Here is a 56,073-nt window from a genome sequence, read left to right on the forward strand (position 1 = left end):
CCCGTGTGAAAATCAACCGTTTGCCGGAAGAGGAATAAGTGAAGAGTTAGTATGGTAAAGGCCGTCTGAAAATGTTCAGACGGCCTTTTTATTTATCCGACTTTAGTTACCGTAATGTCCAGAGCCTAAAATCCGGTGTGAATGTGCGCCGGTTGCATGGTGGGGATTACTTGGAATTTGATTGCACCAACAGGCGGCAAGCCAGGCAAAAGCGGCGGCTTCGACCCATTGTGGGTCAAGATGGAGCTTGGCTGTGCTGTGCAATTGGGTGTCGGGAGAAAACAGGGTTTCTAAGTCTTGCATTAACACCGGATTGCGGATGCCACCACCACAGATATAAAGATGATGAATCGCCGGGGCAGCTTGTTTGGTCGCATCAAAAATGGTTTGTGCAGTATAAAAGACCAATGTGCGCATTACGTCTTCCGGCTTTTCATCACCTTTCAGACGGCCTTGAAGCCAGCTTAGGGAAAACAACTCTCGGCCTGTGCTTTTGGGATAAGGGCGGCTGAAATAAGGATGGTCGAGCAGGGAAGCGAGCAGGTCAGGGAGGATTTCGCCTTGTGCGGCTTTTTCCCCGTTTTTGTCGTAAGGCTGCTGCCAAATATGTTGCATCCATGCATCCATCAGCATATTGCCGGGGCCGGTATCGAAGCCGAAAGAAGGGCTGTCGGGCGGGAGGATGCTGATATTGGAAATGCCGCCAATATTGAGTACGGCTCGGGTTTCATTCGCATCTCGAAACAGTGCTTCGTGAAAGGCTGGGACGAGGGGCGCACCTTGGCCGTTGCAGGCAAGGTCGCGGCTGCGGAAGTCTCCGACCGTGAAAATGCCGGTCAGCTCGGCTAAAAGCGAGAGGTTGACCAGTTGAATGCTGTAACCGTGTTCAGGCGCGTGGCGGATGGTTTGTCCGTGGCAGCCGGTTGCGGCAATGTCTTTGGCAGACAGGTTTTGCTCTGTCAACAGTTGCTGTACGGTTTGGGCGTATAGGCGGCTGAGTGTTTGCGCCAGGATATTGCTTCTATGCAATTCATTTTCGCCTATGTCTTGCAGTGCCAACAATTCTTGGCGCAGGCCGTCTGAATAGGGTAGAAAACTGTGGGCGACGGCGCGTTGCCATTGTTTGCCCTGCATTTGAATCAGTACGGCATCGGCACCGTCCATGCTGGTTCCGGACATGATGCCGATATAGTATTGGGGTTGCATTTCGGTTACAGAAAGGGAAGGTAAAATGACATTTTAACGCCTTTTGACGTTTTTACGGGAATTTCGGCGTTTAATGTAAATAGTTGGTGCAAGAAAGATTACAAAGAGGTTAAAATAGCGCGACTCAACATGTTTTCCAAAAGGAAACTTTCCATGGCTCAAACTCAGTCGAGTGCGAACTTGAAGCTGATTAATACGGCTTTCGCCGCTATGCTTGTGAGCATGGTCGGCTATTTTATTTATTGGGGCCTGGGTTATACCCATTACAACCACTCCGGCCTGTTTATCCTTGCCACCTTTTTCGGCGTCTTCATGGCGTTTAATGTGGGCGGTAACGATATTGCCAACTCTTTTGGTACAAGTGTCGGCTCCGGCACATTGACCATTCCGCAAGCTTTGCTGATTGCGGCAGTATTTGAAGTCAGCGGCGCAGTGATTGCCGGCGGCGAGGTGACAGATACCATCCGCAAGGGTATTGTCGATTTGAATGCGATGCATTTGGATCCGATGCAGTTTGTCTTTATTATGATGTCTGCGCTTTTGGCTGCGGCATTGTGGCTGCTTTTTGCGTCGCACAAAGGCCTTCCTGTCTCGACAACGCATGCCATTATCGGCGGTATTGTCGGTAGTGCATTGTGCATGGCGACGTTAAACGGCGTAGATTCCGTTGCATTGATTCAGTGGGATAAATTGGGCGAGATTGCCTTATCTTGGATTTTGTCCCCGGTTTTGGGCGGCATCGTTTCCTATCTGTTGTTTTCACGAATTAAGAAAAATGTTTTGGATTACAACTCTTGGGCCGGCAATACGCTGAAAGGCATCAAACTGGAGAAGAAAGCCTATAAAGAAGAGCACCGCCAGTTTTTTGAGGCCTTAAGTGAATCTGAAAAAGTCGAATACGCCACCAAAATGGCGCACGATGCCCAAATTTATGATGAGCCGGACTTTGATCCCGAAGAGTTGCAGTCTGAGTATTATCGCGGCCTGTACCGCTTTGACAGCCGTAAGGGTGAAGTGGATTCTTACAAAGCCCTGCATTCCTGGGTGCCGTTTATTGCTTCTGTCGGCGGTATGATGATTGCGGCCATGTTGATTTTCAAAGGTCTGAAAAATCTGCATTTGGGCATGAGCAATGTCAACAGCTTCCTGACCATTTTCATGATCGGTGCGGCTATTTGGATGGGTACGTTTGTATTTGCCAAAAGTTTGAAACGCAAAGATTTGGATAAATCGACTTTCCAAATGTTCTCATGGATGCAGGTATTTACCGCTTGCGGTTTCGCATTCAGCCATGGTGCGAACGATATTGCCAATGCGATTGGTCCGTTTGCCGCGATTATGGATGTGCTGCGTACCAACAGCATTACTGCTCAAAACGCCGTGCCGCCGATTGCTATGTTGACTTTCGGTATCGCTTTGATCGTCGGTTTGTGGTTTGTTGGTAAAGAAGTGATTAAAACCGTAGGGACCAGCTTGGCGGAAATGCACCCTGCGTCAGGTTTTTCTGCAGAGCTTTCTGCCGCCGCCGTTGTGATGGCCGCATCATTTATGGGCTTGCCTGTTTCCAGTACCCATATCTTGGTAGGTGCCGTTTTGGGTATCGGCTTGGTTAACCGCAATGCCAACTGGAAATTGATGAAACCGATCGGCCTTGCTTGGGTCATTACCTTGCCTGCTGCTGCCGTTTTGTCTGTTGTCAGCTATTTGGTTTTGCAGGCCGTGTTTTAAGACTACTTGATTGAAAAAGGCCGTCTGAAAGATAGATTTCAGACGGCCTTTGCTTATTTTTGTAAAGGATAGATTTTAGTTTGTTTTAACGATGCATAAATCATGCTTTTCAATGTTTGAACTGATACAAGAATAATCAAGGTGATAGAGAAATACCTTATTGGGAATATTTTAGAAAAGATTTTTGGTTTCAAAACTTGGTTTGGTGAGGGCAAACAAAGCTATTTTTAATCAGTCCACTATAAGGTTAAGGCAATAAAAAACCCAATTCAACGACATTAAAGAAAGTCATTGAATCGGGGTCTTTATTTAGAACAAGCTATAACAGGCCGTCTGAACATTATTCAGCAGCGTTGTTGGTCTCCTCAGCTTGAGTAGGAGCCACTTCTGCTTCAGCGGCAGCTTTAGCGGCTTGGCGTTCGGCTTGTGCAGCCAATGCCTGTTGAACGGCAGGATGCTGTTGGGCGATGGTTTGCTCTTCTGCGCTGACTTCGCCTTTGAAGCGGTTGTTCAGGTCGAAACGTTTGCCGCCACGGGCCAAGGCTTTCAGATAGCGTGGGCGGCGGCAGTGGTTGGCCAGTACGCGTGCAATCAGTGCAGGGTCGTATTGGGGCAGGGCGGCAACCAAATCTTGGTCGATGCCGACAGCCAACGGTTTGAATCGTTTGAACACATCATATTTGCCGTAAATGTGGTCGGCAATCATGTCTGTTTGTTTTTTCTTGCTCATGGTTTGGACGGCAGATTTCAGCGCAGCGCCCAAAGCGGTTTCTTGTGCCATTGCGGTTGTATTCCTCTAATCTAAATCCGTATTTTCTTCATACGGCAATAAGGTGCTATTGTAGTATAAAGACTGTGATTTGGCTAAATTTTTCTGAGAATATTCAGAAATAAACGGTTATTTTCCCAGTTTGGCGATGTCCGGTGTATTGACCTGTACATCGGCATTTTGTGCACGATGGCGTAAGGCGTGGTCAATCAAGACCAATGCCAGCATGGCTTCGGCAATCGGAGCAGCGCGTAATCCGACGCAGGGGTCGTGGCGGCCGTGTGTGGCAAGCTCGACAGGATTGCCTTCTATATCGATGCTGCGGCGCGGTGTGGCGATGGAGCTGGTCGGTTTGATGGCAATATTCACATGAATGTCTTGCCCGGTGCTGATGCCGCCCAAGATGCCGCCTGAGTGATTGGATAGAAAACCTTGAGGTGTGAGCTCGTCGCCATGCTCGCTGCCGCGTTGCGTTACGCTATCAAAACCTGCGCCGATTTCTACGCCTTTGACGGCATTGATGCCCATCATGGCATAGGCAATTTCTGCATCGAGGCGGTCAAAAACCGGTTCGCCCAAGCCGACGGGGACGTTAGCCGCTTCGATATGCAGTTTTGCGCCGACAGAGTCCAATGCTTTGCGTACGCTGTCCATATAGTTTTCCAAGTCCTCAATTTGGCTTTGGTTGGCGGCAAAAAAAGGATTTTGGGAAATATATTCGTAACCTTCAAACTGGATTTCTTTTTCACCGACTTGGGTGACGTAGGCGGTAATTTCCGTGCCGAATTTTTCTTTCAGCCATTTTTTAGCGACTGCTCCCGCGGCAACACGTGCGGCGGTTTCGCGGGCGGAACTTCTACCGCCGCCGCGGTAGTCGCGTGTGCCATATTTGTGCCAGTAGGTGTAATCGGCATGGCCGGGACGGAAACTGGTGGCGATATTGCCATAGTCTTTGCTGCGTTGGTCGGTATTACGGATCAGGAGGGCGATAGGAGTGCCGGTGGTTTTGCCTTCGAATACGCCGGAGAGGATTTCGACTTGGTCGGCTTCGCGGCGTTGGGTAACGTGGCGGCTGGTGCCGGGTTTTCGGCGGTCAAGGTCAAATTGGATATCCGCTTCGCTCAATTCTAATCCGGGCGGACAGCCGTCGATGATGCAGCCCAAGCCTGCGCCGTGGCTTTCGCCGAAAGTGGTAACGGTAAAGATTTGTCCGAAAGTATTGCCTGCCATAGGGATACTCTTTTGAAATTGGGTTTGGAAATTTTTTGTTTGGATAATTCTCAGGCCGTCTGAACAGACGTGAGAACGAAATCAAAGATTCTCGTTTCATTGTTCAGACGGCCTTTTGAATTGACTGCTTAGTTCAATTTACCGTGGCACTGTTTGTATTTCAGGCCGCTGCCGCAAGGGCAAGGATCGTTGCGGTGAACAATCAGGCCGTTTTGTGCAAGCGCTTCAGGGCTGAAGTCGGTACCGTCAGGATCGAATGCTTCGGTCACCAAATCGGTTTGCGATTGGCCGAGCAATTCTTCCATATCGGGCGCGTCGGAGTGGACGGTTTGAACATCGCTGACGCTTTGTGCGGCGGTGTGGTCGTATTCGCTGTTGCGCTCGATTTGAACGGCAGTCAGCAAAGCGGCAATGTTTTGTTTGATGCTGCGCCACAGGTTTTCAAACATGATGAAAGCTTCACGTTTGTATTCTTGTTTCGGATTTTTCTGAGCATAGCTGCGCAGATGAATGCCTTGGCGCAGGTAGTCCATGGCGGCGAGGTGTTCGCGCCATTGGTTGTCGATAACTTGCAGCATAACGTTGCGTTCGAAATCCGACATGGCTTGTTTGCCGACCAATTCGACTTTCTCAGCATATTCGTCTTCGATGCGTTTGATGAGACGCTCTTTAATGTCTTGGTTGTCCAAAGTGCTGTCTTCTTTCAGCCAGCCTTTAATATCGACATGCAGGCGGAAATCGGCGGCAAGTTGGTGCTCAAGTGCCGGAATGTCCCATTGCTCTTCCATGCTGTCAGGCGGAATGTGGTAATCAACCAAGTCGCTGATAACGTCGGCGCGGATTTCGCGAGTCAAATCGCTGACGTCTTTAGTCGTCAGGATTTCGTTACGTTGATGGTAAATCACTTTACGTTGGTCGTTGGCAACGTCATCGTATTCCAAAACCTGTTTACGCATATCGAAGTTGCGGCCTTCGACTTTACGTTGCGCGCCTTCGATTTGACGGGTCAGCAGGCCGTGTTCGATGGCAACGCCGCGCTCGGGTGCCAGGCGGTTGAGGATGGCGGCGGCACGGTCGAGAGCAAAGAGGCGCAATAATGGGTCTTCAAACGACAGGTAGAAACGGCTAGAGCCTGGGTCACCCTGACGGCCTGCACGACCGCGCAATTGGTTGTCGATACGGCGGCTTTCGTGGCGTTCCGTACCGATAATGTGCAAACCGCCTGCGGCCACAACTTGGTCGTGTTCGGTTTGCCAGCCGCTTTCAAGGGCGGAAATTTGCGCTTGTTTTTGCTGTTCGCTCAGAGTTTCATCGGCGTGGATGGCTTCGATTTGATGTTTGAGGTTGCCGCCCAAGACAATATCGGTACCGCGGCCCGCCATGTTGGTGGCAACGGTAATTGCGCCGACTTTACCGGCTTGGGCCACAATCAATGCCTCGCGCTCGTGTTCTTTGGCGTTCAGAACGTTGTGCGGCAGACCGGCTTCGTGTAACAAACGGGAAACCAGTTCGGAGTTTTCGATGCTGGTGGTGCCGACCAAAACCGGTTGGCCGTTTTTGTGGCATTCAGCAATGTCTTTGACAACGGCTTCAAATTTTTCTTCGGCCGAGCGGAAGATTTGGTCGTTGAAGTCTTTGCGTTGTACCGGACGGTTGGTCGGGATGATGACGGTTTCGAGGTTGTAAATGCTTTGGAACTCGAAGGCTTCGGTGTCGGCCGTACCGGTCATGCCGGACAGTTTGCTGTACAGGCGGAAGTAGTTTTGGAAGGTAATAGATGCAAGCGTTTGGTTTTCGCGTTTGATTTCTACGCCTTCCTTGGCTTCAACGGCTTGGTGCAAGCCTTCGGACCAACGGCGGCCGGCCATCAGACGGCCTGTGAACTCGTCCACAATCACGATTTCTCCGTCTTGAATGACGTAGTGTTGGTCTTTGTGGAACAGGGTGTGCGCACGCAATGCCGCCATGAGGTGGTGCATCAGGGAAATATTGGCGGCAGAGTAGAGCGAGTCGTTTTCCTGCAATAAGCCCATTTGGGTCAGGATTTGCTCGGCGTGTTCGTGACCGGCTTCGCTCAGAATAACTTGGTGTGCTTTTTCATCTACCCAGTAATCGCCTTCGCCTTCTTCGGTTTCTTGGCGGATAAGGTGGGCCGGAACGGCATCCATCACGCGGTAGAGCTGGATGTTGTCATCTGCCTGGCCGGAAATAATCAGCGGCGTACGCGCTTCGTCGATCAAAATGGAGTCCACTTCGTCGACAACGGCAAAGTTCAATTCGCGCTGAACTTTGTCGTATTGGTCGGTCACCATATTGTCGCGCAGGTAGTCGAAGCCGAATTCGTTGTTGGTACCGTAAGTAATGTCGGCACCGTAAGCGGTTTGGCGTTCGAAAGGTTGCAAATCGGCTACGATCACGCCGACACTCAATCCTAAGAAATTGTACAACGGCTCCATAATGCCCGCGTCACGGGAGGCGAGGTAGTCATTGACGGTAACGACGTGTACACCTTTTCCTGACAATGCATTCAGGTAAACGGCAAGGGTGGCCACCAATGTCTTACCTTCACCGGTACGCATTTCGGCGATTTTGCCATGGTGCAGGACCATACCGCCGATCAGTTGTACATCGAAGTGGCGCATGCCCAATACACGGCGGGATGCCTCGCGGCAGACGGCAAAGGCTTCAACCAAAATATCATCTAGCGTTTGTCCGTCAGCGAGGCGTTGTTTGAATTCGGCGGTTTTGGCCTGTAAATCCGCGTCGCTCAACGCTTTCATCTGTTCTTCGAGTGCATTGATTTTAGCAACGGATTTACGATATTGTTTCAGCAGGCGGTCGTTGCGGCTGCCGAAGATTTTCTTAGCAATGTTTGTCAGCATGAATAATTCCTGCGCCTTGATATAATAGTGGGCGAAATTGGGATTTTAACACAAGCGCTTGTATAACGCGGTAATGCTGTTTGAAATAAAGGCGGTTTTGCCGTATTTCAATTGTAATGGTTTGGTTAATTTACTGAAAGGCCGTCTGAAATATATGGATTTAGCACAATTGGGCAAGCGCGACCGCTTATTGGAGGGCTTGTTGCAACAATCGCAACAATGGCGGAAATTGGATGCAAAAATCAAAACGGTTTTGCCGGTCAACCTGCATCCGCATTTTCAGACGGCCTGTGTTGAAGACGGAAGACTGGTTTTGCTGGCCGCCAACAATATGGCTGCTTCGCGTTTGAAAATGATCCTGCCCGCCATGTTGCCCAAGTTGCAAGCATTGCACGACGGAATACGGGAAGTGGCGGTCAGGGTGATCCCCAAACCTCCGTCCCAGCCAAAAACCAACAGCTTGCGATTGAGCGAGGCCGCTTTGGACAGCTTCGATGCGGCTGCGGCCAAATTGGAAGGCAGGCATCCCGAATTGGCAGCTGCATTGGCAGAATTGGTACGCAAACACAGCCGATAAAATCATGCCAAATGAGATTATGGTTAATAAATGTTAAAACTTATTTCATTTGACTGATAGCATCTAATACTAAAGAAATACGACCTAAACAGTAACTGTTTTCTTTTAGGTAAACTGATGTAAACTTGGCCTGAAACTTTGATTTCGTGTGAAGTTTGTAGCAAAATAACGCCTGAATTTCTTATCGTTCTGCGTGAAATAAGTTTAAGTCTGGCATTTGCCTTTGTTAATATATTCGCGCGGGTTCTATTAATAGAACTTAACAAGACTCTCATCATTAGGAGATACATCAATGAAAGCTTATCTGGCTCTGATTTCCGCTGCCGTTATCGGCTTGGCTGCATGCTCTCAAGAAGCTGCAAAACCTGCTGAAGCACCTGCTGCTTCCGCTGCTTCTGAAGCTGCTCCTGCAGAAACTACTGCACCTGCCGATGCTGCTCCTGCATCTGAAGCTGCTCCGGCCGATGCTGCCGCCGCTCCTGCTGCCGGCAACTGCGCGACTACTGTTGAAGCCAACGACGCTATGCAGTTCAACACTAAAGAAATCCAAGTAAGCAAAGCTTGTAAAGAATTCACCATCACTTTGAAACACACCGGTACCCAACCTAAAGAAAGCATGGGTCACAACATCGTCATCGGTAAAGCCGAAGACATGGACGGTATTTTCAAAGACGGTGCCGGTGCTGCTGCAACTGACTACGTTAAACCTGACGACGCACGCGTTGTTGCCCACACCAAACTGGTTGGCGGCGGCGAAGAAGCTTCCCTGACTCTGGATCCTGCTAAATTGGCCGGCGGCGAATACAAATTCGCTTGTACCTTCCCAGGTCACGGTGCTTTGATGAACGGTAAAGTTACTTTGGTTGACTAATCCGCTTTAAGCTTGAAAACAGACAGCCTGCCTTGCGCAGGCTGTTTTGTTATAATCTGGAAACATTAATTTAAGAATAAAACCTCAAAACCATGAATCCGTTTGAAACCAAAAGCGTTACTTTTGCCGAACCCATTGAAATGTTGTACGCCTGTCATGGTAAAGTGCGCCGTTTCTGCAGCCAGGTTGCCATGTTGTCGGACTATATTGCCGAAAACGGCTGCAATCAAATCGTTTTGCAAACCATCCGCCAGATTGCCCAATATTTTAATGTTGCCGCGCCGTTGCACCATGAAGACGAAGAAGAAAATTTCTTCCCGCTTCTATTGCAATATGCGCCGCAAGCTCAAGAAAGCGTTGACGAGCTGTTGCGCCAACATGTCAGCCTGCACAACAACTGGGCGGCAGTATCCGCCGAATTTGCCAAACTCGAAGCAGACAACGCCTATGTTCCTGATGCGGAAGCGTTCAAACGCTTTGTCGCAGGATATGATGTTCATCTGGCGATTGAAGAGCCGCTGTTTGATATGGGCAAAACCTTTATCCCCAAGGAAAAACTGACCGAAATCGGCGAAATTATGGCTGCACGCCGCCGCAAATAAGGCCGTCTGAAACAATCGTCTCAAGGATATATTATGCTGACCCCAAAAAGTTGCGATTTGTTCAATATTCCCTTTTTCCAATTTTCCCAGCTTAAAAAATACCAGCCTGAAAGTATTCCGCAAATTAAGGCCGACTATAAAGAAAACTGGCAGGTATGGCAGCAGCTGATCCAGCAGGTTGCCGCCGAATTGGGTGCGCCGTTTGCGCCGCCGCATATCGAACGCTGGTGTAACGGCTGGCAGGTCCGCGCCCATTTCTTTGCCTATTTCAAATACGAACAATATAAAAATTCCGCAGCAATTTTATCGATTTTGCTCAACCGCCGCCGTTTGAGCGTCAGCTTGGATTGGCACTGCTATAAAGCCGATGTTTCCCCTATTGCGTTGCCTGATTACAACCGCTGGCTGGATAATTTTGATACTGAAAAATACGCTTCCTTCGATATGTGGCACGGTGCGGAAAGTGAATATGACGATTATCGTACCGTTGCCCAACAAAGCGACGGCGATAGAAAGCTTCGAGACGACAAAGATTTCTTCTGTATCGGCAAACACATCGAACGCGATGATTTGGGCAAGCAGGATGTCGCGAAATGGATAGTGGAAACAGTGGAAGACTTACTGCCGCTGTATGAAGCTTGTCATGGAAAATAACTCAGGACGCAGAAAGACAAACTGCCCATTCAGTATCTTTAAATAAACTCAAGGCCGTCTGAAAATCATATTCAGAACGTTTCAGACGGCCTGTTTTTCAAAGTGAACACAATGACCGAAACCCAATCCCTAGAACTCGCCAAAGCGTTGATTTCCCGCCCGTCCGTTACACCGGATGACCAAAATTGCCAACAACTGCTGGCCGAACGCCTGCAAAAAATCGGTTTTGCCGTAGAAGAGCTTCATTTCGGCGACACCAAAAACATTTGGTTGCGCCGCGGTACACAGGCTCCGGTGTTCTGCTTTGCCGGACATACCGACGTCGTGCCGACAGGTCCTGTTGAAAAATGGGATTCGCCTCCGTTTGAACCGACCGAGCGTGAAGGCCGTTTGTATGGTCGCGGTGCAGCGGATATGAAAACCAGCATTGCCTGTTTCGTTACCGCCTGCGAGCGTTTCGTTGCCGAACATCCCGATCATCAAGGCAGCATTGCGCTCCTGATTACTTCGGACGAAGAGGGCGATGCGCTGGATGGCACGACCAAAGTCGTCGATGTGTTGAAAGCGCGCGGCGAATTGATTGATTACTGTATCGTCGGCGAACCGACTGCCGTGGATAAATTGGGCGATATGTTGAAAAACGGCCGCCGCGGCTCGTTGTCGGGCAATCTGACCGTCAAAGGCAAGCAAGGCCATATTGCCTATCCGCATTTGGCCATCAATCCCGTGCATACTTTTGCTCCGGCCTTGCTGGAGCTGACGCAGGAAGTTTGGGACGAGGGCAACGAATACTTCCCGCCGACCAGTTTCCAAATTTCCAATATTAACGGCGGCACAGGCGCGACCAATGTGATTCCAGGCGAGCTGAACGTCAAATTCAATTTCCGCTTTTCTACCGAGTCCACCGAAGAAGGGCTGAAACAACGCGTCCACGCCATTTTGGACAAACACGGTGTGCAATACGATTTGCAGTGGTCTTGTTCAGGCCAACCGTTCCTGACTCAGGCAGGAAAACTGACCGACGTGGCACGCGAAGCCATTGCCGAGATTTGTGGCGTTGAGGCCGAATTGTCCACCACTGGCGGCACTTCGGACGGACGCTTCATCAAGGCCATTGCCAAAGAACTCATCGAATTAGGCCCGTCCAACGCGACCATCCACCAAATCAACGAAAACGTACGTTTGGAAGATATTCCGAAGCTGTCGGCGGTGTATGAGGGTATGTTGAAACGCTTGTTGAAGTGAAAAGGCCGTCTGAAAACGACAGAAAGGTTATTACTCCGCCAAAATCGGCATATATTGAGGCAATACCTTAAGGAACATCCTACGACGGTTCAATCAATTCTTTATCATAATAAGAATGGCAATGGATACGGGGACACATTTTCAGGAAGGTAGATTTTTATTAAGTCTTTTTATTGATAGGGCATTCCATTCAATTTTCTTAAGTGATATTGTGATACCAACTCGTTGATAAGGAGAAATAATGATGAAGTACGATAATTTTTTCTTTCCTACAGATGATCTGGCTACCAGTTGCCGTTTTTACCAAGATGTACTGGATTTGCCCGTTAAATTCGACTTTTCCGAAAGTGGCATGGTTGCTTTTCGGGTGGGTGAAGAAGAAGCTGCCATCATTCTCAAAGAGCGGAATAAATTTCCCAATATGACACCTGCTGTGTGGATTGAAGTGGATGATGTGCAGGCGAAGTATGCGGCGTTACAGGGTAGAAATATCCGTTTTCTAAGTGAACCTTTCCGTATTCGTACCGGATGGGCTGTGGAATTTTTTGATCCGTCGGGTAATCGTTTGGGGTTTGTTGATTATCGGGAGTAAATGCAGATGATTACTCTGCCTTCTTTAGATGCGCTTCCATCAAAGTGGAATGAAATCCGCGAGCGACTGGAAACCGATTTTTCCACCGGCTTCGAAGCCTTGCTGCACGAGCGTCTTACGGGACACGAAGCCAAGCAGCTTGAGCAGGATTTTATCGACAGTATCGGTTGCGCCCCTGAAGAATATGTCCGTACCCGCCGAACCATCCGACTGTTGGAAAAGCGTTATCCGGATAGTCCGAACGAACTGACTGCAGCCGCGCTTGCCACGCCTTTGGGCGAGATGTTGGCGGTGTTCGGTGGCAAGGGTTTGTGTCTGCTGGAATTTGTCGGTCAGAAACAGCTAGGGCAGGAAATCACGGCTGTCCAAAAAGCTTTGCACGGACAGTTTATTTTTCAAGAAAATGAGCAAACGCAACTTTTGCGCCAAGAATTGGATTTATACTTCCAAGGCCGTCTGAAAGTTTTTGCGACGCCTTTGGAAACGATAGGCACGGCCTTTCAGCAGCAGGTATGGAATGCGTTGCTGACTATTCCTTACGGCGAAACGCGCAGCTACAAGGAGCAGGCACAGCAGTTGGGTAATCCTAAGGCCATTCGCGCCGTTGCCGCTGCCAACGGGCAGAACAAAGTGTCTATCCTGATTCCCTGCCATCGCGTTATCGGCAGCGACGGCAAACTGACCGGCTACGCAGGCGGTTTGAACCGCAAACAATCGTTGCTTGCCTTGGAGCGAGGCGAGGTTCAGACGGCCTTGTTTTGAGTTTTGATAGAGGATAAGGGGCCATGCTTCGGGCAGGCTTCGCACGTTAAAAAATTGAGCAGCAGAAGGTCGGTGGAAGCCCGACGAAATCTGCACGGAGAAAAATGTTGGGCAACGCCCACGCTAGAAAAGAGAAATACGACATGAGCCTGAAAAACCGCCATTTCCTGAAACTTTTGGATTTCACGCCCGAAGAAATCACCGTCTACCTCGACCTTGCCGCCGAATTGAAAGCCGCTAAAAAAGCAGGAAACGAGGTGCAGCGGATGCAGGGAAAAAACATTGCCCTGATTTTTGAGAAAACATCGACCCGCACCCGTTGCGCGTTTGAAGTGGCCGCACGCGACCAAGGGGCAGGAGTAACTTATCTGGAGCCTTCTGCCAGCCAAATCGGGCATAAGGAAAGCATTAAGGATACGGCGCGTGTTTTAGGGCGGATGTTTGACGGCATCGAGTATCGCGGCTTTGGACAGGATGTGGTGGAAGAGCTGGCCAAGTATGCAGGCGTGCCTGTGTTCAATGGTTTGACCAACGAGTTCCACCCGACTCAAATGCTTGCTGATGCACTGACGATGCGCGAGCATAGCGACAAGCCTTTGAACCAAATTGCGTTTGCCTATGTCGGTGATGCGCGTTACAACATGGCCAATTCGTTGCTGGTGTTGGCTGCGAAACTGGGCATGGACGTGCGTATCGGTGCGCCGAAAAGCCTGTGGCCGTCTGAAAACATTATCGAGACGGTGCAGGCTGTTGCCAAAGAGACCGGTGGACGGATTCTGTTGACAGAGAATGTGAAAGAAGCCGTAAAAGGCGTGGATTTTATCCATACCGATGTGTGGGTCAGCATGGGTGAGCCTAAAGAGGCGTGGCAGGAACGTATCGATTTGCTGAAAGATTACCGCGTTACGCCTGAGCTGATGGCGGCGGCGGAAAATCCGCAAGTCAAGTTTATGCATTGCCTGCCTGCTTTCCATAATCGCAAAACCAAAGTCGGCGAGTGGATTTATGAGACATTCGGCCTGAATGGTGTGGAAGTAACGGAAGAAGTCTTTGAAAGCGAAGCCAGCATCGTGTTTGATCAGGCAGAAAACCGGATGCACACGATTAAAGCGGTGATGGTAGCGGCATTGGGCGATTGATTTTGCGCTCAACATTGCTTACCGCTTCATTTAATAGAGATTAAATAAAGGCCGTCTGAAAGAAAGAATTTCAGACGGCCTTGTTGTTGGATTGGGATTTATTGCCAAATCAGGACTTTGGGTTCGGGCGTCACTCGATAGCCTTCTTGACGCAATAGTTCGATTAATCCTTTTTCGCTGGGTAAATGGGCAATGCCGACGGCAAAGATGGTGCTTTGTTTGGCGGATTGCTTGCGGATTTTAGGCAGCCATGCCTGGTTGCGGCGGATCAGGAGATCGTTTTTCAGCCAATCGTACATGGCTTTGGCGTACTTAGTATCAACACGTTTGAGGGTGCGTTGTTCGGTTTCTTCCAAAAGTGGAATGAGTTCTTCAAAGCGGCCGTCTGAATAAGCTTGATGGAGTTTTTTGACATCTTCGGTTTCTTCTTTATTGGTTTTAATGCTGGCTTTCAGAAAGTTGATCATGGTTTCTTCTGGCTGTGCTTTGAAGATTGCGGAAACTTCGTCCAAGCTTTCTAATGAACCACGCGGTTTGTTGATATTGACTGCTGCGTTGGTCAGCAACATATCTGCACCGGTTTCTGAGCTATATCCTTGGGGAAATGCGCTGCCGGCAAAAACCAATGCTGCCCACGGGTGGAGTTTGTCGGCAATTTTGGCGATGGGTCGGCTTTCTTCATTTTGTGAATAGATTTCTTGTAAAAGACGGAAATCTGCTTTTCCAAGCTTGCGGCTGAGCGGTTCGGTACTCATGACTTCTTTGAAGTATTTTTGATACATTTTTTTTGTTTCCGGACTGCTGTCCGGCAATGCGTCAACTTCTGTGGTCAGTTGGTCGGCGGATTGCAACAGTTTGAGGGCATCGGAAGACAAGGTTTGATTGGTTTGCCCCATGTGGATGGTGCCGAGCAGATAGGAATCGGGTTGGCCTTCTTTACTGATTTTCCAAACATTGCTGGTGAGTTTGGGCTGCTGCCAGTTGAGTTCGGTAGGTTTGCTGTCGGGTGAAGTTGAGGCGGGTTTGCAGGCACCCAGGGCAAGGGCGGTCAATGGCACAAGCAGGCAGGCGAGCAGTCTTTTCATGTTTTTCCTTTTGGTGTGTGTGGTGAGGGCGGTTTAGAAATCGAGCAGATTTTGAACCGGTTGTTCGCCCGTGTCGGGCTTTTCTATTTTGCGGTTGCGGATTTTGGCTTTCCTGAGAGACAGAAGGTGCATGACTTGATGCTTTTGGCTGTCGGTCATCTGGAGCCAGTACAAGCGCTCTTCCCGACTGCGCAGGCAGCCTTTGCAATAACCTTTGGCATTGGCTTCGCAGACACCTATACAGGGACTGGGGATGGGGAAGAAATCGGGTTGATCCATTTTGTTGCTTTTGATGTGAAAAAAGGCCGTCTGAAATATAACACATACTTTCAGACGGCCTAAGTGTTTATACGGTTTGTGAATATTTGGCTTTGGTTTCTTTATGGCGCAGATGATAGTCGAACACCATGGCGATGTTGCGGATCAGGAAACGTCCCTTCGGCGTAACGGTCAGGCCGTGCGGTTTGAGGCGGACCAGGCCGAGGGTTTCCAGTTGCTTCATATCTTCCAGTTCGGCTGCAAAATAACGGCTAAACGGAATGCCGAACACGCTTTCGTAAATCCGATAGTCGAGCGAGAAGCGGCACATCAAATCCTGAATGATGTTGCGGCGCAAAATGTCGTCTTGATTGAGCTGGTAGCCGCGCATGATGGGCAGGTGTCCGGCGTCGAGTGCGGCGTAATAGGCATCGATATCGCGCTCGTTTTGGGAGTAGGTGCTGCCGATTTTGCCGATAGAGGACACGCCGATCGCCACCAAGTCGCAGTCGGCATAGGTGGAATAACCTTGGAAATTTCGTTGCAGGAAACCTTCTTTGAGTGCGATGGAGAGCTCGTCGTCAGGTTTGGCAAAGTGGTCCATGCCGATGAAAACGTAGCCTCGCTCAGTCAGGGTTTGAACGCAATATTGCAGCATATCGAGTTTTTCTTCACTGCCGGGTACGACATTGGTGTCGATACGGCGTTGCGGTTTGAAGATATGCGGCAGGTGGGCGTAGTGGTAGAGGGCGAGGCGGTCGGGGTCGAGGGACAAGACCGTGTCAATGGTGGTTTTGATGCTTTCGGTGTTTTGGTGCGGAAGGCCGTAAATCAAATCGACACTGACGGATTTGAACCCTGCTTCGCGGGCGGCATCGATGACTTCTTTGGTTTCTTCGTAACTTTGGATACGGTTGACGGCTGCCTGCACTTTAGGATCGAAGTCTTGAATGCCGACGCTCATGCGGTTGAAGCCGAGTTTGCCCAATTTGAGGACGGTCTCGCGGCTGACTTTGCGCGGGTCTATTTCGATGGAGTATTCGCCGTTGGGGATGAGCTGGAAGTATTTGCGGATCATTTCGAAGACGCGTTCGAGTTGGTCGTCGCTTAGGAATGTCGGCGTACCGCCGCCGAAGTGGAGTTGCGCAAGCTGGTGTCGTCCGCCCAAATGCGGTGCCAGCAATTCCATTTCTTTTTCCAGATACTGGATATAGGCATCGGCACGGCTTTTGTCTTTGGTAATGATTTTATTGCAGCCGCAGTAGTAGCAGATGGTATTGCAGAAGGGAATGTGGATGTAGAGTGAAAGGGGTTTGTTGAGCGCGCCCATGTTGCGCAGGTTTAAAGCTTGGATATATTCGGCTTCTTTAAAGCCTTCATGGAAGCGGTCGGCGGTCGGATAGGATGTATAACGCGGACCGCTTGATGGCAAACTGGCAATCAATTCGCGGTCGAATTCCGGTAATTCATTGTTTGTGTTGGTGTTATTTGAGATGGGGATGATTTTCATGGTCGGGGCTTGTAGTATGAAGTAAGGAAATTAGGGAAAATTTTAGTCAAAATTTCGATAGTTTGGTAGAATGCCTCATAATGATATGCCGACTTTGATATGGGTCAATAGTTATTCGGCTTAATCAGGGATTGAGAGAACTAAGCAAATTAAAGGTGCGTTATGGCTACACACAATGCAACACATCAAATGAAAACCTTGTGTTCCACATGTTCTTTACGCGAACTGTGTTTGCCTGTCGGACTAATGCCTAACGAATTTTTACAATTGGATGCGGTGATCCGTCAAAGCCGCCGTCTGAAAAAAGGCGAGTACTTATTTCGCGCCGGCGAGCCGTTTACCTCTTTATTTGCCATCCGTGCAGGTTTCTTTAAGACAACAGTCGCCAGCCAGGATGGACGGGATCAGGTAACCGGCTTTTTTATGTCGGGCGAGCTGATCGGGATGGATGGGATTTGTTCCCATATTCATAGTTGTGATGCTGTGGCTTTGGAAGACAGCGAAGTATGCGAGCTTCCGTTTACGCACATTGAAGAACTCGGTCAGGATATTCCCAGCCTGCGCTCTCACTTTTTCCGCTTGATGAGCCGTGAAATTGTCCGAGATCAGGGCGTGATGTTGCTTTTGGGCAATATGCGCGCCGAAGAGCGCTTGGCCGCATTTTTGCTTAACTTATCTCAGCGTCTCTATTCCCGAGGTTTTGCCGCCAACGATTTTATCCTGCGGATGTCGCGTGAGGAAATCGGCAGCTATTTAGGGCTGAAACTGGAAACGGTCAGCCGCACCTTATCCAAATTCCATCACGAAGGCTTGATTTCGGTTGAACACAAGCACATCAAAATCCTAGATGCGACAACTTTGAAGAAAATGGTTTCCGGTTGTTCGCACGCTATCTGAATCTGAGGCCGTCTGAAATTGTTCAGACGGCCTTTTTAACACAAGTTAAAGAATAATTGTTAAGTTACGCAAGTGATAGTTAGATGTTAAATTGAAAAGTCTTCAACGACCGGCGTGTACAGAATGCGGTCAACCGCTTCGCGGGTCAGTTTTGGTGCAAACATCTGTATAAAATCATAGGCATAACCACGCAGGTAAGTGTCGGTGCGCAAGGCTATCCAGGTGGGCGACGGCTCAAATAAGTGAGCCGCGTCTATCAGCTGCAAATCTTGATCGACAACGGGATCGTAAGCCATTTTGGCCATCAAACCCACGCCTAAGCCTAAGCGTACATACGTTTTCAATACATCCGTATCGGCAGCCGATAAGGCAACATCAGGTTGCTCGATATGCGCTTTATTAAAGGTACGCGCAATGCTGCTGCCGGAGTTGAACGCAAATTCGTAAGTAACCAGCGGAAAAGAAGCCAAATTTTCAAGGCTTAAAGGATTGCGGCAGTCTAAAAGAGGGTGGTCGTGCGGGACAATGACGGCATGGTTCCATTCATAGCAGGGCAGTTTGCCTAACTCGGGGTGATCGTCAATGCGTTCGGTAATAATTGCCAAATCTGCTTCTCCGCTGCTGACCATTTGGGCAATAGCGGAAGGGCTGCCTTGTTTGATGGTCAAATTGACCTTAGGGTAGTTTTTCACAAATTCTGCAACGATTTTAGGCAATGCATAACGTGCCTGGGTGTGCGTCGTGGCAATGGTCAGGGAGCCGCTGTCATGATCGGTAAATTCGCTGCCGATATTTTTAATGTTCTGTACATCGCGCAAAATCCGTTCCGAAATCTCTAACACGGCTTTGCCCGGTTGCGAAACGGAAACCACACGCTTGCCGCTGCGGATAAAAATTTGGATACCCAATTCTTCTTCAAGCAGGCGGATTTGTTTGGAAATGCCGGGCTGGGATGTAAAAAGCGCATCGGCAGCCTCGGAGACATTCAGATTGTGCCGGTAAACTTCAAGGGCGTAACGTAATTGTTGCAGTTTCATGGTAGCAGTATCGGATACGTTGTTATTGTGGATTTTGTGCGACAAACGGTCTGTAATTTAACATATTTTGCCCAGTTTTGCCCCGAGTTTTGAAAATGGTTGTTTTTAATGAAAATATCTTTTAATGATATGAAAACAGGAAATGCAGGAAGGAAGAGGGAAAGGAATTTTGTTGTTTTTGTACAACTTCGGGTAGGTGAATTGTCTGATTTTGCCCTAAATTAATGACACAAGATTGATTTTTCGGCATGATTAACTACTAGGAAGCAGGCACTTCATAATTGTTTGAAGGCATCGAGTATTGACAGTTTGCCTTGCGCTTCTTTATAGTGCAACCTGATATATCCGATTTGTCGCTGTTTTGATACTGCGGCCTGTATATTGGTACTTTGCAGCGGTTGCTTTCCTAGTCCGCCGCATAACAATTTGATGAGGGAATAAAATGACCAAACAGCTGAAATTAAGCGCATTGTTCGTTGCCTTGGTTGCCTCTGGCACCGCAATGGCCAGCGAAGCGCATACCAAACACGGTTACACCGTAAGCAGCCAATCTCAAGAAATCGTCCGTAACAACTACGGCGAATGCTGGAAAAACAGCTACTTCGACAAAGCTACCCAAGGCCGTGTTGAATGTGGTGACCGCGAAGCAGTTGCTCCTGTACAACAAGCTCCTGAGTATGTTGATGAAACTGTTTCTCTGTCTACTAAAACTCTGTTCGGCTTCGACAAAGATAACTTGCGTCCTGAAGCTCAAGAAAACCTGGACGCTTTGGCCCAACGCCTGAGCAACGAAAGCGTACAAACTGTACGTGTTGAAGGTCACACTGACTTCATGGGTTCTGAGCAATACAACCAAGCTCTGTCTGAGCGTCGTGCTAACGTAGTTGCTAACTATTTGGTAGGTCATGGCGTTGCTTCTAGCAAAATCTCTGCAGTAGGTCTGGGCGAATCTCAAGCTCGCATGACTGCTACTTGTGAAGCTGAAGTTGCTAAACTGGGCAAAAAAGTTTCTAAAGCTAAGAAACGTGCTGCTCTTATCGCTTGTATCGAACCTGACCGCCGCGTTGATGTTAAAATCCGCAGCGTTGTCACTCGTCAAGTTGCTCCAGGCCAAACTATCGAAGGTCAAGGCGAATTGCCTGCTACTGATGAAGGTTGGATCCCAGCTCCTTACAATGGCGTTCACGGTTACGCTAAACCTTAATCGGTTTGTGAAAAATGCCCTGCGATATGCGGGGCATTTTTTATGGCTTGTATTTGAGTAATTAAGATAATTCGTGATTTCAAAATGAGAAGGGCCGTCTGAAAGATTTATTTTCAGACGGCCTTTTATTAAAACAGTTTAGTTTGGCCCGGGCCATTTCCATACGCACATCGCTGCCAGTATCGTACAGATTAAAAAAATAATCCTGGATAAGCCATGCCAAATGCCGAATGTTCCGCCTACTAGGGATAAGAGCCAGTTATCCAGTCCGTACTTGTGCGCCTCGATAACCGGCGTAACCAAAAGATGATTACAGGCTAAGAGTAGCCAAAGTACCAAAACCCACCAAGAGAGGGAGGCCAGTTGCCGTCTGAAAAAGGCATAGGCTGCGCCAAAAATAACTAAGCCGCATATTGCGGTAATGGCAAACAAAATGCCGGCGATTTCGCCTGCCAGCATCTTAGGCAGGAGATGGAATAGGATGGGGGCGACAATATAGCCTGCTGTCAGTTGCATGCCTAGCCAAATGGCAGCAGCGGTTTGAGTGATTTTGTAGGGCAGACTCATCTGGTTTCTCTTTGGGAAATTCTGTTTTAGTTGTGATGGTGTAACAAAAGGCCGTCTGAGAACGTTTTCAGACGGCCTTGAGTTTATTTAGATGTATTGTACGGAAATAATATCATATTCACGCACGCCGCCGGGGGCCTGAACTTCTGCAACGTCGCCTTCTTCTTTTCCGATCAAGGCACGGGCAATTGGGGAGCCAACGTAGATTTTGCGTTTTTTAATGTCTGCTTCGTCTTCGCCGACAATTTGGTAGGTTACTTGTTCTTCGGTTTCCAAATCTTCCAGTGTTACTGTTGTGCCGAATACGATTTTGCCTTCGGCATGGATTTCGGCAGGATTGATGATGTGGGCCATAGAGAGTTTGTGTTCCAGCTCGGCAATACGGCCTTCGATAAAGCCTTGACGCTCTTTGGCGGCTTCGTATTCTGCGTTTTCAGACAAGTCGCCGTGTGAGCGTGCTTCGGCGATGGCTTCGATGACTTCTGGGCGTGCTACGCTTTTGAGGTGTTGAAGTTCTTGTTTCAACAATTCTGCACCGCGGACGGTCAAAGGGATTTTTTGCATTGAGTTCTCCATGAAAGCATGATGATGCTTTTAAAATTTTATCCGGCCACGCGCGGGAGCCGGATTGGAAATAAAAATACAAGCCGCCAAAGCTTGGCGGCTTGATGAATAAATAAGTAATGCCTGTATTCTACCAAATTCTGCCGAAACCGCAATGATTAAAACGGGTTTTCAGTAAAGTGTTGTTTTCTGTCTATTTTGTTTTTTCAGACGGCCTGCAAACTAAATATTGAAGTATTTCAAAGCTACGCTTGAAAAACGGTTTCGTAAATGAATGGTTTTGATTAAAATGCTTGCTAATAATTCTTAAGGATTAGTCTGCTTTAATTATATAAAGAGAATATATGGAAACAAAACCAACTTCCCAAAATGAACAACAGGCTAACCGCCGTTATTTGACTGTTTGGCGATGGCATTTCTATGCCGGACTTTTGGTTGCGCCGTTTTTAACCCTGCTCGCTGTTACAGGGTTGGGAATGCTGCTATTTGCCAATATCACCGGTAAAGAAGGCGAACGCATACATGTTACGCCGCAGGCAGTGGTTCAGCCTTTGTCGGCTCAGGCTGAAGCTGCCAGACAGTTTGTGAATCCGGAAACTGCTTCTGTAGTGCAGTATATTGCGCCGCGCGCAGATGATATGGTTGCCGTATTCCGCGTGAACAATGACGATAAAGCCACTATGGTTGCTGTTGATCCCTATACGGCAAAAGTCGTGAACACGATGCCGCGCGGTCAAGGCTGGTATCACACGATGGATGAAATCCACGGCGATATGATGATGGGTGCGACTGGTGACTACCTGTTGGAAACTGCTGCGTCGCTAACCATCATCATGATTGTGACCGGTATTTATTTGTGGTGGGTAAAACAGCGTAGTCTGAAGGCCGTCCTTTTACCTAAAGCAGGCAAAGGCCGTTCTTGGTGGCGTAACCTACACGGTGCGGTTGGCTCTTGGGTTTCTTTGATTTTGCTGCTGTTCTGTTTGTCTGGTATTGCTTGGGCAGGTATTTGGGGCGGTAAGGCTGTGCAGGCATGGAGCCAATTCCCAGCCGGCAAATGGGGCGTGGAACCTAATCCGGTATCTTCCGTGCCAACTCATGGCGATGTGTTGAATGATGGCAAATCCAAAGAAGTACCGTGGATTTTAGAGCTGACGCCTATGCCGGTTTCCGGTACGACACTGGGCGAAAACGGCATTAATCCGAGCGAGCCGATGACGTTGGAGACGGTTGACCGCTTTGCACGCGAAATTGGCTTTAAAGGCCGCTATCAGCTTAATTTACCTAAGGGTGAGACCGGTGTATGGACGCTGTCGCAAGACTCAATGAGTTACGATATGATTAGTCCGACCGCCGACCGTACGGTACATATTGATCAATACAGCGGCAAAATCCTGGCTGATATTCATTTCGATGATTACAACTGGTTTGGTAAATTCATGGCGGCAAGTATTGCTTTGCATATGGGTACACTGGGCTGGTGGAGCGTGTTGGCGAATGTTGTGTTCTGCCTGGCGATTATTTTTATCTGTGTCAGCGGCTGTGTGATGTGGTGGAAACGCCGTCCTTCTGAAGCGCGTGGTTTGGTTCCTCCTGCGCAGAAAATCAAATTGCCGGTATGGTGGGCAATGGCTGTGCCACTTCTGATTTTGGCTGTGATTTTCCCAACGGCCGTTGCCGCAATCGCTGTTATTTGGATTTTGGATACATTGTTGTTATCACGTATTCCAGCATTAGCAGGATGGTTTAAATAACCGCCCGATGTAATTCAAGGCCGTCTGAATCTTTTGTTTCAGACGGCCTTTTTTATAGAGGTCAAAAGTAGGGGGTTATGATTCTGTTTAAGTTTATGCGTGAGATGGGAATTGTGATTGGCTTACAGGATTGTGTAAGAAAGACGAGGAGATCTTGTATAAAAACAAAAAACCCACTTCATTGAAGTGGGTTTTTGAAGAAAGCGATTAACCTTTGCGAGCAGGCAATTTTTCTTTAATGCGGGCCGCTTTACCGGTCAGGCCACGCAAGTAGTACAGTTTGGCGCGACGTACGTCACCACGGCGTTTAACTTCGATTTTTTCTACGGTAGGAGAGTACAGTTGGAAAGTACGTTCTACACCTTCGCCGCTAGAGATTTTGCGAACGATGAAGTTGCTGTTCAGGCCACGGTTGCGGCGGGCGATAACCACACCTTCGTATGCTTGCAGACGGCTGCGAGAACCCTCAACCACGCGTACAGATACGACAACGGTGTCGCCTGGAGCGAATTCAGGGATTTCTTTGTTCAAGCGAGCGATTTCTTCTTGCTCTAATTGTTGAATCAAGTTCATTTGTTTTTCCTAAGTTATGATTGGATTTCCTGTTGCTCTTGCAAGATTTCTTTTAAGAGGCGGGATTCCTTTGGGATTAAACTGCGCTTTTCCAATAAATCGGGTCGGCGCTCTAAAGTGCGTCGCAGCGATTGTTTCAATCGCCACTCGGCAATCAAGCCATGATTTCCTGAACGTAAGACATCAGGAACCATCATGCCTTGGAATTCTACGGGTTTGGTGTAATGAGGACAGTCTAAAAGGCCGTCTGAAAATGAGTCTTGTTCGGCTGACTGTATATCGCCCAATACACCCGGTACCAATCTTAAGACGGCATCCATCAACATCATGGCGGGTAATTCACCGCCCGAGACAACAAAGTCGCCAATGCTGATTTCTTCGTCCACACTGCGTTGTAACAGTCTTTCATCTATGCCTTCATAGCGTCCACATAGAAGGATAAGATGGGGCAGTTCGGCAAGTTCTGCGGCTTTTTTGTGTGTCAGCGGCTGACCTTGCGGACTGAGATAAATTACTTTGGCAGGTTTTTGCGAGTTTGTTTTAGCTTCTTCAATTGCCGCTTGAAGCGGCGGTGCCATCATAATCATTCCCGGGCCGCCTCCGAAGGGGCGATCATCGATATAGCCAAGTTTGTTGTCGGCAAATTTTCGGGGATTGATGGCTTGAAACTGCCAAAGGTTTTGTTTTCTTGCCCTGCCTGTAACGCCATATTCGACAATACTGTCGAACATCTCTGGAAAAATGGTGATGGCTTGAATCAGCATCAGTAGTCCAAACCCCAGTCGGCGATAATGGTTTTGCTGTCGGTATCAACAGATTCGATATAGTTGGAGACGAAGGGAATCAGGATTTGTCCGTGTTCGCCTTTAATCATCAAAACATCATTCGCGCCGGTTTCCATCAGGTTGCTGACTTTGCCGAGGACGATATTTTCTTTGTTGATGACGGTCATGCCGACTAAATCTGCCCAGTAGTATTCGTCTTCCTCAGTAGGGGCGAATGACTCTCTGGGAATTTCGATGGTATAGCCGCGCAAGGCAAATGCTTGATCGCGATCGTCTATACCTTCAAATTTGACCTGAAGTTCGCCATTGACAATTTTACCTGTTTCAAGCGTGACATTCAGGGTTTTGCCATCCTTGCATAACTGCCACTCTGGGTAGTCCAGCAGGCTGTCGGTGTATTCGGTATTGGCGGCAATTTTAAGCCAGCCTTTAATGCCGAATACGCCTTTGATGTAGCCCATGGCTACCCGTTTTTGAGTGTCTGTCATGGTCGTTTCAGCTGATTAAGCAGCGATTTTTTGCTCTTTAATCAGTTTGGCAACTGCATCGCTAACTTTCGCGCCTTGAGCGACCCAGTGGTTGATGCGGTCTGCGTCGAAACGTACGCGTTCTTGTTTTTCGTTGGCAACGGGGTTGTAGAAACCTACGCGCTCGATGAAGCGGCCGTCACGACGGTTGCGAGAGTCAGTTACGACTACGTTGAAGAAAGGGCGGTGTTTTGAGCCGCCGCGAGCCAAACGGATAACTACCATTTTGAGTCCTTTTGAAAAATGCGGATATATAGAAACCGCTAATTTTAGGATATTTCACACGGGTTATGCAAGTTTTTATTTGTTTTTGTTGCTGTTTTGCCATTCGTTCAAATCGAGGCTTGCTTGATACAGTCCGCGGTCGGTTTCCAACGGGGTAACGGTAAATCCTGATTTTTCAGCGAGTTTGAGCATTGGTGTGTTTTCTTTGAGGATTTCCGCATTCATGGTTTGATAACCTTGCTGTGTGGCAGTTTGTATAATGAGGCTCATCATTTTGCCGGCCAAGCCGGTTTTGCGGGCTTCGGCGGCCAATGTAATGCCGAATTCGCATTCGTTGCGATTGATGCGGCTATAACGGCTGACTGCGACGATACGGCCGTCTGAAGCGAAGGCGGCCCATGCGCATTCGTTATGGAAATCGGGGCGGGTCAGCCGTGCGAGTGTAGGCTGCGGCAATTCGTTGGTGTGGGTCATGAAGCGCGTATAGCGGTCGGCCGCAGGTAATTGGCGGACAAATTTTTGTTTGGCTTCGGCATCTTCAGGCTCTAGTGCGCGAATGTGCAGGGTGTTGCCGTCGGGCAGGACGAATGTGTCGGTTTGATTCGGGTAGGGGGCGAGTACGTTTTGTATTTCGGGTGTTTCGGTTTTAGGGTGCAGCAGTTCGGACGCGGCTTCGCCGGTGTTGCGTAGGAATTCGGCTGCAGCCGGATTTTTTTGTTGGAGGTAGGCGGCGGCACTTTGCATTTTGGCGGCGGCTTGTTCTAAGGTTTGGACGGCTTTTTTGGGGATTTTGGTTGTCGGCGCGGCTGGTTTTTCCACAATTTCGGGAATGATGGTGCTGCTGTATTGGCTGCCGTTGTAGTTGAGGATGATGTCGCCGATATGCTGATTGTTGTGGATAAGCGTGTTTAGGGAGTGCAGGAATTGATTGAGAACGGAAGTGTTGTCAAGTTCTGCAAATTGGCTTAAACGCTGGATATCGAGCGTGGTAAAGGGCGGTAATGCGGCTTGGGTTTGGCCGTTGTAATGGGCGGTCAGGATCTTGCCGTAAATGGGATGACGGCTGAATCGGAATTGAACGGCATTGTGCTTTTGGGTTTGGAACGGAGGCAGGTATAGGGCTTCTGCCATCAGTTCGGTTTGACCAGATGCAATGGCTTTATCGATACTTTTGTTTTTAGGCGTTTTCAGACGGCCTGTTTTGGCCGGGGCGGGGGTGTTTTGCGCTTGTTGCAAACAGGCGGTTTGATTGCGGAAATAAAGTGTCAGCAAGGCTTCTTCCGGGGTGTTGAACCGGGTCAGGCCGTCTGAAAAACGATGGCTGATGAGAATGGGCTTGCTGGTTTTTTGTGCTAAGTTATTCAGTGTTTGATGAATGCCGTACGCATCTGGTGTGTCCGGCGAAATAATGCCGAGCAGGGCTTGGGTGTGCGGATTTTGCAATTGTTCGAGTGCCAGGCGGTGGATGCGTGCGGGCGTGGGGTCGCTGCCGATGCAGCCTTGTTGGATGGATGGTGCGTCGGTTGGAAGGTTGAGAGTCAATTGGCAGGCATCGGCGGTGCTGCGCAGCCATTCTATCGGCGTATCGGACAAAATAGTGGGATGGGTAATGACGGGAATGCCGGAAAGATGGGCTTTTAAGGCTGCTTCGAGTTCGTTGGTATTGAATACCGGCAGGAAGTTGCAATGGCGGCTGAGGCTGTGTAGGACGGCTTTGTCTGTGTCGTCGGTGTAGTGTGTGGACAACAGGATAAGCGGGGTGTGGCGTGCAAAGTGTCGGATGGCGCTGAACAGCTCGCGTTGGTTTTCGGCCGGATTGTAGTGGATGACGGCAACTTTGGTATGGCGGTTGTGGCCGAAGCGGTTGAGCCAGTCGGCGGATGTGGTGGGGCTTAGGTTGTAGTTGAGGCTGATATGGCGCGATACTCCTTGATGCATTGTGTTCAGCAGATGGTTGATGTTGCGGCTGACAGTGCTGTGGCCGGTGAGTAATGCGATATGGCCGGCCGGATAGTCGGCTTGGGTGCCGATATTGAGATTGAGTGAGGGAAGTTGGACGCCTGCGCTGTTACAAACGCTGATGTTTAATTCGTCGCCGTGATATTTTTGAATGATGGAACGGGCGTTTTTGCAGGATTCGGGCGGCAGGTTTTCCCAATCTTGGATCAGGATAATGTGGCGCAGGCCTTTTTTGCGGCAGGCTTTGAACAGTGTGTCGTAATGGTCGTGCGGGATGACGGCGACAACTAAGTCGGCCTGGCCTGGAATTTTGCTGAGGCTGGAGTAGGAAGGGAGTCCGGCGACGCTGCTGTGGCGGAGATTGACGGGCGTGATTTTGCCTTGATATGAGGAACCGAGCAGGTGGCTGAAAATGCGTTCACCAAGGCTGTGCGGACGTTCGCTGGCGCCGACAAGGATGATGTGTTCGGGCATGAAGAAGTAGCCGGTTTGGACGGTTGCATTCATGATGGTTCCTTATTTGTGTTTTGGGCCGTCTGAAGAGTTTCAGACGGCCTTATTTTTAGGCTTCTTTTTTGTCTCCGGCTTTCTTTTTGGGAAGGATAAAACGCATCCTCAGGCCGTTGGGTTTGATATTTTCAGCAATGATTTTGCCGCAGTGCTGCTCCATGATGTGTTGCGTCAAGGCAAGTCCCAAGCCGGTGCCGGGCTTGTGTGCGCTGGAGTCGGCACGATAAAAGGCGGTAAAAATATGCGGAAGCTGCATTTCATCGACACCCGGGCCGTTGTCGGTAACATCGATAATCCAGTGTTTGCCGTCTTGTCCGATATGGGCCTGAATGGTACTGCCTTCCGGACTGTAGTTGATGGCATTGCGGATAACGTTGTCAAAGGCGCGGTACAGATAGCCTTCGTTGGCACTGATCACGGCATTTTCAGGGATTTTGGGGTCAATGCTCAGGGTAACGCTTTGATTGTTTTGGTGGGCAATGCTTTGGTTGTCCTCAATCAAGTTGGTTAGGAACGGAACGAGTTTGAGGTTTTCTTTTTCCAAAGGAATATTGGAAGTCTCTAGGCGGGAGAGGGTCAATAATTCACCTACCAAAGTATCCATGCGCACCAGCTCGCCTTCAAGCCGCTTGAGGTATTGCTCTTGTTTTTGCGGCTGAGATTGAATCAGGCCGACAATTGCCTGCATGCGCGCCAGCGGCGAACGCATTTCATGAGAAACGTGGTGGAGCAAATGACGCTCTTTGGCCACAAGTTTTTCCAATTTTTCGGCCATTTTGTCGAACTGTACGGCAAGGTGGGACAATTCGTCGTCACGGTCGTCAACTTGCTGGGAAATGCGGGTTTCGAGTTCGCCGTTGGCTACCCTGTCCATACCGCCGCCAAGAATTTTAATGGGCTTGGTGATGTTGTTGGCAAGGATATATGCCATCAAGAGGCCGACGATGATGATGAAAGACAGAATAATAAATTCGTGCCAAATCGGCGAAAGCGGCAGGCCGGGAATGAAAAGCGGGCTGGGCAGGCGTTGGGCTTGATGGTTATCCCAGCCTTTAATGAAGAAGAGGTATTCTTCGCCGAAACGGTCGTATTCGATGTGGGCTAAATCGGATTCGGGATTGTTGATGGCGAAGATGCGGGCGCGTTCGATGGACAGGCTGTCGATGTTGCGGCCTAAAATATCTTTTTTATCGTCGCCGGTAATCACATAAACGGCATTGGAAACCGGATTGTTTTTCCATTCCGAAAGAATTTCGCGCGCACCGCTGTCTCCGCGCGAGTTGAACGCGGAGATGATGCTGCTCATCAATGTGGTTTCGATGGTGCGGCGTTGGTTGAATTGGTTTTCGGCGAGGGTGTTTTGTACCAGCCAAAATGAAAAACTCGCCACAAAGATTGCGCAGACGATGACTGCGCAAAATGTGGCGAAGATGCGTTGAAACAGTTTCATTGATCTGTTTAATCTTTAGTTTTTAACAAACAGGTAGCCTAAGCCGCGTACAGTTTGAATCAGGGAGGCATCGCCCAGTTTGTGGCGGATGCTGGAGATGTGTACGTCGATGCTGCGGTCAAATTTAGCCAGTTTGCGGTCGAGTGCCTCGATGGATAGGGTCTCTTTGCTGACGACTTGTCCGGCGTGGCGCATCAAAACTTCGAGCAGGTTGAACTCGGTGCTGGTCAATTCGAGCGGAGTGTCTTTGATGCTGGCTTGGCGTTTGGCAGGGTAGAGGACAACGTCGCTGACGGAAATGCTGTTAGGCGCGTTGTTTTGTTCGTTGCTGTGTTGCGCACGACGCAGGATGGCGTTGATGCGGGCCAAGAGTTCGCGCGGTGTGCATGGTTTCGGAACATAATCGTCCGCACCCATTTCCAGACCGATGATGCGGTCGATATCGTCGCCTTTCGCGGTCAGCATGATGATGGGCACGGTGCTTTGGGTGCGTACGTTTTTCAGTACGTCCAAACCGTTCATTTTAGGCATCATGGAGTCTAATACGACGACATCGTATTGTCCGGTCAGAATTTCTTGGACGCCGGCTTCGCCGTCGGGAACGCTATGAACGTTGAGGCCTTCGGCAGTCAGGTATTCGGTCAGCAATTCGGTCAAGAGAGCATCGTCATCTACGAGTAATACGCGACTCATGGAATTTCCTTTTCGTGATTGTATGCGCCGCGGTACTAAATGGCAGTACGGCGCTTAAAATAGAGTTGTGTTCAATCTTAACATGCAATCTGCTTTTGTTGATAGCGTAATTTTCTGTGCTTTTGCGCTTTTTTGCATAGAAACTCGCTGCTCTTTACATTTTCAGACGGCCTGTAAGGACAAACTGACAATTGGGTGTGTTTTGTTCAGGGTTTGTCGCATGATTGGGCGGTTTGGTGTTTCGGTGCATTGATGAAATCTTTGCAATCGGACAAAAGTTTGGGCAGCAAGGGGGCGAATGCCGGGTGGCTGCGTATTTTGTCGGCGTAGAAATACATCATATAAGGGTAATAATATTGCATTGCCTGCATCCATTGCGCACCTTCTTCTTTTTTGCCTTGCCGGTAGAGGTAAAGGCCGACTTGGTAGGCGCTGGAGTAGGGGCGGTAGGTCAGGGCTTTGAGTGCGGCTTCTTCCGCCCACGGACGGATGTAGGCATCGGTCGGATCTGCACGTTTGCTCAAGCTCAAATCGGCGTAATAGGCAAGCATGGGGCTTTCTTTGGAAAGTCGTTGCAAGCCGTCGACTTTGTTTTGAACTGTTTGCTGATCATCGGTTTTCCCTACACGGCTATATTGGGTCAGATTTTGATATTCCCAGCTGAGGTTTGCCATGCCGATTAAAATCGATAAAGTGGCTATACCGCCTGCCCATTGTCTGATTCGGGTAGATAAAGGGCCGTCTGAAACATCTTTCGGATAAGAGGGTGTCAACGACAGAATCAGGCTGAATACGGTGAGGAAGTAAATATACCAAAGCGGATATTCAAGCATGCTGTGGCAAAGGCTGACGGCGGCGGCAGTCAGTAAAAACAGCGAGGCCGGTGTTTGGTTGCGGCCCAACAGTCGCCACACGGCTGCAAGCAGGGTTAAGGCTGCGAGCAAGGTGCCGGCAATGCCCATTTCGGACAATAACTGCATAACGATGTTGTGCGAATGGGTAAACAGTACGCCGAGGATGTTGTTGGGAAAGTATTGTTGTTGGGCATTGATCAGGAAGGTTTGCTGGGCAAAGCTGTTCCAGCCGTGGCCGAACCAAGGTGCAGATTGAAAGGCAATCCATGCTTTGCTCCATTCGATTTGGCGCATGGAACCTTCAAAACCGCTGGTGCCTGCGCGTTCGACAGCGGTTTCGTATTTGATGTTGCCAAACAAGTCCAGCAGGCTGCCCATACCGAATTGGAAAGCGGCGGCCAGGATGGCGGTCAGAAGGAAAATGCACAGTGCGCGTTTGTGTTGGAAACGGGTACGCCAAAACCATAACGGCGTAATCAGGAATAGGGCGGCAATGTAGCCTAAGATGGTGCGCGAGTTGACCAGGCCGAGGGTTGCGGTCAAAGCCAATACGAACAGAAAACCTGCTGCATTGGACATTTTGCGTGCCGTCCATAAATAGGATGCCGCCAAAATGCCCCACATTAAATAATGTCCCAAGTGGTTTCGTTGGCCGAGTTGGCCGTTTACGGTACCGTTGCTTCGGGCAATGATGCCGTTCAACCACTCTACGTTGGACCAGCCTTTAAATTGCAACCAGACGATGGCGGCCTGTATGGTTGCCCCTATCAATAAAGACCAAGCAAAGATGCTGACGACGCGTTCCTGTCCGTAAGCTGCTACCCAGCCGCGAACCGACCATGCACCCAGTGCCAAAATGACAAAGGTCCAGGCAGTGATGTCGCTCATACCGGGGTAGGTGGAATGCATGAGGCGCGCTTGGAGCGACCAGAATGCGGCCATGGCAAACAAACCGATACTGAGTGCGGGAAGGCGGATATTCAGCAGGCCTTTGTGTGCGCTAATCAATGTCAGTACCAATGAGCCGCTCAGTGAAATGGCTTCCAGGTAAAAGCTGGGTAGTGGGCCGACTCGGTAGAGTGAGAGAAAAGGGACGGCGCAAATCCAAAGAAAACTGAGCCATAAAGGCCAAAAGGTTTTTACTGAAGATTCGGCTAGGCCGTCTGAAAGTGTGTGGTAGGTCATTTTAATGTGTGTTTTTGTTGTTTGATAAATGCAAGGCAGCCGAGGAAAAAGGCAATGCACAATAATACGGAAACGGCGGCGCAAATCCGGCTGGCGAGAGCCGTGTCTGCCAGGCGCATACAGGCTTCGGCAAAGTAAATCAGAATCAGCATGGAGCTGTATTGGTAAGTGTAGATGCGTTTTTTCAAAATGCCGGTCAACGGCAGGCACAAAGGCAGGGCTTTCAGTGCCAACCATGAGCCGCCTTCGCGCAATGGCGCGATCCATAATTCCCATGATAAGGAAAGCAAAATCAAAAGGATAAGGCTTATGGAAGTTGCAAGGTAAGGTAACGGGGAGCGTGTATTGTTCACAATATAAAGGGCGTAAGCCATACTGGAAAACTTGAAATTATACCGCTAAAAATGCAGGGGGAGACAAGAATATTGCTTAAGGATATTTAAGAAAGAATTTATTGTTTTTCTTTAAATTAATGAAACTTTATCCTGTTTTATAGTCTTATTAATATATTTATCAAATAAAGATTGTGCTATTATTATAGACACTTTATCTCAGGAGGATAGAAAACCATGAATCGCGTTGCTGACGTTATCCGTGATGATATTAAAGTAATGACAGCTTATCAGGTTGCCGATTTGCCGGAAGGTTTTATTAAGTTGGATGCTATGGAGTGTCCGCATCATCCTTTCGCCGGATATGAATCTTTGTTGTCAGAATGGGCGGATATAGTAAAAGAAGCACCGATTCATTTGTATCCTCATACAGCCAAGAGCGGGATTTATGAAGAATTAAGGGAAGTCTTCGGTATTCCCGGCAAGGCGGAAATCGCATTGGGCAACGGCTCCGATGAGCTTATCCAGTTTTTGACCATGCTGGTTGCCAAACCCAATGCGTGTGTATTGGGTATTGAGCCAAGTTTTGTTATGTATCGTCATAATGCCGCGCTTTATGGCATTGAATATGTCGGCGTTCCCTTAAATCCGGACTTCACTTTAAATCTTCCTGCCGTTTTGTCCGCGATTGAGCAACATCAGCCGTCATTAATTTTTATTGCCTATCCCAATAACCCTACCGGCGTGTGCTTTAAACGAGAAGAAGTAGAGGCGGTTGTTCGTGCGGCAACCGGCATTGTGGTTGTTGATGAGGCATATGGTGCGTTTCATCATGACAGTTTCCTTCCGTGGGCGGGAGAAGTTGAAAATCTGGTCGTAATGCGTACCATCAGCAAAATCGGTTTTGCCGGATTACGGATGGGGTATGCGGCGGCAAGCCCGGGCATTATTGGAGAGCTGGCCAAAATCCTACCTCCTTACAATATGAATCAATTGAGTTTGGCAGCGGCGAAATTCTCATTGAAACATCATCCAATTATTCAGCAAAACATTGATACATTGAAAAACGAGCGTTCGCGCGTAATGAATGAATTGTTGAAATTAAACCGTTTGGAAGTTTTCCCAAGCGAAGCCAACTTTATTACCGTTCGCGTTCCTGATGCGGACGGACTGTTTGAAACATTGAAGCAAAACCGCATACTGATTAAAAAGCTGCATGGAAGCCATCCGCTTTTGGATCAGTGTGTCCGCATAACCATAGGCTCGGCAGCGCAAAATGATGCCGTCTTGGCCGTTATTAAAAACCTTTACCCCAATCTTTGATTTCAAGGAAACTACCATTATGAACAAAGCTCAACTGCATTTGACCAATTTTCTGTTACTGGTTGAAGAAGCCGGCTCATTGACCAAGCTTGCACGCGCATGCGGTTATGAAAACTCCGCCTCCCTGTCTCAGCTCAAACGCCGTTTGGAACAACAAGCAGGCGACGAGTCTGCGCGCGGCATCCGTCCGAGCCTGGCTGCGAAGTTGGAGTCCGGTATGCACAAACGCAAAGGCTGGCTGAACCGTGATCACAGCAAAGACCAAGAAAAAGCAGCAGCGGTTGAAGCGGCACGTTTGGAAAAACAAACCGCCGAAGCAGATGCCGGTGTTTCAACCGAGGGCCGTTTTGTTACTGTTACCCGCAATACCTGCGAAACCCAAATTACCGTCAGCCTCAATCTTGATGGCACCGGTAAATACCGCTTTGATACCGGCGTTCCTTTCCTTGAGCATATGCTTGCCCAAGTAGCGCGTCACGGTTTGATTGACTTGGATATTACCTGCAAAGGCGATTTGCACATTGACGACCATCACACAGTTGAAGACATCGGTATCGTGGTTGGTCAGGCCCTGAAACAAGCGCTTGGCAATAAAGCCGGCATTACCCGTTACGGCCATGCCTATGTTCCGCTGGATGAAGCATTGAGCCGTGTGGTCATCGACCTTTCCGGCCGCCCCGGTTTGGTATACAACATCGACTTTACCCGCGCCCTGATCGGCCGTTTTGACGTCGATTTGTTTGAAGAATTTTTCCACGGCCTTGTGAACCACAGCATGATGACCTTGCACATCGATAACTTGAGCGGACGTAATGCGCACCATCAAGCCGAGACCGTTTTCAAAGCCTTCGGCCGCGCCCTGCGCATGGCAGTCGAATACGATCCGTGCATGATTGGTCAAACGCCTTCTACTAAAGGCACGCTGAGCGAAGAATCTGTTCAAGAAGAAGCGGAAGCCGCATCAGAAGAATAAGGCAGCGTTTGAATGAATAAAGGCCGTCTGAAACCGATTGGGATTTCAGACGGCCTTTATTATTCATCTTGTATGGTGGCAATATTTTGTTTTAAACCATCTTTTGCTACAATCATTCTTATTATTATATTAATCATTAAATGTTTTCAGACGGCCTGAGGAGAAGCAATGAAAGTAGCGATTGTCGATTATGGAATGGGAAACCTGCATTCAGTGTTGAAATCGGTTCAGGCGGCGCAGGTCTTGTCCAAGCAAAATGCCGAGGTTTATCTGACTTCGCGGCCTGAAGAAGTGATGGTGGCGGATAAGGTTATCTTTCCGGGGCAGGGCGCCATGCCGGACTGTATGTCTGCGCTGAAGGCCAGCGGTTTGGGCGAGGCGGTTTCAGACGGCCTGAAAAACAAGCCGTTTTTTGGAATTTGCGTAGGTGCGCAATTATTGTTTGAACACAGCGAAGAAGGCGATACAGATGGTTTGGGTTGGTTTGAAGGCCAAGTCAAACGGTTTTTGCCCAATCAGACCGATGCGCAAGGAGGCCGTCTGAAAGTGCCGCATATGGGCTGGAATACAGTACGTCAAACCCGTCCGCATCCTTTATTTCAAGACATTGGGCAGAAGGAGTATTTTTATTTTGTTCACAGCTATTATTTTGCGCCGAAAAATGAAGAGATTGTTTTAGGCGTCAGCGAATATCCGAATGAATTTGCCTGCATTGTCGGTCAAGACAATGTGTTTGCCACACAGTTTCACACGGAAAAAAGCCATCAGGCAGGATTATTGCTGCTGCGGAATTTTTTAAATTGGCAGATTTGAGGTTTTTAACATAAATCTGCTAAAAATCGCTAATTTGTGTAAAATATACTGAAACTGAATAGAGGAGAAAAAAATGCTGTTGATACCTGCCATTGATTTGAAAGAAGGACGTTGTGTCCGCTTGAAACAAGGCTTGATGGAGCAGGCGACGGTGTTTTCCGATTCGCCGGCAGAGACAGCTTTGCATTGGCGCAACCAAGGCGCACGCCGTTTGCATTTGGTTGATTTGAACGGCGCATTCGCAGGCGTTCCTCAAAATTTTCCGGCGATTAAAGAAATTTTGGCCGCCGTGGCCAAAGATATTCCAGTACAGCTTGGCGGCGGCATCCGTGATTTGGAAACCATTGAAAAGTATTTGGATTTGGGTCTGACTGATGTGATTATCGGCACGGCTGCGGTAAAAAATCCTGAATTTGTGCGCGAAGCATGCAAGGAATTTCCGGGGCAGATTATCGTCGGCTTGGATGCCAAAGACAGCATGGTGGCAATAGACGGTTGGGCAACGGTAACGGAACATCATGTCGTCGATTTGGCCCAACGTTTTGAAGACGATGGCGTCAACAGCATTATTTACACCGATATTGGCCGCGACGGCATGATGAGCGGCGTGAATATCGAAGCCACCGTCAAATTGGCCCAATCCGTGAATATTCCGATTATCGCTTCCGGCGGTTTGACGAATTTGGATGATATCCGCGCATTGTGTGCCGTCGAAAACGAAGGCGTAAGCGGAGCGATTACCGGCCGTGCAATTTACGAGGGAAGCATTGATTTTGCACAGGCGCAAAAACTGGCCGATTCTTTGGCTTAAGTGTGTCGGATTATGCGGATAAGACCTTGCAGGCCATTAAAACGCAGCGGCTGACGCAGCACACAAAAATGCACTCAAAGGGATTGCCTGTATAGGTCATGGGTTTATATCTATTTGAAATAATTATAAAAACAACCCAATCGATATTTTATTAAGGGATTAGTATGCTTGAAGCGTTTGTTTTGGGTTTTTGGATTATCTGGTCATCTGACCGAGAAGTGTATCCGCTAAGCGAAAGTTTGTGGTTTACACTGATTGCAGTGATATTGCGGCAGCTGACGGCGTTTGATTTGCCGATTATCGATACCTATTGGATGATTTTCAACGGGATAATATGGGCATTTGCCGGTTTGATTTTCGCCATTGTTGGCCGTATCGACAGCAATTTTATTATTTCCTGTGTGTTGGCGATGATGGCCGGTATCGGTTATTTTCAGCTGTTGCAACATTTGCCGGATTGGTTGGGCAAATTTTTGGCCTGACGGTTTCAGACGGTCTGATAACGGATAAGAGGTATTGGGTATGGCATTGGCAAAACGAATTATTCCTTGTCTGGATGTAAAAGACGGCCGCGTGGTAAAAGGCGTCAACTTTTTGGGTTTGCGCGATGCAGGCAATCCGGTTGACGTTGCCAAACGCTACAACGATGAAGGCGCGGATGAGTTGACCTTTTTGGACATCACCGCTTCCAGCGACAATCGCGATACTATTTTGCACGTTATCGAGGCGGTCGCTTCGCAAGTTTTTATTCCATTAACCGTCGGCGGTGGTGTGCGTACGGTTGCCGATATCCGCCGCCTGCTCAATGCCGGTGCCGATAAGGCCAGCATCAATACGGCCGCTGTAACCAATCCTGAGTTGGTAAACGAAGCGGCCGGTTTTTTTGGTTCGCAAGCGATTGTCGTTGCTGTCGATGCCAAAGCGGTCAACCCTGAAAACACCCGTTGGGAAATCTTTACCCACGGCGGACGTAATCCGACCGGTTTGGACGCGGTGGAATGGGCTGTCGAAATGCAGCGGCGCGGCGCAGGCGAGATTTTGCTGACCAGCATGGACCGGGACGGCACCAAGCAAGGTTTCAATCTGCCGTTGACACGCGCGGTCAGTGAAGCGGTCGATATTCCGGTCATTGCTTCCGGCGGCGTCGGTTCGGTTCAACACTTGGTGGACGGTATTAAAGAAGGGAAGGCCGATGCGGTATTGGCCGCCAGTATTTTCCATTTTGGCGAAGCGAGTATCCGCGAAGCAAAACTGGCCATGCGCGAAGCAGGAATCGAAGTGCGTTTGTGATTGCTATCCAAAGGCCGTCTGAAAAATATGGGAGAAAACGCGAATGTCGAATATAAACGAAACGCTGCTGAATGCCGTAAAATTTGATGAAAAAGGTTTGGTTTGCGCGATTGCCCAAGATTGGCAGACACACCGTGTGCTGATGGTTGCCTGGATGAACGCAGAGGCCCTGCAAAAAACCGTAGAAACCGGTTTTGCCCACTATTACAGCCGTTCCCGCCAAAAACAATGGATGAAGGGCGAAGATTCGGGGCATACGCAAAAAGTACACGAATTGCGCCTGGATTGCGATGGCGACGCTGTGGTTATGTTGATTGAACAAAACGGCGGCATTGCCTGTCATACCGGGCGCGAAAGCTGCTTTTACAAAGTTTGGCAAGAGGGTGCATGGCAGACAGTGGATGCCGTGTTGAAAGACGAAGAAGCAATTTACGGACATAAACATCCTTAAGGCCGTCTGAAAGAAATAAGAGAAACCGACCATGACCGATACCATCCTTACCCAAATCCAAAACGTCATCGATTCGCGCAAAGGCGGCGATCCCGATGCTTCTTACGTTGCCCAACTTTTGCACAAAGGCGAAGACAAGATTTTGAAAAAAGTCATCGAGGAAGCGGGTGAAACCTTGATGGCCTCTAAAGATGGCGGCGGTGAACATTTGGTTTACGAAGTGGCGGATTTGTGGTTTCACACCATGGTTTTATTGGCGCATCACGGATTGCGCGCCGAAGATGTGGTCAACGAGCTTGCGCGCCGTCAAGGTTTGTCGGGATTGGTGGAAAAAGCTTCTCGCAAAGAATCTTGAATTTATATTACAATCCCGTATTTGACCTGTTTCAGAATCCGTCTCTTGGGGCAAAAACGATTTCACTTTGTTTAGCGAAACCCGTTACGCCCGTTTTCAGACGGCCATTGGAGCCATTATGGATAATTGTATTTTCTGCAAAATCGCCGCCAAAGATATTCCGGCACAAACCGTTTACGAAGACGATGAGATGCTTTGTTTCAAAGACATCCGCCCTGCCGCGCCGGTACATCTGCTGCTGATTCCAAAAGTACACTTCGATTCACTGGCACACGCCACTGCCGAACATCAAACCCTGTTGGGTAAAATGATGTTGAAAGTCCCTCAAATCGCCCAAGAGGCAGGTTTGACCGACGGTTTTAAAACCCTGATCAACACAGGTAAAGGCAGCGGACAAGAAGTCTTCCACCTGCATATCCATATCATGGGTACGCCCGCATAATTATTATCTCTTTTTAAATTAAACAAATTCAAGGATTTATCATGGGTAGCTTCTCTCTTTGGCACTGGATTATCGTACTGATTATCGTCGTTTTGGTATTCGGTACCAAAAAATTGCGCAACGTCGGCAAAGACCTCGGCGGCGCAGTGCATGACTTCAAACAAGGCCTGAACGAAGGTACAGACGGCAAAGATGCCAAAAAAGACGAAGTCATCGAACACAAAAAAGACGAAGACAAAGCATAATCCATGTTTGATTTCGGTTTGGGCGAATTGCTGCTGGTCGGCGTTGTTGCCCTGATAGTGTTAGGCCCCGAACGTCTGCCGCAAGCCGCGCGCACGGCCGGGCGTTTGGTCGGTAAATTGCAAGGCTTCGTCAACAACGTCAAGCAGGAACTTAATACTCAGGCTGAGTTGGACGAATTGCGCAAAGTCAAGCAGGAATTTGAAGCCGCCGCTTCGGAGTTTCGCGACGGTATCAAAGACTTGGGCGATGATGCACAAAAAAATCTGAATGATATTTCAGACGGCCTCAAGCCGTGGGAACGCCTGCCCGAACAAAAAACGCCAGCTGATTTTGGTGTGGACGAGTTCGGTAATCCTCTGCCTGATTTGGCGCCAAGCAGCACTGAAAATGAAAGTGCGGCCCAAGTTTCTGAAGAGGGTGGGGCAGCGCAAACCCAAGAGCCTGCCGGGGCTGAAAATGCCGAGTCCGAGCAAGACCGCGCTTGGCGTGAGTATTTGACCGCATCGGTTTCCCCCGCTCCGGCGGTTGAAGTCAGCTATGTCGAAGCCCCTGCCGCCGATGTTCCTCCGCTGCATACGACATCTCTGCGTAAGCAGGCGATGAGCCGCAAGCGCGATATGCGCCCGAAATTCCACGCCAAACCCAAACTGCGCGTCCGTAAGTAAAAAGTGAGTCAACCGGTGTCCGAACCTCAACACGAACAACCCGTCCAACCGCTTATCGAGCATCTTCTCGAGCTGCGCCGCCGCATGATGTGGATCGTCATCGGCATCGTCGTCTGCTTCTTGGGCATGATGCCGTTTGCCCAGCAGCTCTATACTTTTGTTGCCGAACCATTGATGGCCAATCTGCCTAAAGATACCAGCATGATTGCGACCGATGTGATCGCGCCGTTTTTTGTGCCGGTAAAGGTTACCTTGATGGCGGCGTTTCTGCTGTCCTTGCCGCACACGCTGTATCAAGTCTGGGCGTTTGTCGCCCCGGCCTTATACCAAAATGAAAAGCGTTTGATTACGCCGCTGGTGTTGTCCAGCGTAACGCTTTTCTTCGTCGGTATGGCTTTTGCCTATTTTCTGGTGTTTCCCGTTATTTTCAAATTCTTGGCCGGTGTAACCCCTGTCGGCGTCAATATGGCGACCGATATCGACAAATACCTGTCCTTTATTTTGGGCATGTTTGTCGCATTCGGTACGACGTTTGAAGTGCCTGTTGTTGTGGTGTTGCTTGCCAAAATGGGCATTGTTTCGACCGCTCAGCTTAAGAACGCCCGTCCGTATGTTATCGTGGGTGCGTTTATCGTGGCCGCAATCATCACGCCGCCTGACGTGATTTCTCAAACCCTGCTTGCCGTTCCGCTGATTCTACTCTACGAAGCAGGTATTTGGTTCAGCCGTTTTGCCAAGGCCAAAACGCAGCAGGAAGATGGGGATACACCGCAACCGCCGGCGGAAATTTGAGAATAAAGGCCGTCTGAAGGATTTTTCAGACGGCCTTTGTGTTTATGACAGTTTTAAATTTTAAGGAGCAACATGATGAATGTTCAGGATATCGTACAAAAACGTTACAGCACCAAATCTTTTGATGCCTCCAAAAAAATTTCAGCCGAAGATTTTGCCCAAATCGAAGCGGCACTGCGCTACAGTCCTTCCAGCGTCAATATTCAACCTTGGCATTTTGTGATTACGGATAATGAAGCAGGTAAGGCACGGGTAGCCAAATCTGCAGAAAATTTTCCGTACAACCTGCCCAAAATCATCAACGCTTCACATGTAATCGTATTTGCGGCGCGGGTGCATGCCGATGAGGACTATTTGGCAGGCGTGTTGGAACAGGAAGATAAAGACGGACGTTTTGCTACGGCTGAAAATAAGCAAATGGGCGATAATGCGCGCCGCACTTTCTTGGGTATCCACCGCAAGCAAATGCAAGACGAAACCCAATGGTTGTCGTGTCAAGTTCATATTAATTTGGGCTTTACCCTGTTTGCCGCCGCGGCCTTGGGTGTGGATGCCGTTCCGTTGGAAGGGGTGGATATGGCTGTTTTAGATCAAGAATTTGGTTTGGCTGAAAAAGGTTATCGTGCTGTTGCCGTTGTCGCATTGGGCTATCGCGCCGAAGATGATTTTAATGCCAAATTGCCGAAATCACGTTTGGAAAACGAGGTAATTTTTACTAAGGTATAACCGAGGGGCTTGGTTTCAGATCATTGAAAAAAGCCATCTGTTTCTATCTTATTGAGAAGCGTAATGTCAGGCCGTCTGAAAATAAACTACTTTTCAGACGGCCTTTTTATTGTTCTTGTTTTTCTTTGTCCTCCTTACTTTCAAGCATCTTACAAAAAGGGTTTGGAAAAATAGGTGCTTATATTTTGGCCGGATTTAGCCGTACGATTTCATGGGTAAATGTGTTATCGTATTCATATATGTTAAAAAACATTAATAAATTTGTATTTTTCTTACAGAGAAAGGCTTCAAAATGGATGGATGGACTCAAACGTTGAGTGCCGGTACCTTGCTCGGTATCGCCGCCGCAGCGATTTTGCTGATCTTGATTTTGATTGTAAAACTGCGCGTTCATGCCTTGCTGACGTTGGTATTGGTCAGCCTGCTGACTGCTATCGTAACAGGCCTGCCTATGGGCAGTATCGTCAATGATGTGTTGGTCAAAAACTTTGGCGGCACGCTCGGCAGCGTAGCGTTGCTGGTCGGTTTGGGCGCAATGCTCGGCCGTTTGGTGGAAACTTCCGGCGGTGCCCAATCTTTGGCGGATGCGCTGATTCGGATTTTTGGTGAAAAACGTGCGCCGTTTGCCTTAGGCGTGGCTTCTTTGATTTTCGGTTTTCCAATTTTCTTTGATGCTGGCTTGGTGGTGATGTTGCCGATTGTATTTGCAACGGCACGCCGCATGAAGCAAACTGTTTTGCCCTATGCGTTGGCATCTATTGGCGCATTTTCGGTCATGCACGTCTTCCTGCCGCCACATCCCGGCCCGATTGCCGCTTCTGAATTTTATGGCGCAAACATTGGTCAACTGCTGATTTTGGGTTTGCCGGTTACCTTGATTACTTGGTATTTCAGTGGCTATTTATTGGGTAAAGTTTTGGGTCGCAGCATTCATGTGCCCGTTCCTGATCTGCTCAGCGGCGGTACGCAAGATAACGACCAACCGAAAGCGCCTGCAAAAGCATCTACAGTCATCGGCATTATGCTGATTCCTATGTTGTTGATTTTCTTGAATACTGGTTTGTCTACTCTGATCAGCGAGAAAATGGTCAGTGCGGATGAAGGCTGGGTGCAGTTTGCACGAATGCTCGGTTCTACACCGATTGCTTTGCTGATTTCTGTTTTGGTAGCCCTGTATGTATTGGGCAGCAAACGTGGCGAAAAAGCCAGCGCTTTGGAGAAAACCATTGATGGCGCATTGGGCCCGGTTTGCTCGGTTATTTTGATTACCGGTGCGGGCGGTATGTTCGGCGGCGTATTGCGTGCTTCCGGTATCGGTAAGGCTTTGGCCGACAGCATGGCTGACTTGGGTATTCCTGTTTTGCTGGGCTGTTTCTTGGTGGCTTTGGCTTTGCGTATTGCGCAAGGTTCTGCGACTGTTGCATTGACTACCGCTGCCGCATTGATGGCACCGGCCGTTGCGGCGGCAGGTTTCAGCGATTGGCAGATTACTTGCGTGGTATTGGCGACGGCGGCGGGTTCCGTCGGTTGCAGCCACTTTAACGACTCAGGCTTCTGGCTTGTCGGCCGTCTGTTGGATATGGATGTGCCGACGACCTTGAAGACATGGACGGTCAACCAAACACTTATCGCACTCATCGGTTTTGCTTTATCGTCAGTGTTGTTTATCTTGGTTTAATCGAAAACGGCCGGCAGATAGTGTTTTTGAGATAACACAATCCGCCTGTTTTCAAATACCGTTAAAATCCAGATAAACAAGGAGTAGAAAAATGACGACACATTTTGTCATGATGGGCGTATGCGGTTGCGGTAAAACCACGGCCGCACTCTCGTTGCAAAAATATCTTGATCAATGTCCCTATGCCGAAGGCGATGATTTCCATACCCAAGCCAACCGCGACAAAATGGGTGCCGGTATTCCGCTGACGGATGAAGACCGCTATCCTTGGCTGGGCAATTTGCGTGACTGGATGATAGAGCAGGCAAAAAACGGGGAAAAATATTCCATCGTTACTTGTTCCGCACTCAAACGCCAATACCGTGATATTCTGCGTGGTGCGGAAGGGAAGGTGGCTTTTATCCATCTGACTCCGCCTCAAGCAATCAATCTAGAGCGTATGCTGTCGCGTCAGGGGCATTATATGAAAGCCGGAATGCTGGATTCGCAGCTGGAGATTTTGGAAGAGCTGGGTGCGGATGAGTACGGTGTCAAAATCGACAATCCGGGTTCGCCTGAAGCCGTTGAGGCAGATATTGTGAACTGGGTAAAAGCGCAAGGCTTGATTTAGTAATGAACAGAAATGAAAAGGCCGTCTGAAATATTTCAGACGGCCTTTTTTGATGAGATTTAGAATGTTTTTTGCGAATCAAGCAATAAGGTAACCGGCCCGTCATTGCAAAGAGAAACCTGCATATGGGTTTGGAATCTGCCGGTTTCGACAGTCAGTCCATGTTCGCGCAAAAGTTGCGCAGTATATTGATAGAGTTTATCCGCTTGTTCGGCAGGGGCGGCATTGGAGAAGGACGGACGGCGGCCGCTGCGCGCATCGGCGTAAAGGGTAAACTGGGAAACTAGCAATATCGAGCCGCCGACATCTTTGAGCGATAAATTTAATTTGCCGTTTTCGTCTTCAAAGATACGCAGGTTGGCGGTTTTGTCCGCAATGTATTTGGCGTCTGCTTCCGTGTCGGCGTGGGTAACACCGAGCAATATCATAAATCCGTTGTCGATTTTGCCGCAGGTTTCGCGGGAGTTTTCGGACAAAACGTCAACTTTGGCTTGGGTAACTTTTTGAATAACGGCGCGCATGATGTTTTTGAATAAAAAAAGTTTGTAAAAAAGAGCGTAAAAGACACGCCCTTTGGGTTTGAGTATGGTTTCAGACGGCCTGAAACCATTGAATTAATTTACGGATTAATGCCGTTGTCTTTCAAGATACGTTCGATCTGATTCTCGACTTTTTGTCGTTTGACAGCTTGGGCAAGCTGATTACGCACCAGTTCGAAAGGTTTGGCTTTAGGATCGCGTTCTACTGCACTGAGTTTAAACAGGTAAAAACGGTTTCCTATTACAACTGGTTCATGCGTTACATCGCCTCGGTTCAAGTCAGCAAAAGCGGTAGCCAGTTGAGGTGCAAGCTGTTGCGGAGAAATGAAGCCGTCGAATTTTTGTTCGGGGTTGGGATAGCGCTTCATCAGCTCTTCGAATGATAAGCCTTTGAGCAGCAGTTCTTGCGCGGCGCGTACTTCGTCGGCTGAGGCAAAGCTGACTTGTTGCAGCTTAATAATGCGTGTTTGCTGGTCGTAGAAACGGCGCAACTCGGCATCGTCAACTGCGGTTTGACGTTCTAGATAAGCAGCGTATTGGTTGGCATAGAACTCAGCTTCAACGTTTTTGAATTGATTCTGCACTTCCGCATCTTTGTCCAAACCAGCCTTAAAGGCTTCATTTTTCAAGATTTCCAAAGTCTGCAAGCGTGTAACCACATCTTTGCGGATTGCCTGACCATCGGGTTTGGCAGTCTGGTTGGGATGCTGGTCGGCCTGTCTCAATACTTCGGCAACCATGCTGTCGATGCGGGCAGGATCGATATCAGGCGCTTTGGCGGTTGCCAAACCGATCGTTGACAGGGTAAGGATGGCCAAAACGGCAGTTTTGGGCTTGATGTTCATGTGGATTCCTTATTGCCCGCCGCTATCACAGCGGGCACGTTATATTATTTGTTGACTTTGATGCTGGCTTTTTTCAGCAATGATTGAATGGCTGCATTGACACGGGCTCCCTGTAAGTCGCTGCCAATCTCGTTTTTAGCGGCTTCGTAAGAAGGCACGGTAACATTACGGCGGTCATTGACGTAGAAAACGGCATACAGATTGCCGTTTTGCAGCGGCGTTTTAGTGTGCGCGCCTTTTTTCAGGTCTTTGACGGCTGCATAAAGCGGAGGTGCTGATTCTTGTAAATCTTTGAGCGGAACATAAGCTTTAGGGATGCCGCCGGCTTTTTTGGCTGCTTCATCAATTGAATATTGGTTCAATACCGAAGCAAAGCTTTTTTTCGCGTCCAAGTCGGCAATGGCTTTTTGGGCATTGCTGTTGCTGTCGGTTACGATTTCGCCCAGCTGGACTTCTTGGGTGCCTTTATAGAAGTTGCTGAAATCATTGTAAGCGGCTTTAACATCTTTTTCTTGAACAGGAAATTGGCGGATGATGTGTGCCGCGAAAGCTTGGCCTAACAAATCATTTTCAAAAGCCGCCCATTCGGTTTTGAATGTGGGCTTTTTATCCGCTCCTTGCTTGGCGGCATCGGCACGTGCTTGCTCCAGTGCCGCTTTGAATTCAGCGCTTTGATCCAACTTTAATTTTTTGGCTTCTTGGGTAACCATAGTGCTGATAACTTGACGTTCAGTCAGCATTTGACGCAATTCAGGCGTATCTTGAATGTTAGGATTGCTGGCGCGTACGGAAGCCACTTGGTCGTCAATCACGCTGCTGTCGATGGCTTGGCCGTTGACGGTAACCAAAGTTTGGGCAAACAGGGTGCCGGAAGTCAGAGCGAGCATCAAGGCTGAAGCAAAGTAGGTTTTTTTCATCGTATTTCTCTTCTAAATTAAGGATTGGAAATCAAAGTTTGGGCGGTAATCTTAATGGAAGTATTCATCCGGCGTGGTTGCTTTGATGCTGAGTGCATGAATCAGGCCGTCTGAAAACAAGTCTTGTAAAAGCTGCTTAATCATACGTTGCCGTTGGAGGCGGCCGATATTTTCAAATGCGTTGCTGACCACCAATATCGCATAATGCCCGCCGCCTTTATTGCCGGCATGGCCGGCGTGCAGATGGCTCTCATCTTCAAAATCGAAGAACTCAGGCTCAAGTGCCTGCAGGCGTTCTTCAATCATTTGACGCATATTGCTCATTTGAACACGGCTTTAAAGGGTTTGATCAAGACTTCGGTGTATACGCCGGCATCGACGTAAGGGTCTTGTTCGGCCCATTCTTGTGCAGCGTCCAAAGATTCAAATTGAGCCACAATCAGGCTGCCGGAAACGCGTTCCGGATTATCCGGCAGGGGATTGGGGCCGGCAGTCAGCAGACGGCCTTGCGCTTTCAATTCTTCCAAACGTGCCAAATGCGCGGGGCGTGCCGCCATGCGTGCTTCGTGGACATCTTCGGCATCAGTGGCCAAAAGCATGAAATATTCCATTATTGATCCTCCTTAGGCTGGAAACGCATCAGATACATGCCCTGTGCGATAGAAAAAATGATTGTGAAACCCAATGTGCCGAACAATTTGTAATTGACCCATTGGTCTGGAAAATACGTAAAGACAAAGAGATTGGCAGCACCCATAAAAATCAGGAAGCCAATCCATGCATAAGTCAGGCGCGTCCATACAAAATCAGGAAGCTGCATTTCTTTACCCATCACGGCTTTTAGCCCGTTTTTACCGGCAAGATGACTAAACAGCATGACGATCGCGCCGATCCAAAACAGAACGGTCGGTTTCCACATGATGAAGCGGTTGTCTTTCAGTAAAATCGTTGCACCGCCAAAGAAGACAATCAAAATCAGGCTGATCCATTGCATGGTGTCCAGCTTGCGGTGTTTCCAAAAGGTCAACGCAGCTTGGGCTATGCCGACTACAACTGCGACAGCCGTTGCGGCAATCATGTCTTTGGTGATGATGTATGTAATGAAAAATAAGAATACGGCGAATAAGTCGCTCAAAACTTTCATATGTTAATGATGAAACTAATTGAGTAAATGCTAATCATACAGGCAGATGTGTTTTTTTGCACCTTCCCTCATGACTTTAATACCGCATATATTTATATAAAATATTTGTTTTGGGTTAGAGAAATTTGTAAAAAAGAAACACAAGCATGCAAAAGTAATAGATTTACCAAGGAATTTCAGGCTGAATGGCCTGTATTGCTTGGCAGAAATGGGTTAAAAATATATCATGACGTAATATCTAGTAAATATATGGTTAAATGCGCGCACATTGGTCAGTACCATAATTTCCGAACAGGGGATCAGTTTTGAAAAAACATCACAATATTAAATTAATTACAGCTTCTATCGCTTTAATGACATCGCTTGGTGCTTCAGCAGGTTTGGGCGGCTTGAATGTCCAATCTCATCTGGGTGAGCCTTTTACAGGCAGTATTACCGTAACAGGCGAGGAAGCCCAGGCTCTGCTTAACGGCGGCAAGGCCACTATTTCAAATGGCAATTTGCGCGCGGCAGTACGCAAATCAGGCGATAAGGCAGTCGTTACGATTCGTTCTTCCAAAGCCATTAAAGATCCTGTTTTGGTTTTCCAAGTAGGTGTCGGCACGCAATCGCGTGAATACACTGCCATCATCGATCCGGCCGGATACGACGCTAAAGATGTGGCATCCGTCCGCACCCGTCAGGCTGCTGAATCTCAATCCTTCGAGCCGACACGCAATGCCCAACAGCCTGTAACAAAAAACAATAAAGCAGCAGGCAATCAGGTAGCTCAAGTGCGTAAAGATGCGCAACGTAAGGCTGAAAAAAAACAAGTTCAGACGGCCTCTGCTAAAAACGATACGGCCGTACGTTCAGGCAGACAGCATTTGGTGCGTACGGGTGAAACCCTGATTGCCATTGCGTCCAGCATCCGTCCGCAAGGTATGACCTTGGATCAAACCATTCAAGCGTTGGTTAATGCCAATCCGGATGTGTTTATTGATAACAATGCCAACCGTATGTTGGCAGGTAAAGTGCTGAATATCCCAAACCGTAGCGAATTGCAACGCTTGGCTTCTTCTGCGCCTGTTAAAACCAATACAGCTACAGCGACAGAGAAAGACAATGAAACCGTCAATGTAACAGAAGCTAAAACAGAAAAACCTGTTGTTCAGCCTGAGGCTAAAACTGAAGCCCAGGTTAAAGATGCTGGCGTAAATACACAGCAACAGGAAGAAGTGAAACAAGCTTCAGCTGAACAAACAGAACAAGCAGCATCTGCAGCTGTCAATGAAAATGCCGCATCGACTGTTCCTGCGTCAGATATTCAAGAAGCTATGGCTTCTGATGCCCAAGAGGATGTAGTGGCTTCTGAGCCTGTTGCAACCACGGATTCTGTCGCGGAGCAAACAGAAGGCGAATCAGACGGCAATTTATGGAAATGGTTATTGGCAGGCGGAGCAGCCCTTATTGCTGCTTGGTTGTTGTTGAAAGCTGCCGGTAAACGTAAAGACGAGACAGAGGCGGTACCTGTAAGCCGTAAGGATGAAGAGAAGCCTGTACAGAAAAATGTTGCTGCTTCAGCTGCTGCAGTTGCTGCAACTAAAGTAACGCCGTCTGAAAAAACTCAAGATGGTCTGTTTATCGAAGATGATTTCGAAGATGATGTGGTTATCAATGAAGTAGAAGAATCTTCCACTATTAATGATGTCAAACTTGATTTGGGCAAGATTGACAATAGTCAGGCAGGTATTCTTTCAGGTGCAGTAACGCATGATGTTGAGACAGAGCAACGTCGTCATGCTGATTGGGACAATATCGAATCAACAGAAAGCGTGTACGAACCTGAACCAGAAAATCCGTATCAGCCGGTATCTGTTGTTATGCCGGAACGTAAAGAAGAGCAGGCAAATACATTTGCTGAGTTTGATGTGGCGGCAGAGAAAAAAGTCTCTGAGTCAAGAAATGAAGAGCCACTCGAGTTTACGGTAGATACCCCTGAAGATTCAGACAGCCATGTGCTGCCATTTGATGTCAAGCAAGATCAAGACTTGCAAATTCAAGAAACCAAAGAAGAAGCAGAGAAAGAAGAAGCTGCTTCTGAGTTTGTGATTGAAGAAGGTGCATTGGAATGGGGTGCTGAAGATGTTTCAGTAGCCGCCGATAAAAGCAATAGTGAAAGAGGTTTTGTTTCAGAATCAGTCGGTATGACTGCACCGCTTGAAGCTAAATATGATTTGGCTAAGATGTATATCGAAATCGGTGATCCTGAAGCGGCTCGAGAAACATTGCAAGGGCTGATTGAAGAGGCTGAAGGCGATATTCTGCATAAAGCCCAAAAACTGATGAAAGAACTTGGTGTATAAGTGCCAGTCAAATGAAGATGCCGTTTCAGACGGCATCTTTTTTATGGTAAATTAAAAAGCAAGATTTTGGCTGAGTCTATTATTGGTTGGGTAAGATTTCGGTTTTATTTTATATGATGGTTGAAGATAAAGGCCGTCTGAAATACATAATGGAGGAGTGTGTTGATCACGCCTTTTTAATATTTGTTACTTGAGTATAGACAACAATATCAATTTACAAGAAGTATAAGAAATGACTGAACAAGTAAATACAACAGGGCATCTCGTGCAGCGCTGGGCTTTGACCCTTTCTTATGACGGTAGCCGTTTTTATGGTTGGCAAAAACAGGCCGGAGATTTGCCGACTGTTCAGACGGCCTTAGAGCAGGCATTGTCTTCAATAGCGGGGGAACAAATTAATACTATTGTTGCGGGAAGGACGGATACGGGTGTGCATGCAACTGCCCAGGTGGTGCATTTTGATACATCAGTAAGTCGTCCGGAGCAAGCATGGGTGCGGGGTGTCAATGCATATTTGCCTGATGGTGTTGCTGTGTTGGTTGCGCAAAAAGTTGCACCTCATTTCCATGCCCGATTTGATGCTTATGGCCGCCATTATCGTTATTTATTGGAATCCTCACCGGTTCGTTCTCCATTATTGGTTGGCAGGGTAGGGTGGACGCATTTGAAATTGGACTTAAATCTGATGAGGCAGGCTGCTGCCTTATTGGAGGGGGAGCATGACTTTTCCAGTTTTCGAGCAGCTGAATGTCAGGCAAAATCCCCTATAAAGACACTATATAGTGCAAGTATTAGTGGAACTTCTCGCTATCTGTGCCTTGATTTGCATGGGAACGCATTCTTACATCATATGGTACGCAATATTATGGGTGCATTGGTGTATGTGGGTAGTGGCAGAATCAGTGTGAATGAGTTTGAGTCAGTCTTTCATGCAAAAAGTAGATTGAAGGCTCCGCCAACGTTTATGTCAGATGGCCTGTATCTAACAGGTGTTGACTATCCTGATGAGTTTGGAGTGATGCAACTATCGTTGCCTGAGTGGATGAGCGTTCTGGGTAATGGTTTTCAGACGGCCTGACTGCGGATTATTGGTATAAAAGCAACAAAATAGCGTGATTAATGTGTAAATTGATAAAGTGTTGTAAAAATGCAAATATGGTTTTAGGAGGAATTTATCATTGATTTTAAATAATAAATTTCCATTATTTGGGTTGTGCCTACCTTTATTTGGTTTCCGAAGTAGTGGGGGAGGATTGAATAAAGTTTGTTTTTTTAGAGAGGAACAATTATAGTGACAGTCATGGAATCGCTGATTCCAGCGATAAAGTAAGCCTAAGCGGATTGTCCAGTCTGCTTAAGTTATTTCTTCACAATAGAAAAGGAATACAGCAATGAAAAAATCTCTGATTGCTCTGACTTTGGCAGCTCTGCCTGTTGCAGCTATGGCTGATGTGACTCTGTACGGTCAAGTTAAAGCCGGCGTTGAAATTTCTCAAGTAAAAGAAGGTAAGACTACTTCTAAAACTGCTACTGAGATTGCTGACTACGGTTCTCGCATCGGCTTCAAAGGCCACGAACACTTGGGTAGCAACCTGAATGCTATCTGGCAAGTTGAACAAAACACTTCTATCGCCGGTGGTGACTCTGGTTTTGCTAACCGTGAATCTTTCATTGGTTTGGAAGGCGGCTTCGGTAAAATTCGTGCCGGTAATCTGAACACTGCTCTGAAAGATAGCAGCGACAGCTTCGACCCTTGGGAATCTAGTGCCGCTAACGCAGATGCTCTGCAACTGGGTAAAATTAAACGTGTAGATACTCGTAAAGTATCTGCACGTTACGACACTCCTGTATTGGGTGGTTTCAGCGCAAGCGTACAATTCCAACCTCGCGACAATGCTAACCCTGGCGACAAATACGATCACGCTGTGAAAAGCCGTGCGTCTTACGATTTGGGTCTGAACTACGAAAACTCTGGCTTCTTTGGTCGCTATGCTGGTTCTTACGCTAAACATGCTGTCTTGGATGCTGGCTACTTGGATGCATTCAACCACAATACTACTTTGGCTGCTGGTACTTACAAAGATCACCAAGCTCACCGTCTGACTGCTGGTTACGATGCCAACAACCTGATGGTTGCTGTTGTAGGTCAATACGAAGGCTTCAAAGCTGACGTAGCTGGTGCTAAGAAAAACGAACGTACTGAAGTTGGTGCAACTGCTGCTTACCGCTTCGGTAACGTAACTCCTCGTGTTTCTTACGCTCACGGTTTCAAAGCTAAAGAAGAAGGCGTGAAACAAAAGAACAGCGCTTACAACCAAGTTATCGTTGGTGCTGACTACGACTTTTCTAAACGTACTTCTGCCCTGCTGTCTGCTGGCTGGTTGAAAGAAGGCAAAGGCGACTACAAATACGAGAAAACTGCTGGTACTGTTGGCCTGCGTCACAAATTCTAATCTGACTTAAGATTAGTCTGAAAAAGAGCCTGTTTTATACAGGCTCTTTTTGTTTTTGTAAGAAATGTATTTTGTCATTGCAGGGGCAGGTTAAAGTATTTTCGATATTCGTTTTCAGACGGCCTATGGAAATTTAAGTCAGGTTATATTCTATTTAATATATGCTAAATGAAATTTTAGAAATTGTTTTGAGTATTATTATAAATAAGTTAACGATATTGAGATGGTTATTGGATTGATTTGATTTTCCTATATTTCATGTCTACTAATAAAAGATTTATTTTTTATAGTTCTAAAGTATTATTAGCATGTAGAATTTGGTTTTAAGATTTGTAAACTTGATTTTAATCAAATTATTGCCGATAGATGATTCATATAATATAAGTGTTTAGAGTATCGATATATCGGGAATAGTCATGTCCTGTCTTGAAATGAAGTGCTTAAGTAGCATTTGGAAACGAATCCTTGTGCTGTTTACTGTGTTTTCTATGATGATAGTAAGCCTGCCTGCTTACGCAGAGCGCTTGCCTGATTTCTTGGCAAAAATTCAGCCTTCTGAAATTTTTCCTGGTGCTGATCGCTACGGCAAACCTGAAGGTAAGCCTTTGGTTGCTCGTGTATATAAAGGCGAAGAGCAGCTTGGTTTGGTTTATATCACGACTGATGTGGTCAATACGCGTGGTTATTCGAGTAAGCCGATTGATACAATGGTTGCATTGGCCAATGATGGCACTATTGCGGGAGCAAAATTGGTTGAACACCATGAGCCAATTATGCTGATCGGTATCCCGCAATCCCGTGTTGATAAATTCATTGACAAATATATCGGCTTAAATTTTATTAAAAACCCGCCTCAACCGGGTGTTGCGCCAGGGGATATTATTAGTGGTGCGACTGTAACCCTGATGGTCATCAATGACAGTATTCAGCGTTCTGTTAAGGCGGTAATCCATCAATATCATTTGGGTACTGATAAAGCAGTTCAAACCGATGCAGCAGCTGCTTCCGGCGAACAGTCTGCCGAACCTGCCGTTCAAACCCGTCCGCGTCGTGTTGCCAGTCAAGACAAACAAGATATCCTGTCATGGAATGCGCTTTTGGAACAAAAAGCCGTCGGTCATCTGCATATTTCTATCGACGAAATCAATAAACTGTTTGAGAAAAGCGGTAAAGCAGGTGTGGCAGATCATGCGGAGCAGGGCGATGGTAATGATACATTTATTGATCTGTATGTTGCCTTGGTCAGCCAACCTTCCATCGGTAAAAGTCTTTTAGGCGAAGCCGGCTGGAACAACCTGCAAAAACGTTTGAAACCTGGTCAAGAAGCCGTAATGGTGGCCGGCGAGGGTCGCTATTCTTGGAAAGGTTCGGGTTATGTTCGCGGCGGTATCTTTGACCGTATCGAAATGATTCAGGGCGATACCAGCTTCCGTTTTACTGATGCACAGCATGAGCGTGTGGTTGCTTTGGCAGCGGAAGGTGCACCTGCATTCAAAGAGGTATCTTGGTTCACAATCCCTGAGGGTGTGGAATTTGATGGTGCCGAGCCATGGCGTTTGCAATTGATGATTCAACGTGTATTGAGCGTTAACGATAAAGCTTTCGTAACTGCAGATTTGGATTACGAATTGCCAAAAGGCTACTACGTTGACGATCCTAAAGCACCGCCGGTTGAAATCAGCGCGCCGGTTGAGCAAGTTGCGGCTGCAGCTTCAGCTCCTGAAAGTACAGGTATTGCCGAAGATGCAACTGCCGGTGATGATGGTGTTTCCAACCAACTTTGGAAACAGGTTTGGAAAGCCAAACAAGGTCAAATTATTGTTGTCGGTATTGCTTTGACAATTCTCCTGTTGGTATTCCTGTTCCAAGACTGGATTGTACGTTACGAAAAATGGTATGACCGTTTCCGCCTCTGTTTCCTGATCTTTACGCTGTTTTATATCGGCTGGTATGCTCAGGCACAATTATCAGTAGTGAATACTTTGACGTTGTTCTCAGCCATTTTGACTGAGTTCCACTGGGAATTCTTCCTGATGGATCCGCTGGTATTTATTCTGTGGCTCTTTACAGCGGCGACCATGCTGTTGTGGAACCGCGGTACATTCTGTGGATGGCTGTGTCCTTTCGGTGCATTGCAAGAGTTAACCAACCGTATCGCCAAAAAATTGGGTCTGAAACAAATTACAGTACCACACTTGTTGCATACCCGTCTGAGTGCGATTAAATATGTAATTTTTTTCGCCTTGTTGGCAATTTCCCTGTACGATTTGGGTACGGCTGAAAAATTTGCTGAAATTGAGCCTTTCAAAACTGCAATCATTTTGAAATTTATGCGTGAATGGTGGTTTGTTCTGTTCGCTGCCGCTTTGCTGATCGCAGGCTTGTTTATCGAACGTTTCTTCTGCCGTTATCTGTGTCCTTTGGGTGCGGGTATCGCATTGCCGGGTCGCTTCCGTGTGTTTGACTGGCTGCGTCGCTATAAAATGTGTGGCAATCCTTGTCAGATTTGTACACACGAATGTCCGGTTCAGGCAATCGCACCTGAAGGTGACATTCATCCGAACGAATGTATCCAATGTCTGCATTGCCAGGTAATGTATCACCACGATACGCGTTGCCCTCAAGTAGTGGCAACGAATAAGAAAAAACAAAAGCAAGCGGCGGCAAAATCTGAGCAGCACGATGCGGCAGTAGCGCAAAATGCTCAAGAACAAGTTGTTCAGTTTGTTAAAAAAGAATCAGCAATCAGTGTTGACAAGTAGTAATTTATAAATAAAAAAGAGGGCTGTATCGGCAGCCCGACTTAGAAATTTTTTCATCGGCAGGCCGTCTGAAAAAAATCGGCCGCCGGATTTTATCCAAGGAGTGTCGTATGTCAGACGAAAAATTAGAACAAAACGGCTTAAGCCGTCGTTCATTCTTAGGTACTGCCGCTGCTTCCGGTGCAGGTATTGCCGGTGCCGGTTTGTTGGGCTTGGCCGGTTGCTCTAACGGCGAGGGTGATAAAGCTGCTGCTTCCGGTGCTGCACCTGCCGAGAAAGCCGCTGCTCATTCTGCCGAGCCGGGTAAACAGACTTCCGAAGTCGGTCCAGGCGAACTTGACCAATACTACGGTTTCTTGTCAGGCGGTCAATCAGGCGAAATGCGCTTGATCGGCGTACCTTCTATGCGTGAGTTGATGCGTATCCCTGTATTCAATATGGACAGCGCTACCGGTTGGGGTCGTACCAATGAGAGCTTGAAAGTCCTCAACGGAAATATTACCGAAGAAACCCGTAAATTCTTGCAAGACAGCGGTCTGCGCTGCTACCCTAACGGCGACTTGCACCACCCACACTTGTCTTTCACCGACCAAACTTACGATGGTCGTTATGCTTACGCCAACGATAAAGCAAACACCCGTGTTTGCCGTGTCCGCTTGGATGTAATGAAAACCGATAAAATCATTGATATTCCTAATGCTTCAGGTATCCACGGCCTGCGTCCGCAACGTTATCCGAAAACCGGTTACGTTTTTGCCAACGGCGAACACATTGTTCCAGTTGACGGTGTAGGCAAATGGGATGATGCGAAAACTTGGAATGCCGTTTATACCGCAATTGACGGCGAAACCATGGAGATCGCATGGCAAGTTTTGGTAGACGGTAACTTAGACAACGGCGATGCCGACTACCAAGGTAAATACTCTTTCTCTACCTGCTATAACTCTGAGCGCGCTCTGACTGTACAAGGTGCATCTTCCAACGAACAAGACTGGTGTGTGGTATTTAATCTGGCCGCCATCGAAGAAGGCATCAAAAAAGGCGACTTCAAAGAAGTTAACGGCGTGAAAATGCTGGACGGTCGTGCGGAAGCCAACTCTCCATACACTCGTTACATCCCGGTTCCTAACTCTCCTCACGGCTGTAATGCAAGCCCTGACGGCAAATACATCATGCTCAACGGTAAACTGTCTCCAACTGTTACCGTATTGGATGTCAGCAAACTGGATGACTTGTTTGCAGGTAAAATCAAAGAGCGCGATGTTGTCGTAGCCGAGCCTCAACTGGGTCTTGGCCCATTACACACTGCATTTGACGGTCGCGGCAATGCCTATACTACATTGTTTATCGACAGCCAAATGGTGAAATGGAACATCGATGACGCGATTAAAGCCTATAAAGGCGAGAAAATCGATCCGATTAAACAAAAACTCGACGTTCACTATCAACCTGGCCACAACCACACTACCATGGGCGAAACCAAAGAAGCCGACGGTAAATGGTTGGTATCTTTGAACAAGTTCTCTAAAGACCGCTTCTTGAATGCCGGTCCTTTGAAACCTGAGTGTGACCAATTGATCGACATCTCCGGCGATGAAATGCGTCTGGTGCATGACAATCCGACTTTTGCCGAACCACATGACTTGTGCTTGGTTGCTGCGTCTAAA

58 protein-coding genes (2 of these 58 running past the window's edge) are annotated in these 56,073 nt (G+C 48.1%); 33 read left to right on the top strand and 25 right to left on the bottom strand.

Going from position 1 to position 56,073, the window contains the following annotated elements; genetic code table 11:
- Window positions 1-38, top strand: the end of a protein-coding gene (locus ACTHUG_RS02550) for a TerC family protein (RefSeq protein WP_440386100.1). The gene continues 1,522 nt to the left of window position 1, outside the view; the window shows 38 of its 1,560 coding nt (coding positions 1,523-1,560); its start codon lies beyond the left edge, outside the window; the stop codon is at window positions 36-38.
- Window positions 39-102: 64 nt separating this feature from the next.
- On the opposite strand, the gene ACTHUG_RS02555 is transcribed toward ACTHUG_RS02550, so the two are convergent.
- The gene (locus ACTHUG_RS02555) at window positions 103-1,206 is read right to left on the bottom strand and encodes an anhydro-N-acetylmuramic acid kinase (protein WP_440386102.1); all 1,104 of its coding nucleotides are present in this window, start codon (window positions 1,204-1,206) and stop codon (window positions 103-105) included.
- A 153-nt stretch (window positions 1,207-1,359) separates the two neighbouring features.
- On the opposite strand from ACTHUG_RS02555, the gene ACTHUG_RS02560 reads away from it, so the two are divergent.
- Window positions 1,360-2,934 carry an inorganic phosphate transporter gene (locus ACTHUG_RS02560; RefSeq protein ID WP_003748724.1) on the top strand — a complete coding sequence of 525 codons (1,575 nt, stop codon included), beginning with the start codon at window positions 1,360-1,362 and terminating at the stop codon, window positions 2,932-2,934.
- Between the two features lie 340 nt (window positions 2,935-3,274).
- Here the strand turns inward: ACTHUG_RS02560 and ACTHUG_RS02565 are convergent, their stop codons facing one another.
- From ACTHUG_RS02565 to secA, 3 genes are all read right to left on the bottom strand, one after another.
- Window positions 3,275-3,715 (bottom strand): ProQ/FINO family protein, encoded by a 441-nt coding sequence (locus ACTHUG_RS02565; protein ID WP_003748722.1) that lies wholly within the window; start codon window positions 3,713-3,715, stop codon window positions 3,275-3,277.
- 117 nt (window positions 3,716-3,832) lie between these two features.
- A complete protein-coding gene (gene aroC / locus ACTHUG_RS02570; protein WP_440386103.1) occupies window positions 3,833-4,933 on the bottom strand; it encodes a chorismate synthase in 1,101 nt (366 codons plus the stop codon).
- Between the two features lie 128 nt (window positions 4,934-5,061).
- Window positions 5,062-7,815: a preprotein translocase subunit SecA gene (gene secA / locus ACTHUG_RS02575; protein ID WP_188213527.1), complete on the bottom strand. Its 2,754-nt coding sequence runs from the start codon at window positions 7,813-7,815 to the stop codon at window positions 5,062-5,064.
- 154 nt (window positions 7,816-7,969) lie between these two features.
- Here secA and ACTHUG_RS02580 point away from each other — a divergent pair, with 154 nt between their 5' ends.
- The 8 genes from ACTHUG_RS02580 (at window position 7,970) to argF (ending at window position 14,257) form a co-directional block, all read left to right on the top strand.
- Window positions 7,970-8,392: a DciA family protein gene (locus ACTHUG_RS02580; RefSeq protein WP_440386104.1), complete on the top strand. Its 423-nt coding sequence runs from the start codon at window positions 7,970-7,972 to the stop codon at window positions 8,390-8,392.
- 292 nt (window positions 8,393-8,684) lie between these two features.
- Window positions 8,685-9,263, top strand: coding sequence for an azurin (azu, locus tag ACTHUG_RS02585; RefSeq protein WP_003748712.1), 579 nt, complete (start codon window positions 8,685-8,687; stop codon window positions 9,261-9,263).
- Window positions 9,264-9,355: 92 nt separating this feature from the next.
- On the top strand, window positions 9,356-9,865 hold the full coding sequence (locus tag ACTHUG_RS02590; protein ID WP_070836867.1) for a hemerythrin domain-containing protein: 510 nt from the start codon (window positions 9,356-9,358) through the stop codon (window positions 9,863-9,865).
- Window positions 9,866-9,898: 33 nt separating this feature from the next.
- On the top strand, window positions 9,899-10,519 hold the full coding sequence (locus tag ACTHUG_RS02595; RefSeq protein ID WP_004519621.1) for a glucose-6-phosphate 1-dehydrogenase family protein: 621 nt from the start codon (window positions 9,899-9,901) through the stop codon (window positions 10,517-10,519).
- 111 nt (window positions 10,520-10,630) lie between these two features.
- A complete protein-coding gene (gene dapE, locus ACTHUG_RS02600; RefSeq protein ID WP_440386105.1) occupies window positions 10,631-11,764 on the top strand; it encodes a succinyl-diaminopimelate desuccinylase in 1,134 nt (377 codons plus the stop codon).
- A 241-nt stretch (window positions 11,765-12,005) separates the two neighbouring features.
- Window positions 12,006-12,356 (top strand): VOC family protein, encoded by a 351-nt coding sequence (locus tag ACTHUG_RS02605; protein WP_440386106.1) that lies wholly within the window; start codon window positions 12,006-12,008, stop codon window positions 12,354-12,356.
- Between the two features lie 6 nt (window positions 12,357-12,362).
- Window positions 12,363-13,118, top strand: a complete 756-nt coding sequence (locus ACTHUG_RS02610; protein WP_440386159.1) for a methylated-DNA--[protein]-cysteine S-methyltransferase — start codon at window positions 12,363-12,365, stop codon at window positions 13,116-13,118.
- 143 nt (window positions 13,119-13,261) lie between these two features.
- Window positions 13,262-14,257: an ornithine carbamoyltransferase gene (gene argF / locus ACTHUG_RS02615; RefSeq protein ID WP_314060558.1), complete on the top strand. Its 996-nt coding sequence runs from the start codon at window positions 13,262-13,264 to the stop codon at window positions 14,255-14,257.
- Between the two features lie 98 nt (window positions 14,258-14,355).
- Here argF and ACTHUG_RS02620 read toward each other — a convergent pair whose 3' ends face one another.
- From ACTHUG_RS02620 to hemN, 3 genes are all read right to left on the bottom strand, one after another.
- Window positions 14,356-15,342 (bottom strand): TraB/GumN family protein, encoded by a 987-nt coding sequence (locus ACTHUG_RS02620; protein WP_440386107.1) that lies wholly within the window; start codon window positions 15,340-15,342, stop codon window positions 14,356-14,358.
- 33 nt (window positions 15,343-15,375) lie between these two features.
- Window positions 15,376-15,621 (bottom strand): DUF1289 domain-containing protein, encoded by a 246-nt coding sequence (locus ACTHUG_RS02625; protein ID WP_440386108.1) that lies wholly within the window; start codon window positions 15,619-15,621, stop codon window positions 15,376-15,378.
- Between the two features lie 67 nt (window positions 15,622-15,688).
- On the bottom strand, window positions 15,689-17,110 hold the full coding sequence (gene hemN / locus ACTHUG_RS02630) for an oxygen-independent coproporphyrinogen III oxidase (protein WP_440386109.1): 1,422 nt from the start codon (window positions 17,108-17,110) through the stop codon (window positions 15,689-15,691).
- Between the two features lie 162 nt (window positions 17,111-17,272).
- On the opposite strand from hemN, the gene fnr reads away from it, so the two are divergent.
- Window positions 17,273-18,007 (top strand): fumarate/nitrate reduction transcriptional regulator Fnr, encoded by a 735-nt coding sequence (gene fnr / locus ACTHUG_RS02635; RefSeq protein WP_003748691.1) that lies wholly within the window; start codon window positions 17,273-17,275, stop codon window positions 18,005-18,007.
- A gap of 86 nt (window positions 18,008-18,093) precedes the next feature.
- Here the strand turns inward: fnr and ACTHUG_RS02640 are convergent, their stop codons facing one another.
- Window positions 18,094-19,044 carry a CysB family HTH-type transcriptional regulator gene (locus ACTHUG_RS02640; protein ID WP_440386160.1) on the bottom strand — a complete coding sequence of 317 codons (951 nt, stop codon included), beginning with the start codon at window positions 19,042-19,044 and terminating at the stop codon, window positions 18,094-18,096.
- Between the two features lie 442 nt (window positions 19,045-19,486).
- Between ACTHUG_RS02640 and ACTHUG_RS02645 the strand changes: the two genes are divergently transcribed.
- Entirely contained in the window at window positions 19,487-20,248 is a 762-nt protein-coding gene (locus tag ACTHUG_RS02645; RefSeq protein WP_003748686.1) for an OmpA family protein, read from the top strand.
- Between the two features lie 138 nt (window positions 20,249-20,386).
- Here the strand turns inward: ACTHUG_RS02645 and ACTHUG_RS02650 are convergent, their stop codons facing one another.
- Both ACTHUG_RS02650 and greA read right to left on the bottom strand, forming a co-directional pair.
- A complete protein-coding gene (locus tag ACTHUG_RS02650; protein ID WP_293210198.1) occupies window positions 20,387-20,815 on the bottom strand; it encodes a DUF4149 domain-containing protein in 429 nt (142 codons plus the stop codon).
- Window positions 20,816-20,902: 87 nt separating this feature from the next.
- Window positions 20,903-21,379 carry a transcription elongation factor GreA gene (gene greA / locus ACTHUG_RS02655; RefSeq protein ID WP_440386110.1) on the bottom strand — a complete coding sequence of 159 codons (477 nt, stop codon included), beginning with the start codon at window positions 21,377-21,379 and terminating at the stop codon, window positions 20,903-20,905.
- A gap of 344 nt (window positions 21,380-21,723) precedes the next feature.
- Between greA and ACTHUG_RS02660 the strand changes: the two genes are divergently transcribed.
- Complete coding sequence (locus ACTHUG_RS02660; RefSeq protein ID WP_440386111.1) at window positions 21,724-23,133, top strand: PepSY-associated TM helix domain-containing protein; 1,410 nt, start codon at window positions 21,724-21,726, stop codon at window positions 23,131-23,133.
- Window positions 23,134-23,340: 207 nt separating this feature from the next.
- Here the strand turns inward: ACTHUG_RS02660 and rplS are convergent, their stop codons facing one another.
- From rplS to ACTHUG_RS02705, 9 genes are all read right to left on the bottom strand, one after another.
- Complete coding sequence (gene rplS, locus ACTHUG_RS02665) at window positions 23,341-23,706, bottom strand: 50S ribosomal protein L19 (protein WP_003679470.1); 366 nt, start codon at window positions 23,704-23,706, stop codon at window positions 23,341-23,343.
- A 14-nt stretch (window positions 23,707-23,720) separates the two neighbouring features.
- Window positions 23,721-24,470, bottom strand: a complete 750-nt coding sequence (gene trmD / locus ACTHUG_RS02670) for a tRNA (guanosine(37)-N1)-methyltransferase TrmD (protein WP_295697833.1) — start codon at window positions 24,468-24,470, stop codon at window positions 23,721-23,723.
- Window positions 24,470-24,979, bottom strand: a complete 510-nt coding sequence (gene rimM / locus ACTHUG_RS02675) for a ribosome maturation factor RimM (protein ID WP_036493152.1) — start codon at window positions 24,977-24,979, stop codon at window positions 24,470-24,472. Before rimM ends, trmD begins: the two co-directional genes overlap by 1 nt.
- A gap of 15 nt (window positions 24,980-24,994) precedes the next feature.
- Complete coding sequence (rpsP, locus tag ACTHUG_RS02680) at window positions 24,995-25,243, bottom strand: 30S ribosomal protein S16 (RefSeq protein ID WP_003684452.1); 249 nt, start codon at window positions 25,241-25,243, stop codon at window positions 24,995-24,997.
- A 75-nt stretch (window positions 25,244-25,318) separates the two neighbouring features.
- Window positions 25,319-27,709, bottom strand: coding sequence for a GNAT family N-acetyltransferase (locus ACTHUG_RS02685; protein ID WP_440386112.1), 2,391 nt, complete (start codon window positions 27,707-27,709; stop codon window positions 25,319-25,321).
- A 55-nt stretch (window positions 27,710-27,764) separates the two neighbouring features.
- Window positions 27,765-29,162, bottom strand: a complete 1,398-nt coding sequence (locus ACTHUG_RS02690; RefSeq protein WP_036493156.1) for a HAMP domain-containing sensor histidine kinase — start codon at window positions 29,160-29,162, stop codon at window positions 27,765-27,767.
- Window positions 29,163-29,177: 15 nt separating this feature from the next.
- Window positions 29,178-29,855, bottom strand: a complete 678-nt coding sequence (gene misR / locus ACTHUG_RS02695; protein WP_003748666.1) for a two-component system response regulator MisR — start codon at window positions 29,853-29,855, stop codon at window positions 29,178-29,180.
- Between the two features lie 206 nt (window positions 29,856-30,061).
- The gene (locus tag ACTHUG_RS02700) at window positions 30,062-31,894 is read right to left on the bottom strand and encodes a Wzy polymerase domain-containing protein (protein ID WP_440386114.1); all 1,833 of its coding nucleotides are present in this window, start codon (window positions 31,892-31,894) and stop codon (window positions 30,062-30,064) included.
- Window positions 31,891-32,268, bottom strand: coding sequence for a DUF2069 domain-containing protein (locus ACTHUG_RS02705; RefSeq protein WP_440386115.1), 378 nt, complete (start codon window positions 32,266-32,268; stop codon window positions 31,891-31,893). Before ACTHUG_RS02705 ends, ACTHUG_RS02700 begins: the two co-directional genes overlap by 4 nt.
- Before the next feature lie 195 nt (window positions 32,269-32,463).
- On the opposite strand from ACTHUG_RS02705, the gene hisC reads away from it, so the two are divergent.
- The 15 genes from hisC to ACTHUG_RS02780 all read left to right on the top strand — a co-directional run bounded on the left by hisC (window position 32,464) and on the right by ACTHUG_RS02780 (window position 43,401).
- Window positions 32,464-33,549, top strand: a complete 1,086-nt coding sequence (gene hisC, locus ACTHUG_RS02710; protein WP_440386116.1) for a histidinol-phosphate transaminase — start codon at window positions 32,464-32,466, stop codon at window positions 33,547-33,549.
- 19 nt (window positions 33,550-33,568) lie between these two features.
- Window positions 33,569-34,522: an imidazoleglycerol-phosphate dehydratase HisB gene (hisB, locus tag ACTHUG_RS02715; protein WP_440386117.1), complete on the top strand. Its 954-nt coding sequence runs from the start codon at window positions 33,569-33,571 to the stop codon at window positions 34,520-34,522.
- A 168-nt stretch (window positions 34,523-34,690) separates the two neighbouring features.
- On the top strand, window positions 34,691-35,335 hold the full coding sequence (gene hisH / locus ACTHUG_RS02720; RefSeq protein ID WP_440386118.1) for an imidazole glycerol phosphate synthase subunit HisH: 645 nt from the start codon (window positions 34,691-34,693) through the stop codon (window positions 35,333-35,335).
- Window positions 35,336-35,408: 73 nt separating this feature from the next.
- On the top strand, window positions 35,409-36,146 hold the full coding sequence (gene hisA, locus ACTHUG_RS02725; protein ID WP_440386119.1) for a 1-(5-phosphoribosyl)-5-[(5-phosphoribosylamino)methylideneamino]imidazole-4-carboxamide isomerase: 738 nt from the start codon (window positions 35,409-35,411) through the stop codon (window positions 36,144-36,146).
- A 164-nt stretch (window positions 36,147-36,310) separates the two neighbouring features.
- Entirely contained in the window at window positions 36,311-36,628 is a 318-nt protein-coding gene (locus tag ACTHUG_RS02730; protein ID WP_036493171.1) for a hypothetical protein, read from the top strand.
- A gap of 40 nt (window positions 36,629-36,668) precedes the next feature.
- The gene (gene hisF / locus ACTHUG_RS02735) at window positions 36,669-37,436 is read left to right on the top strand and encodes an imidazole glycerol phosphate synthase subunit HisF (protein WP_070712262.1); all 768 of its coding nucleotides are present in this window, start codon (window positions 36,669-36,671) and stop codon (window positions 37,434-37,436) included.
- A 43-nt stretch (window positions 37,437-37,479) separates the two neighbouring features.
- Complete coding sequence (hisI, locus tag ACTHUG_RS02740; protein ID WP_440386120.1) at window positions 37,480-37,887, top strand: phosphoribosyl-AMP cyclohydrolase; 408 nt, start codon at window positions 37,480-37,482, stop codon at window positions 37,885-37,887.
- 31 nt (window positions 37,888-37,918) lie between these two features.
- Window positions 37,919-38,242, top strand: coding sequence for a phosphoribosyl-ATP diphosphatase (locus ACTHUG_RS02745; RefSeq protein ID WP_003679440.1), 324 nt, complete (start codon window positions 37,919-37,921; stop codon window positions 38,240-38,242).
- 118 nt (window positions 38,243-38,360) lie between these two features.
- A complete protein-coding gene (locus tag ACTHUG_RS02750) occupies window positions 38,361-38,684 on the top strand; it encodes a histidine triad nucleotide-binding protein (protein ID WP_440386121.1) in 324 nt (107 codons plus the stop codon).
- Between the two features lie 41 nt (window positions 38,685-38,725).
- On the top strand, window positions 38,726-38,929 hold the full coding sequence (tatA, locus tag ACTHUG_RS02755; RefSeq protein ID WP_003679438.1) for a Sec-independent protein translocase subunit TatA: 204 nt from the start codon (window positions 38,726-38,728) through the stop codon (window positions 38,927-38,929).
- A 3-nt stretch (window positions 38,930-38,932) separates the two neighbouring features.
- Window positions 38,933-39,595, top strand: coding sequence for a Sec-independent protein translocase protein TatB (tatB, locus tag ACTHUG_RS02760; RefSeq protein ID WP_188211845.1), 663 nt, complete (start codon window positions 38,933-38,935; stop codon window positions 39,593-39,595).
- Window positions 39,596-39,610: 15 nt separating this feature from the next.
- Window positions 39,611-40,387: a twin-arginine translocase subunit TatC gene (gene tatC / locus ACTHUG_RS02765; RefSeq protein WP_440386122.1), complete on the top strand. Its 777-nt coding sequence runs from the start codon at window positions 39,611-39,613 to the stop codon at window positions 40,385-40,387.
- Window positions 40,388-40,459: 72 nt separating this feature from the next.
- Window positions 40,460-41,113, top strand: a complete 654-nt coding sequence (nfsB, locus tag ACTHUG_RS02770) for an oxygen-insensitive NAD(P)H nitroreductase (protein ID WP_440386123.1) — start codon at window positions 40,460-40,462, stop codon at window positions 41,111-41,113.
- Window positions 41,114-41,405: 292 nt separating this feature from the next.
- A complete protein-coding gene (locus ACTHUG_RS02775; protein WP_070814810.1) occupies window positions 41,406-42,791 on the top strand; it encodes a GntP family permease in 1,386 nt (461 codons plus the stop codon).
- Between the two features lie 91 nt (window positions 42,792-42,882).
- Window positions 42,883-43,401 carry a gluconokinase, GntK/IdnK-type gene (locus ACTHUG_RS02780; protein ID WP_440386124.1) on the top strand — a complete coding sequence of 173 codons (519 nt, stop codon included), beginning with the start codon at window positions 42,883-42,885 and terminating at the stop codon, window positions 43,399-43,401.
- Between the two features lie 59 nt (window positions 43,402-43,460).
- Here ACTHUG_RS02780 and dtd read toward each other — a convergent pair whose 3' ends face one another.
- From dtd to ACTHUG_RS02810, 6 genes are all read right to left on the bottom strand, one after another.
- The gene (gene dtd / locus ACTHUG_RS02785; RefSeq protein ID WP_003748635.1) at window positions 43,461-43,922 is read right to left on the bottom strand and encodes a D-aminoacyl-tRNA deacylase; all 462 of its coding nucleotides are present in this window, start codon (window positions 43,920-43,922) and stop codon (window positions 43,461-43,463) included.
- Between the two features lie 98 nt (window positions 43,923-44,020).
- Window positions 44,021-44,785, bottom strand: coding sequence for a peptidyl-prolyl cis-trans isomerase (locus ACTHUG_RS02790; protein ID WP_440386125.1), 765 nt, complete (start codon window positions 44,783-44,785; stop codon window positions 44,021-44,023).
- Between the two features lie 44 nt (window positions 44,786-44,829).
- Entirely contained in the window at window positions 44,830-45,702 is an 873-nt protein-coding gene (locus tag ACTHUG_RS02795; RefSeq protein WP_440386126.1) for a peptidylprolyl isomerase, read from the bottom strand.
- Window positions 45,703-45,753: 51 nt separating this feature from the next.
- Window positions 45,754-46,026, bottom strand: coding sequence for a BolA family protein (locus ACTHUG_RS02800; RefSeq protein ID WP_036493183.1), 273 nt, complete (start codon window positions 46,024-46,026; stop codon window positions 45,754-45,756).
- Window positions 46,023-46,313, bottom strand: a complete 291-nt coding sequence (locus ACTHUG_RS02805; protein ID WP_440386127.1) for a YciI family protein — start codon at window positions 46,311-46,313, stop codon at window positions 46,023-46,025. The genes ACTHUG_RS02800 and ACTHUG_RS02805 overlap by 4 nt, the downstream gene beginning before the upstream one ends.
- Window positions 46,313-46,846 carry a septation protein A gene (locus ACTHUG_RS02810; RefSeq protein ID WP_036493186.1) on the bottom strand — a complete coding sequence of 178 codons (534 nt, stop codon included), beginning with the start codon at window positions 46,844-46,846 and terminating at the stop codon, window positions 46,313-46,315. Before ACTHUG_RS02810 ends, ACTHUG_RS02805 begins: the two co-directional genes overlap by 1 nt.
- A 353-nt stretch (window positions 46,847-47,199) precedes the next feature.
- On the opposite strand from ACTHUG_RS02810, the gene ACTHUG_RS02815 reads away from it, so the two are divergent.
- The 5 genes from ACTHUG_RS02815 to nosZ all read left to right on the top strand — a co-directional run.
- Window positions 47,200-49,191, top strand: a complete 1,992-nt coding sequence (locus ACTHUG_RS02815; RefSeq protein WP_440386161.1) for a FimV/HubP family polar landmark protein — start codon at window positions 47,200-47,202, stop codon at window positions 49,189-49,191.
- A gap of 232 nt (window positions 49,192-49,423) precedes the next feature.
- Complete coding sequence (gene truA, locus ACTHUG_RS02820) at window positions 49,424-50,269, top strand: tRNA pseudouridine(38-40) synthase TruA (protein WP_440373262.1); 846 nt, start codon at window positions 49,424-49,426, stop codon at window positions 50,267-50,269.
- A gap of 313 nt (window positions 50,270-50,582) precedes the next feature.
- Window positions 50,583-51,644 carry a trimeric porin PorB gene (gene porB / locus ACTHUG_RS02825; RefSeq protein ID WP_295862466.1) on the top strand — a complete coding sequence of 354 codons (1,062 nt, stop codon included), beginning with the start codon at window positions 50,583-50,585 and terminating at the stop codon, window positions 51,642-51,644.
- 488 nt (window positions 51,645-52,132) lie between these two features.
- Window positions 52,133-54,406: a 4Fe-4S binding protein gene (locus tag ACTHUG_RS02830; protein WP_440373261.1), complete on the top strand. Its 2,274-nt coding sequence runs from the start codon at window positions 52,133-52,135 to the stop codon at window positions 54,404-54,406.
- Window positions 54,407-54,516: 110 nt separating this feature from the next.
- A protein-coding gene (gene nosZ, locus ACTHUG_RS02835; RefSeq protein WP_254345156.1) for a TAT-dependent nitrous-oxide reductase crosses the window boundary here: on the top strand, window positions 54,517-56,073 show its 5' portion. It continues 411 nt past the right edge of the window; 1,557 of the gene's 1,968 nt are visible here — the first part of the coding sequence; its start codon is at window positions 54,517-54,519; the stop codon falls past the right edge of the window.

The organism is Neisseria sp. P0022.S009 (assembly GCF_051956675.1).
GTDB lineage: Bacteria > Pseudomonadota > Gammaproteobacteria > Burkholderiales > Neisseriaceae > Neisseria.

Bases quoted from the DNA above. Each gene is read 5' to 3' on its own strand.
- ACTHUG_RS02555 (WP_440386102.1), bottom strand. From the start codon at position 1,206: ATGCAACCCCAATACTATATCGGCATCATGTCCGGAACCAGCATGGAC.
- ACTHUG_RS02560 (WP_003748724.1), top strand. From the start codon at position 1,360: ATGGCTCAAACTCAGTCGAGTGCGAACTTGAAGCTGATTAATACGGCT.
- ACTHUG_RS02565 (WP_003748722.1), bottom strand. From the start codon at position 3,715: ATGGCACAAGAAACCGCTTTGGGCGCTGCGCTGAAATCTGCCGTCCAA.
- aroC (WP_440386103.1), bottom strand. From the start codon at position 4,933: ATGGCAGGCAATACTTTCGGACAAATCTTTACCGTTACCACTTTCGGC.
- secA (WP_188213527.1), bottom strand. From the start codon at position 7,815: ATGCTGACAAACATTGCTAAGAAAATCTTCGGCAGCCGCAACGACCGC.
- ACTHUG_RS02580 (WP_440386104.1), top strand. From the start codon at position 7,970: ATGGATTTAGCACAATTGGGCAAGCGCGACCGCTTATTGGAGGGCTTG.
- azu (WP_003748712.1), top strand. From the start codon at position 8,685: ATGAAAGCTTATCTGGCTCTGATTTCCGCTGCCGTTATCGGCTTGGCT.
- ACTHUG_RS02590 (WP_070836867.1), top strand. From the start codon at position 9,356: ATGAATCCGTTTGAAACCAAAAGCGTTACTTTTGCCGAACCCATTGAA.
- ACTHUG_RS02595 (WP_004519621.1), top strand. From the start codon at position 9,899: ATGCTGACCCCAAAAAGTTGCGATTTGTTCAATATTCCCTTTTTCCAA.
- dapE (WP_440386105.1), top strand. From the start codon at position 10,631: ATGACCGAAACCCAATCCCTAGAACTCGCCAAAGCGTTGATTTCCCGC.
- ACTHUG_RS02605 (WP_440386106.1), top strand. From the start codon at position 12,006: ATGATGAAGTACGATAATTTTTTCTTTCCTACAGATGATCTGGCTACC.
- ACTHUG_RS02610 (WP_440386159.1), top strand. From the start codon at position 12,363: ATGATTACTCTGCCTTCTTTAGATGCGCTTCCATCAAAGTGGAATGAA.
- argF (WP_314060558.1), top strand. From the start codon at position 13,262: ATGAGCCTGAAAAACCGCCATTTCCTGAAACTTTTGGATTTCACGCCC.
- ACTHUG_RS02620 (WP_440386107.1), bottom strand. From the start codon at position 15,342: ATGAAAAGACTGCTCGCCTGCCTGCTTGTGCCATTGACCGCCCTTGCC.
- ACTHUG_RS02625 (WP_440386108.1), bottom strand. From the start codon at position 15,621: ATGGATCAACCCGATTTCTTCCCCATCCCCAGTCCCTGTATAGGTGTC.
- hemN (WP_440386109.1), bottom strand. From the start codon at position 17,110: ATGAAAATCATCCCCATCTCAAATAACACCAACACAAACAATGAATTA.
- fnr (WP_003748691.1), top strand. From the start codon at position 17,273: ATGGCTACACACAATGCAACACATCAAATGAAAACCTTGTGTTCCACA.
- ACTHUG_RS02640 (WP_440386160.1), bottom strand. From the start codon at position 19,044: ATGAAACTGCAACAATTACGTTACGCCCTTGAAGTTTACCGGCACAAT.
- ACTHUG_RS02645 (WP_003748686.1), top strand. From the start codon at position 19,487: ATGACCAAACAGCTGAAATTAAGCGCATTGTTCGTTGCCTTGGTTGCC.
- ACTHUG_RS02650 (WP_293210198.1), bottom strand. From the start codon at position 20,815: ATGAGTCTGCCCTACAAAATCACTCAAACCGCTGCTGCCATTTGGCTA.
- greA (WP_440386110.1), bottom strand. From the start codon at position 21,379: ATGCAAAAAATCCCTTTGACCGTCCGCGGTGCAGAATTGTTGAAACAA.
- ACTHUG_RS02660 (WP_440386111.1), top strand. From the start codon at position 21,724: ATGGAAACAAAACCAACTTCCCAAAATGAACAACAGGCTAACCGCCGT.
- rplS (WP_003679470.1), bottom strand. From the start codon at position 23,706: ATGAACTTGATTCAACAATTAGAGCAAGAAGAAATCGCTCGCTTGAAC.
- trmD (WP_295697833.1), bottom strand. From the start codon at position 24,470: ATGCTGATTCAAGCCATCACCATTTTTCCAGAGATGTTCGACAGTATT.
- rimM (WP_036493152.1), bottom strand. From the start codon at position 24,979: ATGACAGACACTCAAAAACGGGTAGCCATGGGCTACATCAAAGGCGTA.
- rpsP (WP_003684452.1), bottom strand. From the start codon at position 25,243: ATGGTAGTTATCCGTTTGGCTCGCGGCGGCTCAAAACACCGCCCTTTC.
- ACTHUG_RS02685 (WP_440386112.1), bottom strand. From the start codon at position 27,709: ATGAATGCAACCGTCCAAACCGGCTACTTCTTCATGCCCGAACACATC.
- ACTHUG_RS02690 (WP_036493156.1), bottom strand. From the start codon at position 29,162: ATGAAACTGTTTCAACGCATCTTCGCCACATTTTGCGCAGTCATCGTC.
- misR (WP_003748666.1), bottom strand. From the start codon at position 29,855: ATGAGTCGCGTATTACTCGTAGATGACGATGCTCTCTTGACCGAATTG.
- ACTHUG_RS02700 (WP_440386114.1), bottom strand. From the start codon at position 31,894: ATGACCTACCACACACTTTCAGACGGCCTAGCCGAATCTTCAGTAAAA.
- ACTHUG_RS02705 (WP_440386115.1), bottom strand. From the start codon at position 32,268: ATGGCTTACGCCCTTTATATTGTGAACAATACACGCTCCCCGTTACCT.
- hisC (WP_440386116.1), top strand. From the start codon at position 32,464: ATGAATCGCGTTGCTGACGTTATCCGTGATGATATTAAAGTAATGACA.
- hisB (WP_440386117.1), top strand. From the start codon at position 33,569: ATGAACAAAGCTCAACTGCATTTGACCAATTTTCTGTTACTGGTTGAA.
- hisH (WP_440386118.1), top strand. From the start codon at position 34,691: ATGAAAGTAGCGATTGTCGATTATGGAATGGGAAACCTGCATTCAGTG.
- hisA (WP_440386119.1), top strand. From the start codon at position 35,409: ATGCTGTTGATACCTGCCATTGATTTGAAAGAAGGACGTTGTGTCCGC.
- ACTHUG_RS02730 (WP_036493171.1), top strand. From the start codon at position 36,311: ATGCTTGAAGCGTTTGTTTTGGGTTTTTGGATTATCTGGTCATCTGAC.
- hisF (WP_070712262.1), top strand. From the start codon at position 36,669: ATGGCATTGGCAAAACGAATTATTCCTTGTCTGGATGTAAAAGACGGC.
- hisI (WP_440386120.1), top strand. From the start codon at position 37,480: ATGTCGAATATAAACGAAACGCTGCTGAATGCCGTAAAATTTGATGAA.
- ACTHUG_RS02745 (WP_003679440.1), top strand. From the start codon at position 37,919: ATGACCGATACCATCCTTACCCAAATCCAAAACGTCATCGATTCGCGC.
- ACTHUG_RS02750 (WP_440386121.1), top strand. From the start codon at position 38,361: ATGGATAATTGTATTTTCTGCAAAATCGCCGCCAAAGATATTCCGGCA.
- tatA (WP_003679438.1), top strand. From the start codon at position 38,726: ATGGGTAGCTTCTCTCTTTGGCACTGGATTATCGTACTGATTATCGTC.
- tatB (WP_188211845.1), top strand. From the start codon at position 38,933: ATGTTTGATTTCGGTTTGGGCGAATTGCTGCTGGTCGGCGTTGTTGCC.
- nfsB (WP_440386123.1), top strand. From the start codon at position 40,460: ATGATGAATGTTCAGGATATCGTACAAAAACGTTACAGCACCAAATCT.
- ACTHUG_RS02775 (WP_070814810.1), top strand. From the start codon at position 41,406: ATGGATGGATGGACTCAAACGTTGAGTGCCGGTACCTTGCTCGGTATC.
- ACTHUG_RS02780 (WP_440386124.1), top strand. From the start codon at position 42,883: ATGACGACACATTTTGTCATGATGGGCGTATGCGGTTGCGGTAAAACC.
- dtd (WP_003748635.1), bottom strand. From the start codon at position 43,922: ATGCGCGCCGTTATTCAAAAAGTTACCCAAGCCAAAGTTGACGTTTTG.
- ACTHUG_RS02790 (WP_440386125.1), bottom strand. From the start codon at position 44,785: ATGAACATCAAGCCCAAAACTGCCGTTTTGGCCATCCTTACCCTGTCA.
- ACTHUG_RS02795 (WP_440386126.1), bottom strand. From the start codon at position 45,702: ATGAAAAAAACCTACTTTGCTTCAGCCTTGATGCTCGCTCTGACTTCC.
- ACTHUG_RS02800 (WP_036493183.1), bottom strand. From the start codon at position 46,026: ATGAGCAATATGCGTCAAATGATTGAAGAACGCCTGCAGGCACTTGAG.
- ACTHUG_RS02805 (WP_440386127.1), bottom strand. From the start codon at position 46,313: ATGGAATATTTCATGCTTTTGGCCACTGATGCCGAAGATGTCCACGAA.
- ACTHUG_RS02810 (WP_036493186.1), bottom strand. From the start codon at position 46,846: ATGAAAGTTTTGAGCGACTTATTCGCCGTATTCTTATTTTTCATTACA.
- ACTHUG_RS02815 (WP_440386161.1), top strand. From the start codon at position 47,200: ATGACATCGCTTGGTGCTTCAGCAGGTTTGGGCGGCTTGAATGTCCAA.
- truA (WP_440373262.1), top strand. From the start codon at position 49,424: ATGACTGAACAAGTAAATACAACAGGGCATCTCGTGCAGCGCTGGGCT.
- porB (WP_295862466.1), top strand. From the start codon at position 50,583: ATGAAAAAATCTCTGATTGCTCTGACTTTGGCAGCTCTGCCTGTTGCA.
- ACTHUG_RS02830 (WP_440373261.1), top strand. From the start codon at position 52,133: ATGATGATAGTAAGCCTGCCTGCTTACGCAGAGCGCTTGCCTGATTTC.